Annotated in this window: 2 protein-coding genes (1 of these 2 only partly in view); both read right to left on the bottom strand. The window is 73.9% G+C overall.

Going from position 1 to position 57671, the window contains the following annotated elements; all coding sequences use genetic code 11:
- Positions 1-49085: the 5' portion of a lonely Cys domain-containing protein gene (locus tag ASC60_RS14750; protein WP_267892795.1), read on the bottom strand. 23344 nt of this gene lie to the left of the window's left edge; 49085 of the gene's 72429 nt are visible here — the first part of the coding sequence; the start codon lies at positions 49083-49085; the stop codon falls past the left edge of the window.
- Positions 49086-50542: 1457 nt separating this feature from the next.
- Positions 50543-57628, bottom strand: coding sequence for a lonely Cys domain-containing protein (locus ASC60_RS43715; protein WP_079038400.1), 7086 nt, complete (start codon positions 57626-57628; stop codon positions 50543-50545).
- Positions 57629-57671: the final 43 nt, after the last annotated feature.

The following is a 57671-nucleotide window of genomic DNA, read 5'->3' as shown; positions in this document are numbered from 1 at the left end:
AGCATCCGGACCAGCCGCAGCGTCCGCTCCAGGGTCTCCGGCGGCACCGGGCCCGGCCCCTGGTGCAGTCCGGCGTCCCGCGCCCGTGCCTCCAGCTCGGTCCCCTTCGGCTCCGGCACGTGCAGCACCGGGGGGTACACCACGCCCCGGGCATCGGTGTCGATGCCCCAGTGATCGACACCCTGCGCCCTGAACCACGAGTACGCCAGGCGCCGGACGGCGTACACCTCACGGTCCTCGTCGGTGGCCACCTGCTGCGCCTCGGAGACCACCGCCAGCGGGTCGGGGACGAACTCCGGCGCGCCGTACGCGCCTGTCCGACCGGTCCCCGGGACCGACGCATTGAAGCACACGATCCTCACGATGGGGTGGTCGAGCGGCAGCCGCTCCAGGCTCGGGCGCCGCTTCAGCGCACCGGATGTCCGCGGCCCGCTGGTCTTCACCTCGCTCCCGTCGTCCAGGGCCCAGATGCTCGTGCCCGGCACCCCGTGTTTGGCGTCGAAGTACGGAGTGGGCTTGCCTTCAGCCACCCACGGCAGCACCTGCGGCCGGCTGAAGGTGTTGGTCGCCCGGTCCCAGTAGACGAACTGGGTCTCCGTAGGCAGCCGCCGGTACGGGTGAGTCCTCCTCCACAGGCTTTCGGGAGTTGCGTCGAAGGAGAGGGACGCGTGCCCGGTCGACAGGTGGTCCGGGCCGATGATGGGCATGGAGCGCACGCGCCGCTCCCACTCCTCGCCCTCGTCGTCGTGGGACGGCATGCCCGGCGGAGTGAGCAGCCAGTCGCCCACGAGGCCCTGTTTCTCGGAGATGTCGAGGCCGAGCACCTCCTGGTCGGGGTCGTCCGGCAACTGGTCGATGACCACAACGCCGCTGGGCGCCCACACCTGACGGCCGAGCAGATCGGCGCCGTCCCGCAGCTCCCTGACGCTGAGGGCGGACGCGAAGGTGACCGCCATCAGCACGGGGACGTCCCCGGGCAGGCCGCTCAGCACCTCGTCAAGGTCCAGCAGCTCCATCACGACGTCCTTCGGGACGTCCTCCACGAAGTCGTTCCGGCCCCGCACCTCGATGGTCAGCCCGTCCCCGCCGGACACCACCGCGTACGCCCCGGTGCCCCACGGGGCGGGCTTCGGCTTCCCCACGGGGGCGTGGGTGTGGTCATCCTGCAAGGCGAACTCGTAGATGTGGGCCAGGTCGATGGTGTCGCTCACGGGGAGCCCGGACCAGTTCACGCCCCGCACACCGTCCGCCGTGACGAAGCGGAACTCGGAGGTGAGCGCGCCCTGCACCTTCAGATGGAAGGCGGAGAGCCGGGCCAGAGTACGGGCGTTCTCCATGGCCGGGTCAGTCGCCACCCGCCACAGGTCACCGCGCTCCTCCCGGGTCACGGGCGCGTCCTTGCCCAGCAGGAGCACATGCCGCGTGAGCGCGTCGATGTCCAGCGGCCCCCCGCGCAGCGCGGGAACCTTCGCCCGCAGCGCGTTCAGCCGCCGCAACGCCTCCCGCGCCCACGGGGGCACCGGCTGCTGCCCGAACAGATCCCGCAGGATCCCGTCGTAGTGCGCCTCCGTGGCGTCATACGGAACCGTAGCCGGTGCCGTGGGCGCCACCGACGTGTCGTCCTGCGGCGCGAAGGCGTCGGGCGCGCCGTCGGCGAAGGACGCCGGCTCGGAGCTGAGCCAGCCGCGCACCGGACGGCCGTCGGAGCCCCGGGCGGACAGCGCGACGCCCTGGGCGGGGCCGGCCGTCGCGCCGGTGGTGGCGGCCGGGGCCCCGGACGAGGCGGTGACCGGCTCCCCTGCGCGCACGGCCGCGTACCGCTGGGTCAGGTTCAGCCCGGACGGCTCCAGGATCTCCCCGAGCGATTCGGCCGCCGAGACCATGGCGAGCGGCAGCGGCTGTCCCGCCGGGGGCGGCGGCGCGGGCGTCACCTCTCCGTTCGGGGAGGTATGCGGGGCGAAGGCGGGGTTGGGGATGTAGGTCCCCACGGGCCGTCCGTTGCGCATCGGCTGCACGCCGCGGATGAAGCGCGTGTGCACCCCGCCCGGGAAGGCGATCTCCTTCTGGTCGGGGAAGGGCGAGGCGAGGCCCAGGGTGGCGTTGACGTCGATTCCGCCGGGGACCTCGATGTCGTAGCGCCAGACGTAACGGCGGGTCAGCTGGGCCTCGCTGAGCGGATCGGCGTCGACCGAGTCCGCCAGGTAGCGCGGATTGGTGGTGGTGCTCACATAGGCGGTGCCCGCGGGGCTGCTGTAGACGTGGTCGATCAGGTGCACCGCGTCGCTGCCCTTTGGCGTGATCCCCCTCCGGAAGATCTCCTCGGGAGAACGCCAGTCGAACTTGTGGAGCGGGCCGTTGCCCGCGCGCCACATCGCGTCCGGCAGCGTGCGGCGGCTGAACAACCCGGGAAGGGCCGCGGTGGTGTCCGGGTCGACCGGCGGGGTGGGGCTCACCGGTCCCGTCGCGGACCATCCGACCGGGACGGGGCTGCCGGCCGGCGACAGGGTCTGGCGCATCCGGGACGAGGCGACGATCCCGCGTCCGGGCAGGTACCAGTCCCAGGCGGGCCCCTCGTCGTGCAGCCGCCCCCGGTCGTCCGAGACCCGTCCGGCGCTCGGGCCGTCGGGGTTGTACATCCCCCGCAGGCCGAGCCCTGGTATCTCGGCCACGAAGAAGTGCAGCTCCGGGTCGGTCTGTCCCTGGCCCCACACCGTTGCGCGCGACCCCTGGGTGACGGCCGGGAACTCCTCCAGCACCTCGCGGAACGTCTGGTCGAAGTTCCCGTCCGGGTCGTAGGACGTGTACGCGTTCCGCAGGTGCCGCCTGCGGTCGAGCGGCCCGCGGCCACCGCCGCCCGTGCTTCCCGGCGCCGAGGTGACGCGCCTGCCGGGGCCCCGCTGGACGGTGAAGCGGGCAGCCTGCCAGGTGCCCTTGGCGGCGGGGTCGGCCGTGTGGCCGATCACGGCGGGGGCCGGGGTGCCGAGGCCGGACCAGTCGACCGCTTCGCCGGTGTACCAGACGGCCCTGCCGAGCCGGGCCTTGAGCTTCTCCGGCAGGCGGGGATTGTGCCGGCCCAGCTCGGAGATCGCCAGGACCAGGGGAACGTTCAGGTCGTGGCGGTACACCGTACGGTCGCGGGCCAGCAGCTCGACGAGTTCGTCCTCGGTCACCACCCGACGCGACGTCGCGGCGTTCGTCAGCGCGAGCCGGCCGTCTCCCGTGGGCTCGGCCGTGACGACCACGGGCACGGGGCCGCCCTCGGTGTGCCAGGGGGCCGTGCGGGTGACCGCCCCCGGCAGGCGGAGCCGGGAGGTGTCCAGTCCGCCGGGCAGGTCCAGGCCCGCCCAGTTGCGGAAGGAGGACCGCTCGTCCTGCCGGGGCAGGAAGCCTTCGCGTTCGAGCTGGAACGCGGCCACCGCGTCCACGTTGTGGACGTCCCGCCCCACGGCCGCCGCGGCGGCGAGCGTGAAGAACAGTTCCCCGCGCCGCCCCCGGTCCGGCTTCTCCAGGTGGAGCACCCGGGCGCCGAACGCGTCGAGGTCGGGCACTGCCGCGAACGCCTCCCGGGCCTTGACCATCGCCCAGAACAGCTTCGTGTACTCGGCCCGGCCCGGCGCAGCCGTATCGGGCAGGCCCAGGACCCGGCGCGCGGTGGCCCGCGGATCCTCCAGCGCGGCGAACTGCTCGGCGACCCTCGCCAGGTGCGCGGGCCTGCTGAACGTGCTGAGGGCACGTCCGGGCTTCCTGTCCCACGCGCTCGCCGCCTTGGCGAGCACATCGCGGTAGACGTCCGGCGCCATGTCGTCGCCCTCGGCCGTGTCCGACTTCTTGCGGACGACCCGGTCGAACAGGTCAACCGTGAACATCGGCGCGCCGGAGGACAGCTCGGTGTCGGCCCGCCACATCAGTTCCAGCGCGCCGATGCCCCGCAGCAGGGCCTCGTAGTCGCTCCTGCGCTTCACCTGCCCGCCGAAGACCCGCCGCAGCGCACGCTCCAGGCGCAGCGCGCGGTACCTCACCTCCTCGGAGGCGGGCCCGTCGCCGTCGTACAGGCGCGCGGCCTTGGCGATCGCGTCGAGCCGGGTGCCCTTCGGCTCGGGCCAGAAGTGCCTCCGCCGTCCCAGCCGGCCGCGGACGTCGGTGGCCAGTTCGTACCAGTACCGCGTCTCCCGGCCGTTGGTGCCCTCGGCCATGGAGGTGATGTGGTCGTCGGCGACCACGTGAAGGTCGGTGTCGTTGGCCGCGTGCTGGCCGGGAGCCACGTTCTCCAGCGGGTCCGCGACAAACGGCTCGGGAGCCGCCGGCTGGGCGTCCGCGCGGTCGGGCGACCGGTCGGAAGCCGCACCGCCGTAGCACGCCCCCAGGCCGATCGTCGCCCCCCGAGGAAGGTTCCGGACGCTCGGGCGCCGCGCGAGGCCACGCCCGAACTGCGGTCCGGTGACGAGCGCGTAGCTGCCGTCGTCCTGCGCCACGTCCAGGAAGCCGGGCCCGCCGTGCCCGGAGTAGGTGTAGTCCGGCGCCGGGCCGTCCACGGGCCGCGGCGTGCCCACCCACGACTGTGTGGTGGGGTTGTAGTGCCCGATGCTCGTCATCTCCGGCAGGTGACGGAGCATGTTCTCCCGGTCCCCCACCAGGTCCTTCGGCTGGAGCGACGACCGCCCGAGCTGCTGGTGGTCCCCGCCGACGATGGTGTGCGTCACCCAGTGGCGTTCCCACTCCGGCACATCCGACTCCGGGTCGTGCCAGTCCTCCGGCCTGCTCGCGGTCCAGTCGCCGAACGGCCGGCCGGGCAGCTTCACCATCCCGATGGTGTAGCGGTTGCCGCCGATGGGGCTCATCCGCACGAAGCCGCTGAACGACCAGACCACCCTGCCGGTCCTGTACGCCACGTAGCGCGCCAGTTCCAGCCCCATGCCGCCCGAGAACGGGAACGCCAGGACGATGGGCGCGCCCTCGGGGAGGCCGGGCTCGCGGGCGAGCAGTTCGGCGAGTTCCCCGAAGCTCGCCCGGCGCTCGGTCTGGTCCGGCCACCGCACCATCACATGGTCGTGGCCTCCCTTGACGGCACCCACGAGACAGGGCTCGGGGTCGCCCTCCGCATGCCACGGCGCGGGCTCCGGCGTGCCGAAGGGCACGGCGGCGGACACCGTACGGATCTCGCTGGTGTCCACCTCGGCAGACGGCTGGGGCGTCCAGTTCAGGCTCGGACGCCCCTCGCGGCCATTGAGGGTGAAACGGGCGAGGACGGCGCTGCCGCCCGCGGTCTTCAGGTGGTACGCGCCCAACCCGTCCAGGCCGGTCGCCCATCCCGCGGCGAGCGCGTCGCGTACCAGGGCGAACAGCTCGGCGCGCGCGGCCGCCGGGTCCGCGCTCCCGGCCTCCGGTGTCAGATGCAGGATCCGGCGGGCGAGAGCGTCCACGTCCAGCGGGCGGCCGGCCAGGTCGCGGTCCTTCAGCCGCAGCGCGTCCAGCGTCTCCAGGGCCGCCGCGTCATCGGCGTCCGGGACGAGGAACTCCACCGTCGCCTGCCGCGCCCCGGCCCCGGCGTCCCGGCCGGTCTCCCGCTCCCGGCTCGTCTCGTGCACCAGCACAGCACTCGCGGTCAGACGGCCCTCGGGCGGCAGGTCCGCCTGCAACTGGGCCAGCACCGGTTCCAGTTCGCTCCTGAACATCTCGGCGACCGTGTGCGCGCGCCGCTCGCCCAGCTCCCGAGAGCCGTCGCCGTACCCGGTGATCACGCCCGTCGGCGGACGCAGCCCGCCGCGATGGTTCCGCACGGCCACCGTGGCCATCCGGACCATCAGGCGCCGGGCGGCCACCCTCGCGCTCGCGGACAGCTCGCTCGCGCCCTGCTCGAAGGCGAGCGGCGTCCGCTGCGGCAGCACCGCGCTGGCCCCGACGACCGGCCCGGGAACGGGCGCGTTCCCGAAGGCGATCAGCGTCGCCGACGGCCACGCGGGACCGGTCCTGAACCCCGGCCGCCGCCCGGCCCCCGGCGCGGTGCCCACCGACGGGTTCGCCGAGCCGGGGACCGGCTCGTCCGGCACGTCGTCGGACAGCTCGCCCGGATCCGAGGCGGGGCTGCTGACCCGCCGTACCGACGGCCACTGCTCGGGGCGTACGGGGTCCTGGTCCCCGGTCGCGGGGTGCTGTGCCGCGGCGAACGGCGCCGCCTCGTCCGCCGCGTCCCCTTCGGTCGCGGGATCCGTGGGGGCGGCCCACACCGACCACGGCCCGCCGGCGGACGGCCCGTCGACGGAGAGCTCGGTGGCGGGACCATGGCCGGACGGTCCGGCGTCGGTGAGGGAGAGACCGGCCGGGGCCCCGAACGGCGCGGTGGACGCCGGAGCGCCGGGCGTGGGCGCCGGGGCGACGGGCGTGGGGGCGACGGGGGTGGGCGCCGGCGGGGTGGGCTGGGGAGCCCCGATCACTCCCCGGACATCGTTCGGGCGCACGTAGGCGAGGTCGGTGACCGGGCGCGGCCGGCCGGCGGCGTCCGGCTCCAGGGCCACCGTGGTCTTCCCCGTCGCCGGATCGGTGTAGAGGGTCGGCTTGCCGTACGCGGCCCAGGTCCACCGGCCCGACAGCATGGCGGTCTGACCCGGCAGGCTCGCCACCAGCGACTGACCGGGGGCGGGCCGGGCGCCTTCGACGAGCAGGATGACCGGGATCCACAGGGAGAGATGGGCCAGCTCCGGGTCGCGGTAGTGCAGCTCGCCGACCTCGTCGTGCCGCACCGGGGCACCGATGACGGCCTGGCCGCCCCGCTGGCCGGCCCGGAACAGCCACACCCGCTCCGGTGCCTGTGGGTGGTGCCAGGGCGCCGGGACCGTGGAATCCGGCCGGAGCGTCCCGTCGGGCTCACGGCGCAGCAAGGTGACCTTGGACGGGTCGAAGTCGACGGGCCCGGCCGGGTTGCCGCTGTGGTCACGGCCGAACGGCACACCGCCGGCCGTGGTGGTCATGAGGGTGTCGGGTGCCAGTGCGCCGCGGGACTCCAGGTGGAACGCGGCCACTTCCCCGATCCGGTAGGGGTTCCGGCCGTGGGCCACCGCCTGGCGGAGCAGCTGCGTCATTTCCGTACGCCGGGCGGGATCGGGTGCGGGCAGGTGGAGGAGGACGGCCGCGGCCCGGTCCAGCTCCTGCTCACCACCGTGCTGCCTGATCCCGTCCAGGTAGTCCTGGACCCTGACCATGGCCCACAGCATCTGCGACCGCTCCGCGTCACCGACCTGATGTGGGTTCAGCCCCAGGGTGTGGGCGGTGAGGGCGTCGAAGCCGGGTCCCCCCATCGCGGCCGCGGCGGCGGTGACGGCCGGCAGCGGAACGAAACTGGTGAGCGCGAGCCCCGGCTGCTGGGCCCGCCGCTCGCCCGCCCTCCTGAGCATGGCCTCCACCACGGCCCTCCTGGAGAGCTGTGCGAGGGCCGGGTGCTGCGCCAGGAACCCCGCCGACAGACTCACGGCCAACTCCACGGTGAACAGCGGAACACGGGCCAGCGCGGGATCGTTGCGCAACATCACGTCCAGCGCGCCGGCGCCCCGCCACAGCACCGGATACTCCGGGGCCCAGTCGATCCGCTGGCCGAACTCCCCACGCAGCAGCCGCACCAGGCGCAGCGTCCGCTCCAGGATCTCCGGCGGCACCGGACCCGGCCCCGAGTGCAGACCGGCGTCGCGGGCCCGGGCCTCCAGCTCGGCCCCCTTCGGCTCCGGCATCCGCACTTCCGGGGCGTAGGCGCCGCCCCGGGCATTGGCCTCCACCCCGAGGAACACTCCCATGGGCGTCTGCGTCCTGCTGAACACCCTGCCGATGAAGCCGTAGACCGGCCGGTCGTGGTCGGTGGCGATCCGCTGGGCCTCGGAGACGACCGCCAGCGGATCCGGGACGAACGGCGCTGGACCGTGGGCGCCGATGAACCCGGCGCCCTCGCGCATGGCGCCGTAGCACACGATCCGCACGATGGGGGACTTGTCGGACCGACGGTGCAAGCTCCGCCGCCGCTTCAGCGCACCGGACGTCCCCGGTCCGCTGGTCTCCACCCTTCCCCCGTTGTCCAGGGCCCAGGTGCTCAGGCCCGGCTCCCCGTGTTTGGCCTCGAAATACGGGGTGGGCTCCTTCGCCGCCACCCACGGAAGCGGTTCCGGCATGCTGATGTCCCCGGTCGCCGGATCGAAATGGACGAAGTGCGTCGCCTTCGGCAGGTCCAGCAGCAGCTGAGACCTTACCCGCGAGATGCCGCCGGGCCCGGAGAGGGCGACGGACATGTGCCCGGCCGACCGGTGGTCGGGACCGATGAAGGGCAGGGTGAACACCTGGCGCTCCCACGCCGCGCCCTGCTGGCCACCCCCCGGCGTCGGGTTCGGTTCGCTGAGCAGCCAGCCACCCGCGAAGCTCCGGTCCTCGGAGACGTCGTTGCCGATCGGGCCCGTCGCCACGGGGTAACCGATCGAGGACCACACGTTCCGGCCCAGCAGATCGGCGCTGTCCTGCGTCAGCGCGGAGTTGCCGACGGCCCCGAGGGGAATGCCCATCAGCACCGGCACGCCGCCCGGCTCCGCGCTCAGCACCTCGTCCAGACCGAGGAGTTCGGCCACGACCGCCTTCGGGGCATCGCGGACGAAGCCCTTCACGCCGCGCACCCGGACCTTCGCCGGCCCCCCGTCGGCGATCACCGCGTAGGGCGTGCCCCACGGCGCGGGAGTCGCGTTCCGCACGGGCTGGAGCCGACCGTCCGGCTGCCGGGTGTACTCGGTGACCTGGGTCACGTCGAGTTGGGGAGCGAGGGGGGCACCGGTCCAGTTCAGGCCCCGCCCACCGTTGGCCGAGGTGATACGGAATTCGTCGTCGAGCGCGCCGTTCAGCTTCAGATAGAAGGCGGAGAGCCGGGCCAGGCTGGGGGCGTCCTCCACGGCCGGATCCACGGCCACCCGCCACAGGTCACCGCGCTCGTTCCAGGTCACCGGCGTGTTCGCGTCCAGCATGAGCACATGCCGCGTGAGCACGTCGATGTCCAGCGGCCCCCCGCGCAGCTCGGGAACCTTCGCCCGCAGCGCGTTCAGCCGCCGCAGCGCCTCCCGCGCCCACGGGGGCACCGGCTGCTGCCCGAACAGATCCCGCAGGATCTCGTCGTAGCGCGCCTCCGTGGCGTCATACGGAACCGTGGCGGGTGCCGTAGCCGGTGCCGGGGAGGAGGAAGCGGCGGGGGCGAAGGACATCGGCTCGGAGCTGAGCCAGCCGCGCACCGGACGGCCGTCGGAGCCCCAAGCGGACAGGGCGACGCCCTGGGCGGGGCCCGCCGTCGCGCCGGTGGTGGCGGGCGGGGCGGGCTCCCAGGCGCGCACGGCCACGTATTGCTGGGTCAGGTTCAGCCCGGACAGTTCCAGGATCCTCCCGAGCGATCCGGCCGCCGAGACCATGGCGAACGGCAGCGCCTGGGACAGGGGTGCCTCGGCGCCGAGCACTGCGGAGTGCGCGCCGACCGTCCGACGCAGGGTCCCCCACGTCAGCGGGGAACGATCGCCGCGCGCGGCCCGCTCCTCGTCCAGCGCCCGGAAGCCGTGCAGCAGCGCCTCGAACGCCGCGGTGTCGTCCTCCAGCACCGGCCCGTAGACCAGCCGGATCGCCCGCACCCACCGCAGCACGTCCCCGGCACGCGCCCGGTCGCCCGTCACCGCCTCGGCCATCCGGCCCAGTTCGGCCGAACTCGGCTCGGGCCGGAAACCCACCCACCAGTCACCCTCGGCGAGCTGGAACCGCGCCCCCAGGTTCCCGTCAGCCGGGGCCAGGGCCGGTTCCAGCCCGCCGGCCGTCGTCCACACCCACCGGTCCAGACCGTTGGCGAGTACCTGACCAGCGAGCGGAGCCTCCAGGGGGTCGTGCGACGGCGGACCAGCCAGGTCCGCCCCCGTGACCAGCGCGGCCACCTTCGGCGGCAGGGCGAACAGATAACCGTCCACGGCGAAGAGGAAGTCGATGATCCGGGCGTAATCGAACATCGCGTCGGTGCCGTCGGACAACGCGAGTACGGCACCCCGGCCGTCGCCACGGAGGCCGACCAGGTACGCCTCGTCGAACGGCAGCGGCTGCGGCTGGCCTTCCCGCGGCACGGGCGCCCGCTGTACCAGCGTGAACTCCTTCACTTCGGGCAACAGGCCGTAGGTGTGCCGACGGGGGTCGTGCCAGTCCTGGGCCGGACGGGAGGACAGCCCCACCGGCTTGCCCCCGGACTCCCGGTGCGTGACCACCGACACCTGGTCCACCGGCACACGGGTCCCGTCCGCAGCGACGAGCTCCGCCTTCCATTCCACCGCGGGGGGCGTCTGCCCGGGGTCCGCGAGAATTTCGAGGGCGCGCCGTGCGGCCTCGACAACGTGCCGGACCCGTGGCTGGTGTTCCAAAGGCATGGTCGCGAGAGACCCGGACGCCTCGTCGACAGCGTCGCGAAGCCCCTGGTGCACGTCGACGGGCAGCGGGGTCCCCAGGGCGTAAGCGGCCAGTGCACGGGCGGCCTTCTGACCGTCCGCGAGGCGCATCAGGCTCTGCCCCCCGATGATCTGCGGCTGACCCGAGACCAGGACCGGCGCCACAAAGCCGGAGAAACCCCGTACCACCGGATTGTCGAGAATCCGCACGATGGAGTCGCGCAGTACGTCGTCGGGCAGCGGGGCCGAGAATTTCTGCGCCCGCTGGTACGCCTCCCGGCTGAGCGCCGATAGCTCGGCGACGGCACGCCGGATCTCCTCGGAGGACATGAGCTGACTGCCGTATGTGAAGTGCCGCAATTCCGAGAGGACCAGCGGGATCGTCAGCCGACCGTCATCGGTGTCCAGGGTCTCATAGTCGCGCATGCCCACCGAATCCGACTGGGAGACGACCTTGCCCTGAGAGGTGCGCCCCGTCAGTGCGGAGGTCACGTGCTCGCGAGGGCTCGGAACCTCTCCATTGGTGAGATCGAAGAGCCCTGGGACCAGCGGCTTGCCCGGCGCGAGGTTCCTCTGGTAGAGCCCCAGCAGCCCCAGCAGCGTGGTGGCGAGTTTTTCACTGATGTCGTCGTGGTGCGTGTTGAGGAAGGTCCGGGTGCGGGGCCGCGAAGCTCGCAGGACGCGGTCCAGGGGATGACGGGACGCCACCTCCAGGATGTTCTTGACCAGCACGGATTTCCCGGGCTCGGTGAGCATGAACCTGGCCGGCCTGGCGACGGTGTGGGCATACGCGAACCGCAGGTAGCCCCAGATGTCATCGACGTCCGGGATGAACGAGAGGAAGGGGACGGCGTATTCGTGCACATCACTCCGGCCGGTGAAGCCGCGCAGGAACTCCACGGTGGCCTTCATCCCGAAGCTTCTCCCCGTCCCCTCCACCGCCTCCACGTGCGCGCCCCCCGGCGGCCTGCGGTCCGCCGCCGCGTCCAGGAGCGCACTCAGGCCCAGGTTGGGGAAGCCCACAGTGGGCTGGACATAGACGCGATTCCCACGGATCGGGGTGGGGTGGACCATGGCCTTCTCGCCCAGCTCGGTGACCTCCCAGCCGTCACGAGCGGGGAGAAGAGCGGAAAGAGGCAGCGGCACGGCGGCGTTGGGCTCATCCACAGTACCCAGCCCCTGCAGTGCCCTGTCCAACCGCGCCAGCGTCTCCTCCAGGGACTGGCTCCGCTCTCCCGGGAGCACCGCCATGGGGTCGACGACGATCTCTCCGATGAGGTAGTTGGCCATGGCGGGACGTGGCTCTCCCGGTGCCACCCGGGGGGCCGTGAGATGCATCCGCCCATCCGCGGTTCGCCAGAGGGGGGCATGGTCGGTCACCATCTTGAAACCGGGGGCAAGGGCCAGATCCAGCTTGCCGGGAACGTCACCGATGCCGCTGATGAGGAACACCTGACGCGTCTCGACCTCCAGGCCGAGGGCCCCGTACTCGCGCTCGACGGGCCGGTCGATCAGCGCGTGGCCCAGGGAGGACGACTCGGTGAACCCTGGCAGCGCGTCCTTGAGGACCCGCCCCGCCCGGTCGATCACCACCACCTGAGCCTCGACGGCCGCCAGGTCCGGCGGCGTCGCCGACACCCGGTGGCCCTCCCGGGCCGACGGGTCCACCGCCACCACGCCGCCGCGCCCGCCCAGGTGGTACGCGGCCCATACGTGCCCCAGCTCGCCGCCCTGGCGCCGCGCCAGCACGATCGCCAGCGCGCCCCGCCCGGCGTTCGCCACCGCGCGCGTCACCTCGTCCCACGCCCGCACGTCACGCCAGCCCGGCCCGGCCACCAGCCCCGCCGCCGCGGCGTCCGGGCCCGCGAGGGTCACCGAGTCGTCCACCGTGCCCGCGATGCGCACCCCGCCCGGGTACACCGCGTCCCGCAGCGCCTCCACCAGCCGCAGACACCGCTGGACCGGCGTCTCCCCGGCCGGAAGGTCGCCCGCCAGACGGTTCGCCACCCCTTCCAGCTGGCGGCGGGTCAGCACCGGGCGGGGCACGACGGGGGTGGTCAGCCTGGCGGTGGCCGTACGGTCCGGCGCCGGCTCGCTCTGCGGGGGCGTCACCTCGACCGACGGCACCGGCTCGGTCACCTCGATCTGCGGCACCGGTATCTCGGAGGCCCAGCCGTGCAGCGGGCCGGGGGCGAAGGACAGGTGGACCGGGCCGCCGACGGTGCGCAGGACGAGTTCGACGTGCCGCTGCGCGGCGTCGGCGGCGCGGGCCGCCGCTTCCAGGGCGAGCCGGATGTCGGCGGGGAGGGCGGCCCCCCGGGTGTTCAGGGCCTCGTCGGGCGCGGTGCCGTCCAGCAGGGCCCGGCGCACGGCGTTCAGCGTCCGCCGGGTGCCGTCCGTGACCTGGCCCGCGTCCAGCCACACCTGCGGCCGCGTGTCCTGGCCGGCGAAGCCCTCGGCGAGCTGGTAGCCGAGCGTCTCCGGGCGCCGCGTCCGCCAGTCGTCGACGCCCCGCTCGGCGAGGACGGCCGGGGCGTCGTAGACCGACGGGACCGGGCGGGCCGGGGTCATGCCGAGGCCGAGGACGTCCTCCAGGGTGGGGCGCAGCACCACGTTGCCGGTGACCCAGCGGGTGCCCTCCGGGCCGCTGACCTCCAGGACGGTGTGGGCGGTGAGGGTGTAGCCGAGCACACCGCTGTCGTCGGGCTCGCCCTCGGCGTTCTCCGACACCGGCGTGCCGTACTTGAGGGTTTCGCGGCGGAGGCCGGTGCCTCCGGTGGCCTGGCCGAGGGTGGTGTTCTCGCCCGCGACCGGGATGGTCCCGGCGAGGGTGTCGGTGTTGTCGCCGGTCAGTCCGCCCTTGACCGGCGCGGTCACCGACGGGCTGAGCGTCCGGCCGGCGGTGGTCGCGTGGGTGGTGACGGTGGTGCGCTGGCCCTGGGACAGCACCTCCCGGCCGGAGGTCTCCATCTGCGGCCGGTACAGCGAGAGTTCGATGCGCGCGGAGCCGCCGGAGGGCTGCTTGCCGGTGTACCGGGACGCCTGGGCGGGCGTCAGGGTGATCTTGCCCTGCCGGATGAGGTCGCCGATGCGGCGCAGGGTGTTCTCGGCCGAGGTGGAGGTCTTGGGCAGGCCGTCGCCGCGCAGCGCCGGGTCGACCTCCCGCAGCGCGTCGGCGAGTTCGTCCATGGCGTCGAAGTCGTAGACGGTGATCGGCTGGTTCGGCGTCCACCGGTCGGTGCCGGACAGCCGGTCCCGTTCCGGATCGCCCACCGGGGCCGTGGCGGGCCGGGGGTCGGCCCGGTGGACGTCCGGCGTGATCAGGAGCGGCGGCGGGGCGGGCAGCTCCGGGGTGCCGTCCTCGCTCCGCGGCGGGGCCTCGCTGCCGGGGAAGCGCAGCGTCACGGTGGCGGGCGTGCCGGGGGCCGGGGCGGGCGCCGGAGGGGCCGTACGGGCGGCCCCGTCGCGGCCGAGGGCCCGGTCCATCCAGCGGGTCAGCCCGGCGGTGTCGGCCGCCGACACCGCGCCGTCCAGCAGCTGCTCCGCCAACTGGCCCACCGAGGCGATCCGGTTGGCCAGGAAGCCCAGCGCCGAGTCGTTCAGCCGGGTCGAGGTGACCTCCACCCGGTACTCGTACGGCACGTCGAACTGCGCGGTGGGCCGGAAGGTGCGCGGCCACTCCTGGTGGTTCCTGGTGACGGCGCGGGAGGAGCCGCGGGTGCCGGTGGAGGTGAAGGAGGCCGTGCCCCCGGCGCTTCCGGTCCGGCCGGTGCCGGGGGCGAGCGTGAAGACGCCCGTGCCGCCGAGGGTGAGGGTGAACCCGGTGCCGCGGGACGCGGTGTGGGTGATGGCGCTGGCCGCCGCGGAGTTGATGTTCTCCATGCCCGAGTAGGCGAGCAGCGCCCCGGCAAACGCCGCCAGGTCGGTGCCGGGGGCCGGGCGTGCGTTGAGCGCCACCTCCACCAGGTGCAGGCCGGTGCGCCCGCGGTAGGGGAAGTGGAAGCGCCGCCAGTGGCGGGCGCCCGAGGACGCCAGGGACCGCATACCGGTCACGGCGCCGGCCTCCGCGATGCGGGCGTCGAGCCCGCGGACGTGGCGGCCGAGTCCCGGGGTGAGGGAGTCGGGGGCCTCGCGCTCGACGGCGGCGCGGATCGCCTCGGTGAAGGCGTCCAGCGAGCCGTCCGGCAGCGCCTCGGGCACGGTGGCGAAGCCCAGCGAGCGGCCGCCGGAGCGGGCGAAGTACCGCGGCAGCAGCCGGTCCATGGGCAGCCGCTCCGGCTCCAGACCGGCCAGCTCGGCGAGCTGCGGATCCTGCCGGACCAGGGTTTCGGTGACCCAGAACACGACACCGCCGGGGACGGTCACCGCGTACGGCGCCGAGCTGTGCGGGCCGACGCCGACGGCGTTGACGACCGCGTTGCGCTGCCCCTTGCGCAGCAGGACGACGTACGTGGCGTCCACCCGGAAGCCGTGGAACCGGTCCTTGGGGTGCGCCTCGGAGGTCATCCGGTCGGTGAACGCGGTGTCGGTGTCCGTCACGCTCCGCGACACGGCGCTGTTCCGGCCGCCGCCGCCCGAGACGCCGCCGGCGCGCTCTCCGGTGTGCGAGCCGGTGACGCCGGTGGCGATCTGCTCGGAGTGGCCGGAGGTGGTGCCGCGCCAGGAGGAGTCGGTGCTGGTGAGGTCGTTCTCCGCGTAGGTGGCGGCATCGGGGTTGTCGCCGGGGTATCCCGTCCCCTCGTAGACCGCGTTGTGCAGGTAGCCCCGGGTCTCGCCCTGGATCTCGGTGCCCATCAGCGAGCCGGCGGTGTCGGCGTCGACGACGTAGACGCCGCGGAAGATCTGCGGCGAGCGGGAGAGCAGGCTGGTCGACGACAGGGCGGCCCGCAGCAGTTCCTGGACCGGGCTCTCGGCGTCCGTCATGGGCGTGCCGACGGTCATGTTCCCCAGCCAGCGGGCGGGTTCGGCGAAGGCGGTGATGGCCGAGGGCAGCCTGTCGACGAGGTCGGAGCCCTGCGCGGCGGCCCACCGCAGGATCCGGGTGAGCGCGCCGGGCTCGGCGGCCCCGGTGGCGTCGGGGTCGATGCCCTTGAGCAGCTGCCGGTACGTCGACACCAGCGCGCCGCTGCCCATCGCGAGGCTGATATGGGCCTGGCCGGGAAGCAGGACCACGTCCTGCGGGCGGTCGCCGTCCGCGTCCGGTGTCATCCGCGCCTTGCGGAAGTCCTCGGCGGTCGCCCGGCGGATGGTGACCGGGCCCAGCGGGGCGGCCGGGGCGTCGAGGGTCTCGGCCAGCGGGATGGCGACGGAGACGATGCCGTCCTCGGTGTCGAACGTCGCCAGCGGGGTGTCGCCGTTCTCCGAGAACACCTTCATGGTGAAGGTGCCGGGGATGTCGAAGACCCCGAGCCCGGGCCGGGCGATGGTGATCATGTCGAGGCCGTAGCCGGACGCCGAACCGGAGGTGTCGCCGGTGATCTGACGGGTGGCGGAGGCGCTGGACGGGATGCCGCCCGCCACCGTCCAGTCGTGCGGGGCCGGGCCGCTGATCTCGGCGGAGAAGTCGCCGAACAGCGACTGGCTGGAGCTGCTGGACTCGCTGCCCGCGACACTCGTGCCGTTGGCGCTCAGCATCGACCAGCCCGGCAGGTTCTTGCGGTGGTGCGGCCGGGTGCCGTCCGTCGGCTCCACGGACAGGTCGACGCCGACCCGCCAGACCCCGTGCTCCAGGGGCAGATAGAAGTAGAGCGGGTGACCGCCGTCCATGGTCGCGCCGAGCCCGCCGCGCCGACCGGCCTGGGAGCGGGCGACGGTGAGGCTGCTGGCGTTGGCGAGCCACGCCATCAGGATCGCTCTGTCGTTCAGCCAGTCCAGGCGCTGCGGGGTGGAGGGCGCCAGGAAGCCCATGGTGCGCAGCAGCGTCTCCAGCTTGTCGAAGAGCGGCTCGGTGCCGGTGACCTTCAGCGGGGTGACGTTGACCGGGAGGGCGCGCAGGGACGCCAGCTCGGGCTTGAGGTAACGCTCCTGACCGGGCTCCACGGGAATGCCGGCCGCGTCGGCCATCGTCGGCACCCGCATGATCTGCCCCTGGGGGCTCGGCAGTTCGAAGGGTTCGGTCCGGCCGCCCTTGGGGAGCACAAGCGTGGCGTAGTAGGTGATGTCCGCGTTCGTCAGCAGATGCGGGTTGTTGCTGACCAGGCTGAACCAGTCGAACGCGGTGCCGCCGGAGTTGAAGGTGCGGGACCGCTGGTGCTTGTAGCCGCCGCCGAAGACGAAGTTGCCGTCCGGGCTGGGAGCTCCCTGGAAGGTGGTGGCGAGGGTGAACTCGGCCTTCTCGGCATTGGTGACCGTCAGCGAGGTCTTGGCTCCGACCACGTGCATCAGGTCGTTCTCCAGGAACACCTTCGTGCTGCTCCTGGCCAGCGCGTCGGGGCTGAAGGAGTTGATCCGCGCGGAGACCTCAAGATAGCCCAGCGGCTCACCGCTGTGATCCAGGAGGATCGGCGAGGGATACGCCCCGGCCAGCATCAGGGTCAGGCCCGAGCGGCGGCTGTTCTCGTCCAGGAACGACCGCAGCGCGGCGGCCGACTCGTCCGACATCCGCCGCAGATGCGGGCGCAGCTGCGGGGCGGCGAGGAACGCGTCGAGCAGTTCGGACGGGTCGTGGATGGTGTCCATCCGGTGCAGCGGCAGCTCGTCGGTGACGGTCCGCGGGTCCGGGGGAAGGTCGTGCGGAGACGCCGGGCCGAACGGGCGCGGAGGCATGCCCTGGGTGAGGTAGTGCGGGAACCACGCGGTGAGCCGGGCGGGCGAGGTCTCGGCGTCGCTCCAGTCGTCCTCGGCGTGCGGGGTGGGCGCCGAGGCGCTCGGAGCGGTGATGGCCGCGAACTGCCAGCTCATCCCGTAGTCGTAGGCGTGCGAGGGCTCCGAGGTGAACGCCAGCGCGGACATCGAGATGTAGCTCTCGGGGACCGTCATGGTGACGCTCTGCTGGTTGTGGGTCAGCGTCAGCTTCGGGGTGAACGTCTGCGAGGCCACCGCCGGGTTCCCGGGGTCGTGGACCAGCCAGGTGCGGCCGTAGGAGAGCGGCAGGCTCCGGACGTTCCCGGTGCTGCTGGTGTGGCTGGTGTCGACCGCGGTCCGGTTGCGCTCCTCGATGTACATCCGGCGGCCCTCGGGCGTGTCCTCGGTCATCACGGGGGCGGGCCGGTGGCCGAAGAGTTCCAGCCTCGGCGACACCTGGTACGTCCGGCCCCGGTAGGTCACCGTGCGGGACATGCCCTTGGGACTGAGCAGGTACGGCAGGGCGTCCAGCAGTTCGTCGGCGCTGTACTGGGCGGCGATGTCCGCCTCCAGCGCGGCGATGCCCTCCGGGTCCTGTGCCTCCAGCTCACCCGGCTGCAGTTGGGCCGCGGCCTCGGCCCGGACGGTCCGGCTCAGGTGCGCGTGCAGCCAGTGGACGGTGTCCTCCGGGAACGGCAGGACGTGCACCGATCCCTGGAGGCCGCGGTGGCCGCTGCCGAAGCCCGTGACGAGGGCGGACAGCCCGGGGGTGCCGTCGTCCGTTGCCTCGGTCGGGTCGGAGTCCGGGTCCGGGTCCGGGTCGCCGGACTCCGAGACGGAATCCGAGGCGGAATCCGAGGCGGAATCCGAGGCGGAATCCGAGGCGGAATCCGAGCCCTCCGGCTCGGGTCCGGCGTCCGGCTCCGCGTCCGGGTCTCCGGGCTCCTGGTCCGGGTCCGGGTCCGGATCGGCGGCGGTGAGGACGGCCGGGGCGGCCGCGGGAATCCCCGCCGGGATGACGGTCACGGACGACGGGGTGCCCGGATCGGTGGAGTCGCCGGACTCCGCGCCGGCCGGGTCCCGCCCGGCCGGACCGTCGTCCACGGGGGGCGCCTCGCTGGGGGGCGGCGACTGCGGGCGCGTCCCGGGAACCGTCAGGGCGGACGCGGAGTTGGGCACGGGCCGGACCGGGGGCGGGGCGTCCGTGAGGGTCGTGGGGTCGAACGGGTTCTTGAAGCGCCAGTCGTCCGCCGTCGGCGTCGCCACCTGCGGCGAGGGGGACAGGGACAGCACCGGGTACCGCTCCTCGCTGGGATGGGCGATCCCCGTCGTGGCGTAGGTGGTCGTCACGGAGCGGCCCAGCCGCTTGCCCAACATGAACGGCAGGCGGGGGCCGTCCAGGCCGGGGACGTCCAGCACCAGGGCGTCGTCGAGATCCCGGTCCACCAGCCTGGGGTGATAGGCCATCAGCGCCACGAACTCCGTGAACGGCACCCGGAAGACCCGCGTCTGGCTGCCGAAGCGCAGGCGCAGGGCGTCCGGGTCCGACGGATCGTAGGACGCCCGCACCACGAAGGGCACCGGCCGTTTGTCAATATCGGTGATCTTGAGGTCGTCCTCATCGACCCACGGGGCGCGGACGAGGCCCTCGGACGTCAGGATCCTGGAGGTGTCCAGCCTGTTGATCTTCCGACCACCGGTGGACCAGTCGGTCCCGGTCCGCACCCCGCCCAGGAGCGGGTCGGTCATCCGGTCGTCCTCTGTGAAGGCTCCGGCCGTCTCCAGGTGGAACGCCGCCAGCACGTCGGGATCGGCGGCGTCATGGCCCCACACGAAGGCCCTGGTGACAAGCCGCCGCAGTTCCGCCCGGACGGCGCTGTCCACCGGGTCGGCCGTCTCCAGGTGGAGGGCCTTCCGGGCGAGGCCGTCGAGGTCCTTACCGGGCCGGTCCAGCAGTTCATGCTCCCTGACCCAGGCCCAGAACGTCCGCGAACGGTGGGTGGACCTGATGCCGGGGACGGTGGTCTCCATCGTCGACGCGACGACACGGTCCCACTGATCCCTCGTGAGGCTGTTCTTCCGGAGTCCCGCCGTGTTCACAGCGGACGACAGCGTCACGAAGTCTCTCAGGGGCGTGCCGGCGGCCGTGTCCGCCGCTTCCAGGAGCACCGCCCGGTAGTCCGCCCGGCGCGCCTCCGTCCGGCCCTGGGGGAGCTTCGCCTCGACGATCCGGTGGAAGAGGTCCATCGTGAACGGGCCCGCCGTGCCGAACCGCCCGTCGGCGTGCCACATCCGGTCCAGCGCGGCGGCCCCGCGCAGCAGCCTGGCGTACTCGGGGTTGTCCTCGACGCGTACGGCGTCGTCCACCTCGTTGCCCAGCGCCAGCTTCAGCGCCCGCACCAGTCGCAGCGTCCGGTGCCGCTGCGCCGCGGACACCCTTCCGTTCGGGCGGCTGAAACCGATCGCCCGCGCCCGGCGGTTCAGCTCGGCGGTCCTGGGCTCGGGGAAGAACTTCGCACGCCCGGACCGCCGCCCCTGGGGGTCGCCGTATATCAGGCGGTAGTAGACCCGGTCCGGCTTGCCGTCGTCGCTCGTCGCCGTCGACCGGATGGTGCAGCGCACCTTGCGCCGCAGGCCGTTCGCGTAGCGCTGTCCGACGGGCACGTCCTCCAGCGGGTCGGGGACGAACGGCCCGGGGAAACCCGCACCGCTGTGGATGTAGGAGGGCGCCCCCCGGTCCTGCGGCGATCCCGCCCAGCAGATCTCCAGGTCGGCCCAGTATTCCTTGGGGAAGACGGAAAGGCTCTTGCGCCGCGCGCGGGCATACCGCTGCGTCTCCTCACCGTCCAGTATGCGCACGCTGCCGTCGGGCAGCGGCAGCTCGACGCCGCCCGGATACCCGTGGAGGCCCTCGTAGACCGCCGGGGCCGCCTCGTCCGGGTCCGACGGGGTGAAGCGCGCGGATTCGGTGCCCGTGGCGGGGTTGTAGTGGGCGAACTCCGTCATCTGGTCGAGGTGGCGAAGCTGTCGCTCACGGCCGCTGATCAGGTCGCCGCGGCTGAAGGCGGCCCGTCCGATCTGCTTCTTCGTCAGCTTGCTGACGATGGCATAGGTCTCCACCTCGTGGTGCCAGTCGGGCACGTCGTCGGGGGAACCGGGGTCCAGGTCCGGGGGGTTGGGCACCCAGTCGCCCTCGGGGTGCCCCGCGTGGTGGACCACCCGGATCCTCGTCGGCTTCCCCGCCCGGACGGTGAGCTCCACATCGCCACTGTGCGCGTACACCGGATGGCCGGTGCGGAACGCGAGCCGGCGCGCCAGGTAGAGGAGGCCGTAGCCCGCGCGCGGGACGGCCAGCACGATCGGCACGTCCTTCGGCAGCCTCGACAGCGCCGCGTCGTGCGCCATCAGCTCGGCGAACTCCTCGATGCCCAGGTCCCGGGTGGTCTTGTCCGGCCACGGCACCACGACCTTGTGCCGGTCCCCCGACGCGGCCACGACATAGGCGGGCTCGTCCCCCTCCCACGGCTGGTCGTCCAGCCCCAGGCGTGTGATGGTGCCCTTCTTGTCCTTCTCGGCCAGGTCGACCGTCGTGGTGTCCAGCTCGCGGGCGCCCGAGCCCGTCCAGTTCACCCCCGTGCTCTCGCCGAGGCCCTGGTTGTCGGTGAACCGGTAGCGGTCGTCCAGGACGCCCTGCCGCTGGGCGTGGAACGCGGCCAGGGCGGCGAGGCTGGTCGCCCGCCCCTTCTGGTCCGCCTCCAGCACCATGCCGTACAGCTCGTCGCGGACGTCCTGGTCCACGGCCGTGCCCGCGGGCAGGTGGAGGATGCGCCGGGCCAGACCCTCCACATCCATCGGCCCGCGGAGCAGTCGCTTCTCCTGGCGGCGCAGCTGGTCCAGGATCTCCACCGCCTCCGCGTGGGGCTCCATGGAGATCTCGATCGAGGTCGGCTTCGGCCACTGCGAGACCAGCCTGTTGGCGGGGACCTCGGGGAGGCCGAGGCTCTCCACGGTGAAGTGCGCCGCCTCCAGGCGCGGCTGACCGGCCGGCTGGTTCCGCTGGAGCACGGCCAGCGCACGGCCCAGTTCCTGCAGCAACGCCACGTGCACGACCTGGGCCCGCCGCGCACCACGGTCCTGGGCCGCCGCCTGCCGGACCGACAGCTCGGCGTTGGACCGGAAGTCGTTGCCGTAGCCGGAGATGCGGACCGTCGGCAGGCCCACCTCGGCCCGCCGGTTCCGCAGCCCGGCCAGGGCCAGGCGGCGGGCCAGGTCGCGCACCTGCGCCGCGTCGGCCTCCGCCAGCGCGAGCGCCCCCTTCGCGAAGCGCACGTCGGTCTGTGGACTCAGCGCGGAACGGGCGGCTCGCTTCGAGACCGGTGCGTCGTCGTCGGAGCCGGAATCGGAGGACTCCTCGTCCGAGGAGTCGCTGTACTCGGATTCGGACGACGAGGAGTCGTCCGAGAACAGACGGCTCTCGGCATCGGAGGACTCGGACACATCCGATGGCTCCGACTCCGAGGCCCCCGACTCCGACTGGGACGCGTCAGGGGCGTCCGGCATGTCGTCGTCGGAGTCGGTGTCGGTGTCGGTGTCGGTGTCGGTGGCCGACGACGTCCCGGCGTCGGACATGTCGACGTCCGACCCGTTCCAGGCCGGCGGTGCCGAGGACGCCGAAGCCACCGGCCGGGGGCGGGGGGCGGGAGCGGTGGCCTCGGTCCAGCGGGTCCGCAGGCCCAGCTCCCGCCGCAGCGCGTCGGCCAGTTCCACGGCCGACCGGGCGTCCGGCCCGTGGTCGAGCAGATGCTCGGCGACCTCCCGTACGGCCTCGCGGAACGCGTCCCCGGCGTAGCGGGCGTCGGCCCGCGCCGCGTGCGCCGGGACGGGCAGCACCAGGAAGGCGGCGAGTTCCCAGGCCCCGGTGGCGTCCAGTGCCGCGCCGTCCGGGGTCCCGGTGCCGTCCGGGGTCCCGGTGCCGTCCTGCGGGGCCGCCTCCTCCCCCGGGGCCGTGCTCCCGCGCGTCGCGGTGCCCGCCTCGAACGCCTCGTACGCCGACCGCCACAGCCGCCGCGACACCTCGGCCGCGACCGTGTCGAGCCCGTCCGGCACCGGGCCGGACCGGTGCAGCAGCAGCCGCACCTGGTCCAGCGGCGACACGCCCCCCGCCTGGAGCCGGTCGGCGTTCACCTTGGCCTCGAACCGCTGGGTCGCGGTCAGTTCGCCACCGGCGGCGCGCAGTTCGGTCGCGGTGACGAACTCGGCCGGGTCCAGCCGCGGCGCGCCCCGGCGCAGATCGTCCTCCGTCACCTGGCCGGCGAGCCACCCCCGCACGTCCTCGCCCAGGGCCGGGGCCGGGATCGCGACGGTGTCCCCGGGCGTGGCGGCGGCCAGTTCGGCCGGTGGCACGCCGAGGTCGTACAGCAGGGTTACGGCGTCCTCCAGCCGCGCCAGGGCGTCCTCCAGCCGCTCCGCGGCGGCGGCGCGCTCCGGAGCGGCGGCGCGCTCCGGGGCGTCCGGGCCGGTGGCCCCGGCCGCCTCGGCGGCTTCCGTGGCCTCGGTGAGGAGTGCCAGCGCCTGGGTGTGCTCGTCCCGGGCGAGCGCGAGGATCCCGGCCTCCTGAACGCTGTCGTCACGGCTGTCGTCCGGGAGCGGCGTGACGGTGGCGTCGTCGCCCTCGACAGACGCGGCCGGGGCGCCGGCGGGCTCCACGGCGCCCGGCGTCCCGCTGCCGATGCCGTAGGTGGGCGGCAGGCCGCCCCCGGGCGGCGGCGCCAAGGTGGGCCGCGGGGTGGCCGGCGTGAGGTCCCGCGGCCTGATGAAGCCCCAGTCGAACGGCAGGGGCCGACGCCCCGACGCGTCCGGCGCCGCGTAGACGGTGAACGTCCGGGACCCCGGCCGGCGGTGGATCCCGGTCCGGCCGTACGTGGCCCAGACCCCGCGGCCCGAGTTCCGGGCGCCCTCCCCCGGGAGGCTTCCGAGGAGAGGCGCGCCGGCCGGGGGCCGGGCGCCGTCCGCCACCAGGAGGATGGCGGCGTTCCGGGGCGCGCGGTGCAGTACGCGGTCACGGAAGACCAGTTCGCCGAACTCCTGCCGTGGCACCGGCGCGCCCAGGAAGCCGCCGTCGAAGACGTACAGGAACGGGGGCGGAAGGTCCGGTCGGTACCAGGGGGCGGGGACCGTGCCGATCTCGATGAGCGACCCGTCGGGCGCGTAATCCACCAGGGTGACGACACTGGCGTCGAAGTCGCCGTCCAGCACGGCGGAGCCGTGGCTCAGGTCACGGCCGTTGGCCGCGCCCGCGGCGTTCCTCCCGAGCGTGAGGTCCGACAGAGCGCCCCGGCTCTCCAGGTCGTCGGCGGCTATCTCGGGAAGGGAGTGGCGGCCCGCGGCGATCGCCCTGCGCGCCAGCGCGACCGCGTCGTCGAACCGCGCGGGGTCGGGGCGGTCGAGGTGCAGGATGCCGGCGGCGAACCCCGCGCGGTCGTCGACGGTGTCCAGCAGTTCCAGCAGCTTGACCTCGGCCCACACCAGCCTGGACAGTTCCGCCTCGCCCACCGGCTGCCCGGCCCGGGTCCCCAGGACGTTCCGGGCCATGGCCTCGGCGGCGGGCGTACCCGCCGCGGGCAGCCGGTTCAGCGCGGTGATCAGGTGGGGCAGCGTGACGAAACTGCCGAGGGGGCGGCCCGGCATGGCCTGCCACGCGGCGTCGGCCAGGGCCAGCACCTCCTGGACGTGCTCGGGGCCACCGGGGCGCATATCGGGGCGGCCCGGCCGGAACTCGCGCACCACCCGGTACAGCAGGTCCAGGGTGAACTCGCGGTTTCCGGCGCGGTCGAGGACCCGGTCGCGCTCGCGCATGCGCTCCAGCGCGCCGATGCCCCTGAGCAGGTCCGGGTACTCCGTCCGCTCGTCCACGTCCGGGTCGTGGAAGGTCTCGCGCAGCGCACGCACCAGCCGCAGCGCCCGGTGGCGCGTCTTGGGGGACACGGGGCCGGTGCGGAGCCCGGCCATCCGGGCCCGTCCGTCGAGCGCGGCGCCTCGCGGCTCCGGACGGAACTTCACCAGCGCGGCGCCCTCGCCGCGGACGTTGGTCCACAGGGAGACGGCCCGGGTGCCGTCCGCCATCGTCGCGGTGGCGATGCGATAGCGGGACCCGTACACCGTCGCCCCGATATCGTTGGACGCGTCCTGTGCCGCGGCGACCACGGCGAGCGGATCGGGGACGAACGGCAGCGGACCGTCGAACTGTCCGTCCGCGACGACGCCGCCGATGCCCGGCCGCGCCGCGGAGAAGCAGACCATCAGCGCCCGGGGGCGGTGCGGCGACACCTGCGCCAGGGAGGACCAGCGGACCAGGGCGCGGGCGTACTCACGGCCGCTCAACGGCCGGGCCCCGTCCCTCGTGGCCCACAAGGCGCCGCCCGGGAAGCCGTGCTGGCCGGTGAAGACCGTCCCGTCGGGCGGCCAGGGCACGTTCCGCGGCGCGCTGAACTCATCGAGCTGGGCGTTGTAGGTGACGAGCGCGGTCACCGTCGGCAGCCGCGAGGCCGTCAGGAGCCGGAGCCAGCCGCCGTCGGGGTCGGCGCCGAGGTCGACCGAGACGAAGCCCGTCACCAAGCCCTCGGCGTCGGGAATGGGGAAGATGTCCGCGTCCCCCACCCAGTCGTCCGTCTCGGAACCCGGAGGCACCGGCCCGGGCCGGGAGATGAAGAAGTCGCCCCGGGGCCGCCCCTCCTCGTCCAGCAGGCCGAGCGCCCGGTGACCGGGCCGGCCCGGAAGGACCACCACCGCCGGGACGCCGCTGGTGGACACCACGGCGCGGTGGTTCCGGGCGGCGAACCTCCGGGGCCAGGCGGCGGTACGGCCGAAGCCGGGGACCACCAGGGTCACCGGGACATCCCCCGGGAGGGCGGTCAGGACCGGGTCGAGGGCCATCAGCTCGTTGAACACCTCGAACGGCACATGGCGCTGGAATCCCGCGCGGCCCCGGACCAGGAACTGGTGCTCGCCGGACGTGGCGAGGAGGTAGGGGCCGGGGCGGCCCGGCCCGGAGGCCCACGGCGCCGGCCGGATGTCGTCGACGGTGCTGCCCTGGTCCCGGCGGACCATCACGGCGGTGGTGCTCAGGTCGAGATCGGCCGGGATCCGGCTCCCGGTCCAGTCGATGCCCCGCGGGCGGCCCTGGGCATCGGTGATGCGGAAGCGGTCGTCGAAAGCGCCCCGGTCCATGAGGTACAGCGCGCTCAGGCCGTCCAGGCTCGTCACGCGCTGGGCATCGGCCGACGACGCCAGCCGGAACAGCTGGGCGCGCCGCTCGCCGGTCACCCGCTCCTCGGGGGTGAGCAGCAGGACGCGGCGGGCCAGCCGGTCCATGTCCAGCGGGCCGTGGCGCAGTTCGGGGTCGGCCGACCGCAGCCTGGCCAGCTCGGTCCGGGCGACCAGTTCTTCGGGCGTGAGCTGGGCCGTGGGCACGGGCGGTTGGGGCCGGCCGTGGCTCCGTGGCCTGCCGGACCGTCTCCAGGAACCCCACCATGACCTGAGTCCGTGGGTCCCGGGCCGGTTGCGATCCGTCCGGCCGCGTCCGGGCCTGTGGGTGCCGCCGGATGCGGGGGGACGCCCGCTGTAGGTGGCGCCGGGGCCCGTCTCCGGCCGGCCGGTGGAGGGGCCGGGCTCCGTGGACGGGCCGGCGGGGGTGCGGCCGGCGGGGGTCGTGGCGGGGGCGAACCGGGGGGTGGCGTCGCTGCCCTCGTAGTGCTCGGTGCCTCCCACGGGGCGTCCGGTCGCGCCGACCTCGTTGCTGTAGAACAGCTCGATCTCCCAGGCGGCGCTCGCGGGCCCGATCCCGCGCCGCATGCCGCGCAGGGTCGTCCGCCCGTCGGCCCGCCGGTTGAACCAGGCGATGTCGATCCGGGTGTCGAAGGCATGGGCCAGCAGGTGGGGGAAGGCGTCGCCGATGTCGGAGTTCCAGCGGTTGTCCCAGTCCAGGACCGCGTCGCGCAGCCCGGCCAGCTCCCGGTCATCCAGGGGGGTGTGGCGGACGACCAGGTCGCGCAGCTCGCCGCGCAGTTGCGCCGGGATGGGGAACCGGTGCTGGTCCGGCACGGGGACGCCCAGCTCGGTCAGCCGGGTCACCAGCTCGGTCTCGTCCATCCGGTCCACGGCCGCGGCCCATCCGCCGGTCACCGAGTGGCGGTACTGCAGGGCGATCTCGACGGGCAGCCGTTCCCGGTTCGCGGTCAGGTGGTCGGCGACGAACCGCCGCATGGCGGCGAGGACATGGCGGTCCGAGCTGCCGGGCACGCCGCCGCGCGCCAGGTCGGCGCGGACCAGCGCCGGGTCCGACAGCCAGGCGTGGGCGTCCCGGTCGGCGGTGGACCGGGCGTCGGCGGCCAGGCCGGGCAGGCTGTCGCGGACGAGCAGCGGGTCGCTCGCCAGGAAGGCGTGCAGCAGGCAGGAGCCGTCCCTGGCCACCGGCAGCCGCCGCCCGCGGGCCCAGCCCGTGGTTCCGTCCACCGGGGACATCATGATCGGCGTCCGGGGCGGTGGCGGAGGAGTCAGCCCCTCGGACGGTGCCCCGGGGGGTGTCCCGTCCGTCAGCAGCGCCGGAGCCGGAGCCGCGGGCAGCGTGGACGGTTCCCCCGTGTGCTGCCGCTTGGCGGGCGCCACCACGGCGAACGGCCGGGACTTCCGCTTGGCCCCGGCCCGCGGACGGGGCCGGGGGCCGCCGGCGCTCCGGCCGGCGAAGACGAAGTCGGCGGCGGTACGCGGCCGGCCGTCCGGGCCGGGGCCCAGGGCGATCGTGGTCCGGCCGTCGGCGTCGGTGAAGAAGTCCACCGTGCCGTACGCGGTGTACGCCTTCGTGCCCGTGCTCCGCGAAACCGCGTCCAGCAGCCGCTCCACGGCTGGTCCCGCCGTGGCGGGGGCGCTGCGCGGCAGCAGGATGACGACCTCGCCGCCCGCCGGGCGCTGGGGGTCGATGGAGAGCAGGTGGGCGAAGTCCTCCACGGGGACGCGGCCGGACAGCAGCCCCTCGCCCAGCGGGCCGTGGGCCCGGATCACCCAGGGCTCCGGGCCCTCCGGCCGGTCCCAGGGCGCCGCTTCGGTGGTGTCGAAGGTGGGCCTCCCGTCGGGCCCGAACGCGACGAGGGTGATCTCGCTCAGGTCGACGCCGAGGGCGCCGAGGCGCTGGTCCCCGTCGCGGCCCACCGTCGAGCCGTCGGGGCGCCGGATGACCCGCTCCGGGGCCAGCATGCCCCCGACCGCCAGGCGGAACGCGCCCAGCCGCACGCTCTGGTCCAGGTCGACACCGACGCGCCCCGCGCGCTCCAGCAGCCGCACCAGTTCCCGGCGCCGGGCCGGGTCGGGCGCGGCCAGGTGCAGGACGCGGGCGGCGAAGGCGTCCACGTCGTAACCGAAGTCCCGGACGGCGGTCGCCCCGCGCTCCGCCAGACCGAACCCGGCCAGCACCGCGAGGCTGGGCGCGGCGGCCGTCTCCGGGGCCAGGGCGATGCGCAGCAGGTCGTCCCGGTGCGCCCCGGTGACGGGCGTGTCGTCGTCCAGCAGCAGCACATGGCGGGCGAGCGCGTCCATGTCCAGCGGGCCGTCCGCGAGTTCGGGTACGCCCGCCCGCAGCGTGTCCAGCCGGTCCAGGGCGTCCCGCAGGTCACCGGGGCGGACCAGGGACCGCTGCCGGCCGTCGGTCCGGCCGCCGGTGCCGGCCGGCGGGGTGTCCAGGCCGAACGGCAGGCCGTCGTTGACGGGCAGCGGCCGTCCCCGGCCGGCGGGCGGGAGCTTCGGCGCGCCCTTGCCGCCGGGCGGCCCGGCCGGGGGCAGGACGGCCACCGGCGGGACCGGGGCGGGCCGGGTGGGCGGGGTCGGGGCAGGCCGGGTGGTGCGGAAGTTCCAGGGGCCACGCGGGTTGCGGGGGCCGCGGGGCGTCGCCGCGAGGAAGCTGCCGCCGCGCTCGTACAGGACGATGGCGTTGTCCTCGTCGGCGGACGCGGTGCCGAAGGTGTCGATCGTGCCGTTCTCGTGCACGTAGGTGACGTGCAGGTCCAGGTGCTCGGCCACCAGCCGGGCCGCGAGCAGGGCCGTCTCCCGGTTCCAGCGGCGGGAGGCCCGCAGATGCGCGCGGACCAGTCCCTGCCGCACCCAGCCGGGCAGCGGCGGGAGGGACTCGGGCAGCCGGCCGCCGCCGCGTTCGAACTCCCGGCGCAGCTCGGGGCCCAGCGGGCGGAACCCGGCCTCGTACAGCTCGTCCTCGGTGAACGTGGCCCGGGGGTCGAGCCGGACGTTCCGCGGCAGCGGCACGGTGTCCATGAGTTCGGTCAGTTCGTCGACCACCTCGTATCCGCGGCCGCCCCGGGGATCCGCGCCCAGCGCGACGGCGACCGCGTTGTAGAACTGGTTTCCGTCGCCGACCTGCGGCTGGACCAGGTCGTAGGCGTAGCCGTCGGGGTCGGTCAGCGTACGGACGTCGGTGGCCGCGTCGTACTTCGGCTGGTCCGCGTAGACCTCGTCCGCCAGGCCCTCCCAGGTCCACGGGCGGGTGGCGTGGGCGGTCAGCAGTGAGTCGTCCACCGGGGGCTCGGGCTTCGGCGGCGGGGGCGGGCCCTCGGCCACGGCGGCCGCCTCCACGGCGCGGAAGTGCCGGTCCGCCAGGTACAGCACGACGCGCTCGGCGTCGGCGCGCAGCGGGCGGTCGGGGTGGGGCGAGTAGTCCTGGTACGTGCCGTCGTCGCGGACGACGCGCACGCCCACCCCGTACATCCGGGCCGCGAGCACGGGGAGCACGTCGGCGACGCTGTGGTTCCAGCCGGTGTCGTGCGTGGCGTCGGCGGCGCGCCGGAGCTGGGCGGCGGCGAGCGCGCGGCGCTGCGCGGGGGTCAGCGGCCGGTAGCGGCGGTCGGGGGTGGGCCGGTCGCCCGCCGAGTGCGGGATCACGCCGAGGGCGTCGAACTCGCGGCGCTGCGGGGTGTCCGTGCCCAGGTCCAGGGCGGCGGCGTCCAGTTCGGCGGAGGTGAAGGTGTCCGTCTCGTCCGGGGAGAAGTACGCCAGCAGCGGCGAGTCCTCCTCCAGCCCCTCCACCGCGTCCGCGAAGGCGTCGCGCAGGCCGGCGGCGTCCAGCGCGGTGCCGTCGGACCCGACGCGGGCCGCGGGCAGCACGCGCTGGAACGCGCGGTAGAACGAGTTGTCCGCGGGGACGTCCAGCAGCCGGTGGGTGGTCCCCTCGGGGGACTTCAGCGCGAGCGCGCCGTCGCCGAGCGCGGTCACCTCGGTGTACCGGGGCGGTGTGCCGGACGTCGCGGGCTCCTCCCGGAACGTCTCCTCCCGGGTGTCCTCCCGCCGCTCCGTGTCCGTGCCGTCGGTGTCCGGCTCCGGGGTCTCGCCCCCGGACAGCTCCTCCGGCGTCTCCTCGGCGATGGACTCCAGCACCGGCGTCCGCGGCGCCCTTGGGCTGCGGCGGGTCCGCGGCCTCCCGGCCCGATCCGTCGTCGGCTCCTCGGCGATGGAATCCAGCTCGGGCGCCTTCGCCGCCTTCGGCCGGGCGGAGTGCCTGACCGGGTTCTCCGTCCGCCCGGTCTTCCCCGGCTCCCAGTCCGTCACCTGCGGCTCGGGCAGTCCGGCGCGGGTCGGGACCGCGCCCTCCTCGCCGCTGGGCGGGTCCTCGGGCAGCCGGTGCCAGCGGGTGAGCCGGTCGGTCTGGGCGCGCAGGTGGTGGAGAGCGTCCGCCGCGTCCTCGGCCTTGCGCTCCTGGCTCCGCGCCTCCGCGACGCGCGCCTCCACGGCGCGCGTCGCCGCCCGGAACGCCTGGGCCGCCGCGTGGGCCGCGTCCCGCGCGCCGGCCAGGCTCTCCTCCGCCGCGGCCGTACGGCGGTCGAAGTCCTGCCGCGCCGCCGCCGCCATCCGGTCGCGTTCCCGGCGGCGGATGCCGGCGACCAGGGCGTCCGCCTCGGCCAGCGCCTTCCCCGCGCTCGCGAGCCGGGCCTCGGCGGCGGCGCGCCGCGCGGGCGTGTCGGTGTCCGTCAAGGTGTGCAGCAGGGCGGTCTGGTACGTCAGCAGCTCCTGTGCGGCCAGTTCCGTGGCGGACCGCAGCGCGTCGGCCACCGGGGCCGGGAAGTCTCCGGGGGCCTGCTCCAGCGCCGCGTCGGCCGCCGCCATCGCCGCCGCGAAGTCCCGCCGCGCCGCCGCGAACTCCGCTCCCGCGGCGGCCTCGGCCTCCCGGCGCTGCCGCCGGGCCACCGAGCGGGCCACCATGGCGGCGGCGGCGGCCTCCCGCAGATCGGGGAGGTCCCGGCGCAGCTCCCAGTACTTCGCGTCCTCGTCGGCCCACGTCTTCGCCGCGTCCTTGACCTTGGTCCACGCCGTGGCGACCGACTCGGGGAAGTTGTCGTCGGTGATCAGCCCGAGCTGGCGGGCGACGTCCTCGCGCACCCAGGCCAGCACGTGGGTCTGCGACTCGACGGTCTGCGGGCCCGGCTTGACGCCGAGCGAGCCCATCAGGTGCTTGCGGACCCAGTCGCTCAACGGCGAGTCCTTCAGCTGCCGCTGGACCTCGGCCACGCTCAGCCAGGCGGTGGGGACGGCGAACGCGAACACCCGGCCCGTGCTGGGCTTGACGTTCACCTGGCGGGCCTGATCGCCCGCGATCACCCGCCCGTCGCTGTCGGAGGTGTCGGCGCCGGTGCCGGAGGCGCCCGGGTTCGCCGCGCCGACGGTGTCCGACTTCAGGGCGGGCGCGCCGCCGAAGACGGTGTTGTGGTCGCCGCCCTGGGAGGCGGTCGCGTTGTCGCTCTGGGTGGCCCGGACAGAGGACTCCATCCGGGCGCCGTCGGCCACCGCCAGCAGCTGCGCACCGGCGAAGTCCGGCCGGGAGAACACCCGCAGTGCTCCCTCGGAGCGGTCCGCGATGCCGTTCTCGACCAGGCCGGCGGTCTCGTAGCCGCTGTTGCCCGAGGCGTGTTCGAAGAACGCGGAGAGCGCGCCGGAGCCGTGGGAGTCCTCCAGCACCTGCGCGGAGCCGGTGCCCTCGGCGGTCAGCGGGGTGATCCGGGCGGTGCGCAGGGCCCGCTCCAGCGCCTCCCCGGTCAGCCGGCCCGAGAGGGCGGCGAGCCGGTTGTCGTACGCCTTGCCCAGCGCGATGGTGCTCGCCGCCAGGATGTTCTCGGCGCCGACGATGTTGCGGACGTGGAAGCCGTTCCTGGGCGGGATGAACGGGCCCTGCGTCCCGTCGGGCAGGGTGACGGCGCGCCAGGAGTCGAAGACCCCGGTGATGTCGCTGTCCGCCCTCACCGGGGAGTCGTCCCCGGTGAGGACGTTCACCGCGGCCGCCTCGTCGGCGATCTCCGCCGGCGCCAGCGGGTCGGGCCCGTCCGCCGGGGCGCCCGGCGCGGTGTCCGGCCGCATCAGGCTGAGCGGGACGATCTCGCGCTGGATGCCGACGTCCCCGCTGTGCTCGATCCGGCGGCTCTCCGGGCGCCGGGGCTCGTCCCCCCTCTTCCGGCCCATCTCCATGGTGATGCGCAGCCGGTAGCGGGTGGCGTACTCGGCGTGCGGCTCGCTGGTGTACGTGCTCCACAGCCGGCCCCGGACGCGGGCGTCGGTCGCGGAGACGTTCTGCCGGTTGGAGCCGGTCTCGGCCATCGACGGGCCCGCCACCGGCACATGGGCGTCGCCGGTGTGGACGCCCTCGTTGACCAGGGTTCCGGCGTCACTGCCCCGCCCGGAGGGGAAGGCGTCGCTGTGGCTCTCCACCGCCCAGCGGTGGTCCTCCAGTTCGGTGCGCGGCCACAGCTGGACGAACCGCTGCTCGCCCACGGGTTCGAGCTGGACACGGATGCGTACGTTCCGCCCGCCGATCCGGACCCGCTTCCAGCCGGGGCCGCCGATGCGGGCGGTCACCCCGGCGCCCCTGCCCGCCATCTCCCGGCGCAGCGCGCGGGTGACCCGGGCCGAGGTCAGACGGTGGATGGCCTCCCGGCTCTGGTCGTCGATGGCCAGGTCGTTCAGCCGCCGCTCGAACTCCTCCACGACCTTCGAGGTGTCCAGGGAGTTGACCGGGTACGTGGCGAACGGGGCCTTGCGGAACCACCGGGGCTGGAGCCAGCCTCGGCGGGTGTACGACGGGCCCCCGCCGAGGTCGTCGCCCCGGATCAGGCCGAGCCGGTGGGCGACCCGCTCGGGCAGGTGGCCCAGCCAGCCGCCCTTGATGACCTGCCGCTCCCCCGCCCAGTCGCGCAGTGTGCGCACCACCGTGCCCAGCGGCGAGAGCACACCGGAGGAGTGCGTCTCGGCGGCCACCTCGTGCTCGGCGTCGCCGGTGGTGAGCACCTGGTGGCCCTGGTCGACCCGGTTGATGTCCGAGGTGACCGTGCGGGTGATGGTCCCGCTGGAGCCCCGGCTGCGCCACCACGGCCGCCAGACCATGCCGTAGCTGCCGGTCACGCCCTGGCCGTGCTGGTGGGAGTGGCCGTAGACGGCGGTGAAACCGGCCGACTGGGTGAAGGACTTGCTCTGCACCCCCGACGCCTTGTTGCTGCCGCCGACCGTCAGCTCGGTCTCCATCGGCTGCGGCTCGGTCAGCGCGCGCAGGTTGGTGACCCGCATCCGGTGAACGACGGTGGCCAGCCAGTCGAGATAGGGACCCTTGCCGAACAGGCCCGTGGTGTGCGATCCGGTCGCGCTCGCGTTCTGGTCGACGTTGGCCGTCAGGAACTGCGGCTGCTGCGGTCGTACGGCGGCGTCGTGCGCGGGGGCGCCGACCCGGGTCAGCTGCCACTTGTTGTGGGACGCCTTGGCCAGGACCCGGTCCACGATGCCCGGGGACGTCGTGTCGGCCACCACCGACAGGGTCTGGTGGGGCAGCCCGTCCAGCGGCCCGGGGTCCCGGCCGTCCTCGGCCGAGGAGTCGATCAGCCGCCTGGCCTCGTCGCGGGTCATCGGGGTGCGGGTGACCGGGTTCGGGTCCAGGTACGGGTTGTCGGCGCCCGGCGCGTGCGGGTCGGTCTTCGGGGAGTGCTCGGACGGGACGCTCAGCAGCACCTTGCCCCGGACGGCCGGGACCTCGGCGTTGCCGCCGATGATGTCGCCCCGGCCCTTGGGGCCGCGGACGAAGACGGAGGTGCCGAGGATGCCGAAGCTGACCAGGCCGCGCAGCAGGCTCCGGGGCCGCCAGTAGCCGCCGGTGCTCACGCTGAGGGACAGGTCGTAGGAGTAGAGGTTGCCCGGCTTGGTGCTGACCGCCAACTGGTCGAACGTGGCGGTCCCGCCGTAGCCGGACTCGTCGCGGGCCTGCCAGCCCGCCTGATAGCCGAGCTGCCCGGTCAGGGCGTGGGTGGGGAACCCGATGTCGTCGACGGCGGTGTCCCGCAGCGACGCCATCGCCTCGAAGCCCAGCTCGGCCCCCTGGGCCCCGTACTGGCTCTCGTCCAGGGCCATGGCGCCGGGCGCGCTGTGGCGCAGGATGGTGTCCGTGGGGGACACATAGGTGCGGTTGGTCAGCTCCGCGTCGATCCAGATGTGGTAGTAACCGCGGGTGAACCGGCCGGGGTTGACCAGGCCGATGCGGATGCCGGTCCGGCTCATCGCCTCCAGGTTGCCGGCCATGCTGTGGTGCGAGATCGCGTTGATCACGGTCAGCGTGTTGTGCAGGACCATCTGGTAGTGCGCGTGGTCGCGCCACCTCGGGTCGTCCGGGGTCCCGAGGTCCTCCAGCCGGGCGACCATCGTGGGGTACTTGCGGGCGACGGCGGTCAGCACCTGCCGGCTGAACGAGTCGAGCCGGTTGCGCTCGGCGAAGGTGACCTGAGCGCTCTCCGAGACAGCGGTACCGGTGCCGCTGTCGGTGCCGCTGTCATTGCCGGTGCCTGTGCCTGTGTCAGTGCCGGTGCCGGTGCCGCTGTCTTCGGCGATGGGCCGGAGGGCGGTCTCGGCGGAGGTGTCCTCGCCCGCCGCGAACCTGCGGCTGTACCGGCCGTTGGCGTAGAGGAACTGCACCGGCCGGGCCATGCCGAGGGTCGGCGGCCGGTCCTCGGTGAGGTAGGCGGGGGCGTACGGCTCCGTGGCGCCGAAGGTGTTCTCGTCCTCCATCCCGGCCAGGCGGCGCGCCTCGGTGCGCGTCATCCGGTCCAGGCTCCAGGTGGTGAACGGCGTCGCGTGCGCGTCCCCGGTCTTGCGGATCCAGACGGTCTTCTCGACCCGGTACAGGTCGGAGGTGACGTTCTTGGCCCGGCCGACCGAGCGGACCGCCCCCGAGCCGCCGGTCATCGCCGAGCGGCCCCGGGTGTGCCCGAGGCGCAGGCTGGGGCCGATCTGGAAGCGGGGCTTGATCCGGTTCATCCAGTCGGAGATGACGTTCTGGAGGCCGAACGTCGGCAGGTTGAACGTGGGCCCGACGACCAGGGAGAAGTCCTTGGCGATCGCCTTGGTCTGCTTGCGGGTGTTCTGCACCGTCAGGAAGGCCGAGTCCCGCAGCTCCGCCTTGTCGGTCTCCGAGGCCAGCACGGCACGCCCCGGGACCACCCGCTCGATGACGAAGGCGCCCAGCGGGGTGCGCTTCTTGTCGTCGGCGAACAGCGGCTTGCCCGGCACCGAGGACCGGGACAGCCGCCCGGCGAGCTGGTGGAAGTTCCGGGAGGAGAGGAACCGGTCCAGCTCCCGGTAGGCCGAGGAGTCCGGTTCGGCGCCGATCCGCTCCACCGCCCAGTCGCGGATCCGCGCGACCGGGCCGAAGTCCTCGGTGATGACGAGCCGGTAGTCGGACTCGGGCCCCAGCCGCAGCGTCGTGGGGGTCCGGCGGAGCGTGGACTCCGTGGTCACGCCCTCGGGGAGCCGTGCCTTGAGCCCGTGGTGCACTCCGAAGGCGAACTCCACGTCCGGCGCCGCCTCAAAGGCCGGCCGGGACCGCCAGCGGGTGCCGAGGACGCCCCGCTTGGCCGGGCGCGGCTGCTCGGCGTCGGTGATGCGCACCTCGATGTACGCGTCGTCCAGGTACGGGTGCGAGGGGTCCCACTGGCGGGTCTCGCCCACGCTCAGGATCTGGTCCTGGGTGGAGTAGGTGACCTCGCGGATGCGGCCCAGCCGGATGCCGACCCGGCCGAACGCGGAGACGATGGTCGACTGCGGCCCGAGCGGCGCCGTCGGGGCCAGCTGGCGGGTCTGGCCGACCGTCTTGGAACCGCCGATGCTGGCCTGGGCGCGGTAGGCGTTGTCCACCTTGGTCGGTGCGGCGCCGTCGGTGAACTTGGTCCACTCACCGTAGTTGCGCACCCTGATGTGCAGCTTGCGCAGCCGCCCCGACTCGGTGCGGTACACGAACTCGCGGCCGTCCCCGGCGAAGGTCTGCGGGCGTTCCCGCATCGCGCGCTGCATCCGGCGGAAGACGGACTCGTCGATACCGCCGCCACGCACCCGGTGGCGCATCGACGGCTCCTCGCCCGAGGCCGTCTCCGGGCCGTGCCCGGCCATCTCGGTGTCGATGTGCTCCGTGATCCGCTCCCAGTCGCGGATGTAGACGTCGCTCTGCCCGAAGGCGATGGGCATGGCGGTGTCGTCGGACTCGTCGCCGGGGAACGCCAGGAAGCCGTCGACGTAGCCCGGCATTTGGCTGTCGTCGGTGAACCTGCTGGGCCGGTGCACCTGGGGCGGCGGCAGCATCTCGGTGTCGATGCGCGGCCGGCGGCGCTCCTCCAGCTCGTCGTCGATCTGCACCCCGGCCGGCTTCGGCCGGGGGTTCTGGCCGGGCGGCGGGGTGGGCCCGAGGGGGGAGGGCGGCGGGGGCGGAGGCGGCGTCGTGGGCGGAGGGACCTCGGCGACGACGGCGGTGAGGCCGGGCGCCGGGTCCTCAAGGCCCGGCACCGGCCCGCCGAGACCGGGCACCGGGGCGCCGAGACCGGGCACCGGGGCGCCGGGGTCCAGGGTCGCGGTGGTGCCGCGGCCGTTGCGGCGCGAGGAGCCGGGGGTGCTGGCCTCGACCGGCGGGAGCACCTCCGGCAAGTGCGTGCTGACGGAGTCCAGCGGGCGGGGGGTGGACAGGCGCAGGGAGGCCGCCGTGGGGACCTCCCCGGTCTCGGGCGAGGGGCGCAGGGAGAACACCGGGCCGGGCGCCCCGTCGACCGTGTGATTCCCGAGGAGGAACTCCGTGGAGTACACCCCCCGGCCGATGCGCTGGGACAGGTTCTGCGCCAGGTCGGGGGCGAGCCGGTCCAGTTCGGAGATGGCCAGGAAGACGGCGACGGGCGAGTCGTGACTCAGCAGCTCCGGGTCGTTCGCCACCAGTTCGATGAACTCCCCGGCCGGCACCCGCCGGGTCACCCCGGCGTACGACACGAACAGGTGGCTCGGGTCGTCGCGGTCCAGCTCGGCGCGGACCACGTACGGATGCGGCCGGTCCTCTCCTCTTGGGGTCTTCCCGACCCACGGCGCGTCCACCACGCCGCCGGGGGTGTGGACCTTCGACAGGTCGAAGGAGGTGCCCGTCTGCGGCGTGGCCAGCAGATGGCGCCCGGCCGCCGGCTCACCGGCCGTGACCGGGGGCATGGCCGTGGCGTCGGACAGGGCCTGCTCGGTCTCCAGGTCGTAGGCGGCCACCTGGTCAGGGTCGGCCCCGTCGCGTCCGACCGCGTACGCCTCGGCCGTCACGTCCAGCGCCTCGTCCCGCCGCGCGTCGTCCACCTCGGACGGGTCCAGGTGCAGCACCCGCGCGGTGTACGCGTCCAGACCCGCGGCGTCCAGCGCGCCCAGCGCCTCGTACGCCTTGACCCGCGCCCAGAACACCTGCGAGCGCTGGTCCTCACCCACCTCGTCCGGGCCGGACAGCTGGAGGACATCCGTGATCTCCTGCACCACGTCCGCGCCGCCCAGCCAGGCGACGGCCCGGTCCACGGCCGGCGGCAGCGTCACGAAGTCGCCCAGCGACGTGCCGGGGCCGCTGTCGAGCGCCTGGGCGAGCACCGCGCGGTAGTCCGCCCGGCTCGGCTCGGCCTGCCCCAGGGAGAGCTTCGCGGCGGCGACCCGCTGGAAGAAGTCCAGCGTGAACGGGCCCGCCTGCCGGAAACGCGGATCGTCCCGCCACATCCGCTCCAGCGCGGCGGCCCCGCGCAACAGCTCCGCGTACTCCTCGTCCTCCTCGATCCGTACGTCGTCGTCGACCTCGTTCCCGAGCGTCAGCTTCAGCGCCCGCACCAGGTCCAGCGTGCGCAGCCGCTCCTCCTCGGACACCGGGGCGTCCGGACCGCTGTGCAGCCCGACGGCACGCGCCCGACGGTCCAGCTCGTCGGTCTCCGGCTCCGGGAAGAACTCCCCGACCGACCCCCAGCGCCCCTGAGGGTCGGTCATCAGGACACGGATCCACTTGCCGTTGTGGGGATGCATGCTTTCGACGACCGTCGAGGCGCTCGTCTTGTGCCGCATCTCGTTCGCGTAGTGCTGGCCCTGGGCGACGTGCCGGAGCGGGTTGGACACGAAAACGCGGGCGTTGTCATAGTCGCTGCGGGACGGGACAGCGCTGTCCTTCGGGGAACCCGCCTGGCACATGCACAGGACGAGCCAGTCCTCCTTGTCCTTCAGGAGGCCGGTGAAGCTCTTGCGCCTCCTCAGCCACTTGGCGCCCTCGTTGCCCCACGCCTGGTGATTGGTTCCGTCCTTCAACGCGAGGTACGTGTAGCCCGCCCCGCCGTGTGCGCCGAAGAACGCCTTCACCTTCCCCCGGGCGGCCAGTTCCAGGGGGAACGTCTTGGAGATGGTGCCGGCGCCGAAGTTGGCGTGCGCGTACTCCGTCACCTGGTCGAGGTGGCGGAGAGGCTCCTCCCGTATGGACATCTCGTCGGCAGGGAAGGCGGAGCGGCCGATCTGCAGGCCCGTCAGCTCACTGCCTATGGGCGAGGACAGCACGTTCTCGTGCCAGTCCTCGTAGCCGTCCTTGTCATCGGAGTCGGCCAGCAGGCCGGGCGGGACGGGGAACCAGAAGCCCACCGGGCGCCCGGGAGCCTTGAAGACCGCGAGGGCCAGACGGCCGTCCGGCGTGGTCGTCAGCCGTACGTCGCCGCTGTGCGCCCATACGGTACGCCCCGTCCGCTCCGCCAGCAGCCGCGCCAGGTACTGGTCGCCGTCGCCCGCGTACGGCAGGACCAGCACGATCGGGGCGTCCGCGGGGAGCTTCGCCAGCTCCGGGTCCTTCAGGACCCGCTCCACGAACCGCTCGACGGTCACGTCCCGGGTCGTGCCGTCCCGCTCCGGGACCGTCACCCAGTCGTCGCTCATGGTGGCCGCCAGCAGGTACGGCTTGGGACCCTTGCGCCACCCCGGGACGGTCTGATCGAGGATGTTCGGGGCGCTGCCCGGCTGCTCCTCCAGAAGGCTGACGGTGTCGGCATACAGATCGCCGTCGGGCAGGCCCGTCCAGTTCACGCCCGGGACCCGGGCGCCGCCGGTGGTGAAGCGGTGGTCCTCGTAGAGACCCGCCTCCTTCTCGGCGTAGTACGCCGCCAGCTCCGCCAGAGTGCCGGCCCGGCCGTCCTCCATCGCCTGGCCGGTCACCGCGTACAGGTCCACGAGCAGGGCATTGGTCACCGGCGTGGCGTCGTCCAGGCCCATCACGCGCTTGGCCAGGGCGTCCGGGCGGAACGCACCATCCCTCAGATCGGGCTCGGCCTGCCGCAACTCGTCCAGCCCCTGCACAGCCGCCGAATACCGGTGAGTGGTGGTCCCGATCTTCACCGGGGCGGAGGCCGGGCTCGGCGACGTCATGCTGGTCGTTACGCTGACGGCGAAGTCGCCCTCGGACAGGCCCTCGTCGGCCGCGCCGAGCGCCGTCAGCTCCCGGTCGAGGTGGCGCCGGAACACCGCGGCCACCGCGTCGGCCCGCGCGCGGGCGAGCTGCCCGTCCGTTCCGCCGCCGTACCCGGTGACGCTGATCGGGGGCTCGGGCAGCTTCGCCCGCTTTTCCCGCCAGCCGGTCTCGGCCACCCGGGCCGCCAGCTCCGCGATCACCGCTTCCTGATCCGCGGACACCTCTGCGGACTGCCCGTCGAATGCCACCGGGGTCGACGGCGGCAGCACGGACGGCGCGGCCGAAAGCAGCACGTACGCCCCGGCCGAAAAGGGGGCGGACGGGGTCATGGCGAACGGGACGGCCGGAGCGGCGGGCGGATCGCCGACGGGCGCGGTGTGCACCTGGCCCGAGTCGATCCGGGCGGCCAGCTCCGCGATCTGATCCGCCGACAGGCGCGTGGCCGGCAGCGACGCGGGCCGGGCCGTCGGCGGCGGCGAGGACGCAGGCACCTCGGCGGCGACGGCGGTGAGGCCGGGTGCTGGATCGTTGAGACCCGGCACCGGCGCCGGCATGCTCACCGAGTCCAGTGCGCGGGGGCTGGACACCCGCAGGGCGGCGGCGGTGGGGGCCGCCCCGGTGACGGGCGAGGGGTGCAGGGAGAACACCGGGTGCGCGGCCCCGTCGGCCGTGTGCTCCCCGACGGGGAACTCCGTGGAGTACACCGTCCGGCCGATGCGCTGGGCCAGGTCCTGCGCCAGGTCGGGGGCGAGCCGGTCCAGTTCGGAGACGGCCAGGAAGACGGGGACGGCCTGGTCGAGGGTCAGCAGCTGCGGGTCGTTCGCCACCAGTTCGATGAACTCCCCGGCCGGCACCCGCCGGGTCACCCCGGCGTACGACACGAAGAAGTGGCTCGGGTCGTCGCGGTCCGGCTCGGCGCGGACCACGTACGGACGCGGCCGGTCCTCTCCTCTTGGGGTCTTCCCGACCCACGGCGCGTCCACCACGCCGCCGGGGGTGTGGACCTTCGACAGGTCGAGGGGGACGCCCGTCTGCGGCGTGGCCAGCAGATGGCGCCCGGCCGCCGGACCGCCGGCCGTGACCGGGGGCATGGCCGTGGCGTCGGACAGGGCCTGCTCGATCTCCAGGTGGTAGGCGCCCACCTGGGCCGGGTCGGCCCCGTCGCGGCCGACCCCGTACGCCTCGGCCGTCACGTCCAGCGCCCGCTGCCGCCGCGCGTCGTCCACCTCGGACGGGTCCAGGTGCAGCACGCTCGCGGTGTACGCGTCCAGTGCGGCGGCGTCCAGCGCGCCCAGCGCCTCGTGCGCCTTGACCCGCGCCCAGAACATCCGCGAGCGCTCGTCCTCACCCACCTCGTCCGGGCCGGACAGCTGGAGGACATCCGTGATCTCCTGCACCACGTCCGGGCCGCCCAGCCAGGCGACGGCCCGGTCCACGGCCGGCGGCAGCGTCACGAAGTCGCCCAGCGACGTGCTTGGGTCGCTGCCGAGCGCCTGGGCGAGCACCGCGCGGTAGTCCGCCCGGCTCGGCTCGGCCTGCCCCAGGGAGAGCTTCGCGGCGGCGACCCGCTGGAAGAAGTCCAGCGTGAACGGGCCCGCCTGCCGGAAACGCGGATCGTCCCGCCACATCCGCTCCAGCGCGGCGGCCCCGCGCAGCAGCTCCGCGTAGGCGTCGTCCTCCTCGACGCGGACGTCGTCGTCGATCTCGTTCCCGAGCGTCTCCTTCAGCGCCCGCACCAGCTCCAGCGTCCGCTGCCGCTCCTCCTCGGACACCGGGTCGTCCGGACCGCTGTGCAGCCCGATGGCACGCGCCCGGCGGTCCAGCTCGTCGGTCTCCGGCTCCGGGAAGAACTCCGCGTACGAGCCCCAGCGCCCCTGGGGGTCGGTCACCAGGCCATGGACGTACTCGCCGTTGTGGAAAAAGACGCCTGCGCTGACGGTCGTGGCGCTCGTCTTGTTCCGCATCTCGTTCGCGTAGTGCTGGCCCTGGGCGACGTTCCTGAGCGGGTTGGGCACGAACGCGCGGGCGTTGTGGTAGCCGCTACGGGATGGGACAGCGCTGTCCTTCGGGGAACCAGCCCGACACATGAGCAGGCCGAGCCAGTCCTCCTTCTTGTCCTTCAGGAGGCCGGTGAAACTCCTGCGCTTCTTGAGCCACTTGGCGCCCGAGTCGCCCCGCGCCGTGTGCTTTTCCCCGTCGTCCAGGGCGAAGGACGTGTAGCCCGCCCCGCCGTGAGCGGCGAAGAACGCCTTCAGCTTCCCCCGGACGGCCGGTTCCAGGGGGAACGTCTTGGACATGGTGCCGGTGGCGAAGTTGGCGTGCACGTACTTCGTCACCTGGTCGAGGTGGCGGAAGTCCTCCTCCCGTATAGCCAGATCGTCGGGCGAGTAGGAGGCGCGGCCGAACTGCAGTCCCGTCGCCGCGCTCGCCAGCGGGGAGGACAGCACGTCCTCGTGCCAGTCCGCGTCGTCCGCGTCGTCCGTGTCATCCGCGTCGGGCAGCATGCCGGGCGGGACGGGGAACCACTCGCCCACCGGGCGCCCGGAAGCGGTGAAGACCGCGACGGCCAGCCGGCCGTCCGGCGTGGTCATCAGCCGCGCGTCGCCGCTGTGCGCCCATACGGTGCGGCCCGTCCGCTCCGCCAGCAGCCGCGCTACGTACTGGTCTTTGTCACCGGCAAACGGCATGGCCAGCACGATCGGGGCGTCCGCGGGGAGCTTCGCCAGCTCCGGGTCCTTCAGTACCTCCGCCACGAACCGCTCGGCGCTCACGGTCCGCGTCGTGCGGTCCAGCGCCGGAATCTTCACCCGGTCGCCGTCCATGGTGGCCGCCAGCAGGTACGGCGTGGGGCCGCCCAGCCACCTGGGGACCTTCGAGTCGAGGATCCGGGGGGTGGCGCCCGGCCGCTCCTCCAGGAGGCCGATGGTGTCCGCGTACAGCTCGCCGTCGGGCAGGTCCGTCCAGTTCAGGCCCGGGGCCCGGGTACCGCCGAGGGTGAAGCGGTGGTCCGCGTAGCGTTCCGCCTCCTTCTCGGCGCGGTACGCCGCCACCTCCGCCAGGCTGCCCGCCCGGCCGTCCCGCATCGCCGCGTCGGTCACCGCGTACAGGTCCGCGCGAGATGCGCCGGTGACCGGGGTGGCGTCGGCCAGGCCCAGGACGCGCCTGGCCAGGGCGGCCGGCCGGAACGGGCCGTCCCGTAGACCGGGTTCGGCCTGCCGCAGCTCGTCCAGGCGCAGTGCCGTCGCCGAGTGCCGGTCGGCGGTGATGCCGATCGTCACCGAGGCGGAGCCCGGATCCGGTGACGTGGTGCCGTCGGTCGTCACGTGGAGGGTGAAGCCGCCTGCGGACAGGTCCGCTCCGGCCTTGCCGAGCGCGGTCAGCGCCCGTTCGAGGTGGCGCCGGAACACCGCGGCCACCGCGTCGGCCCGCGAGCGGGCGAGCTGCCCGTCCGCTCCGCCGCCGTGTCCAGTGACTCTGATCGGGTGCTCGGGCAGCTTCGCCCGCTTGTTCCGCAGGCCGGTCTCGGCCACCCGGGCCGCCAGCCGCGCAATCTCCGCCTCCTGGCCGGCCGACACCTCGGCGGACTGCCCGTCGAACGCCACCGGGGTCGACCGCGGCAGCACGGACGGCCCGGGGGAAGAGGCGGCGGGCGGGACGGCCGGAGCGGCGACCGGGACGGCCGGAGCGGCGGGCGGATCGCCGACGGGCGCGGTGTGCACCTGGCCCGAGTCGATCCGGGCGGCCAGCTCCGCGATCTGATCCGCCGACAGGCGCGTGGCCGGCAGCGACGCGGGCCGGGCCGTCGGCGGCGGCGAGGACGCAGGCACCTCGGCGGCGACGGCGGTGAGGCCGGGCGCCGGGGCGCCGGGGTCCAGGGTCGCGGTGGTACGGCGGCCGTCGCCGCGGGAGGAGGCGGGGGTGTCCGCGTCGACCGGCGGGGGCGGCACCAGCGCCGGCATGCTCACCGAGTCCAGTGCGCGGGGGCTGGACACCCGCAGGGCGGCGGCGGTGGGGGCCGCCCCGGTGACGGGCGAGGGGTGCAGGGAGAACACCGGGTGGGGCGCCCCGTCCGCCGTGTGCTCCCCGACGGGGAACTCCGTGGAGTACACCGTCCGGCCGATGCGCTGGGCCAGGTCCTCCGCCAGGCCGGGGGCGAGACGGTCCAGCTCGGAGACGGCCAGGAAGACGGGGACGGCCGGGTCGAGTTTCAGCAGGTCCGAGTCGTTCGCCACCAGTTCGGCGAACTCCGCGGCCGGCACCCGCCGGGTCTGCCCGCCGTAGGACACGAAGAGGTGGCTCGGGTCGTTGCGGTCCGGCTCGGCGCGGACCGCGTACGGAGCGGGCAGGTCCCGTCCGTCCGCGGTCTTCCCCGTCCACGGCGCGTCCACCGTGCCGCCGGGGAGGTGGACCTTCGACAGGTCGAGGGGGACGCCCGTCTGCGGCGTGACCAGCAGATGGCGCCCGGCCGCCGGACCGCCGGCCGTGACCGGGGGCATGGCCGTAGCGGCGGACAGGGCCTGCTCGATCTCCAGGTGGTAGGCGCCCACCTGGGCCGGGTCGGCCCCGTCGCGGCCGACCGCGTACGCCGCGGTCGTCACGTCCAGCGCCCGCTGCCGCCGCGCGTCGTCCACCTCGGACGGGTCCAGGTGCAGCACGCTCGCGGTGTACGCGTCCAGTGCGGCGGCGTCGAGGGTGTCCAGCGCCTCGTACGCCTTGACCCCGGCCCAGAACACCTGGGAGCGCTCGTCCTCGCCCACCTCGTCCGTACCGGACAGCGCGAGGACATCGGCGATCGCCCGCGGCACGTCCGGGCCGTCCAGCCGGGCGGCGACCCGGTCCACGGCCGGGGGCAGCGTCACGAAGTCCGGCAGCGGCGTACCAGGTCCGGCGGCGAGGGCCTGGGCGAGCACCGCGCGGTAGTCGTCCCGGCGCGGCTCGGCCTGCCCCGGGGGCAGCTTCGCGGCGACGACCCGCTGGAGGAAGTCCAGGGTGAACGGGCCCGCCTGCCGGAAACGCGGATCGTCCCGCCACATCGCCTCCAGCGCGGCGGCCCCGCGCAGCAGCTCCGCGTAGGCGGGGTCCTCCTCGACGCGGACGTCGTCGTCGATCTCGTTCCCGAGCGTCAGCTTCAGCGCCCGTACCAGCTCCAGCGTCCGCTGCCGTGCCTCCTCGGACACCGGGTCCGGTCCGCGGTGCAGCCCGACGGCGCGCGCCCGGCGGTCCAGTTCGGCGGTCTCCGGCTCCGGGAAGAACTCCGCGTACGAGCCCCAGCGCCCCTGGGGGTCGGTCACCAGGGCGCGGACGTACTCGCCGTTCAGGTGCAGCACGCCGGAGCGGACGGTGGCGGCGCTCACCTTGTTCCGCATCTCGTTCGCGTAGTGCTGGCCCTGCGGGACCTCCCGGAGCGGGTTGGGCACGAAGGCGCCGGGGTTGTTCCGCCCGAAGGCGGTACGGCGCGGGATGGCGCTGTCCTTCGGGGAAGCCGACCGGCACGACAGCAGGGCGAGCCAGTCCTCCTTCTTGTTCTCCAGGAGGGCGGTGAAACTCCTGCGCTTCTTCAGCCACTTGGCGCCGCCGGCGCCCCATACCTGGTGCTTGGTCCCGTCGTCCAGGGCGAAGGACGTGAAGCCCGCCCCGCCGTGGGCGCCGAAGAACGCCTTCAGCTTCCCCCGGGCGGCCGGTTCCAGGGAGAACGTCCTGGAGTAGGCGCCGGTGGCGAAGTTGAAGTGCACGTACTTCGTCACCTGGTCGAGGTGGCGGTACGTGTCCTCCCGCTGGGCCATCTCCTCGGGCTGGAACGAGGCGCGGCCGATCTGCCAGTCCGTCAGCTCGCTGCCCACCGGCCAGGACAGCACGTGGTCGTGCCAGTCCTCGTCGTGGCCGCCGTCCTCCTCGTCGGAGTCGGGCAGCAGGCCGGGCGGGACGGGGAACCACGCGCCCACCGGGCGCCCGGGAGCCTTGAAGACCGCGAGGGCCAGACGGCCGTCCGGCGTGGTCGTCAGCCGTACGTCGCCGCTGTGCGCCCATACGGTACGCCCCGTCCGCTCCGCCAGCAGCCGCGCCACGTACTGGTCTTTGTCACCGGCGAACGGCATGGCCAGCACGATCGGGGCGTCCGCGGGGAGCTTCGCCAGCTCCGGGTCCTTCAGGACCTCCGCCACGAACCGCTCGGCGCGCACGATCCAGGGGCCGCCGCCCAGTGCCGGGATCGTCACCCGGTCGTCCACCGAGGTGGCGGCCAGCAGGTAGGGCCTGGGGCCGCCCAGCCACCTCGGGGCCGTCGCGTCGAGAACCCGCGGGGTGGTGCCCGGCCGCTCCTCCAGGAGGCTGATGGTGCTCGCGTGCAGCTCCGCGTCGGGCAGGTCCGTCCAGTTCAGGCCCGGCACCCGGGTACCGCCGAGGGTGAAGCGGTGGTCCGCGTAGCGTTCCGCCTCCTTCTCGTCCCGGTACGCGGCCACCTCCGCCAGGCTGCCCGCCCGGCCGTCCCGCATCGCCGCGTCGGTCACCGCGTACAGATCCATGCGCAGAGCGCTGGTGACCGGTGTGCCGTCGGTCAGGCCCAGGACGCGCCTGGCCAGGACGTCCGGAGCGAACGGTCCGTCCCGCAGACCGGGCTCGGCCTGCCGCAGCTCGTCCAGCCGCAGCACGGTCGCCGAATGCTGGTGGGCGTTGATCCCGATCGTCACCGGGCCGGAGGCCGCGGCCGACGGACTCCTGCCCCCGGTCGTCACGAGGATGGTGAAGTCGCCCTCGGACAGGCCCTCACCGGCCGCGTCGGGCGCGGTCAGTGCCCGGCCGAGGTGGTGCCGGAACACCGCGGCCACCGCGTCGGCCCGCGCGCGGGCGAGCTGCTGGTCCGGTCCGCTGCCGGTGATGCGGATCGCGAGCCTGGGCAGCTTCGCCCGCTTGTTCCGCGCCCCGGCCCCGGCCACCCGGGCCGCCAGCCGTGCGATGGCCGCCTCCTGGTCCGCGGACACCTCGGCGGACCGTCCGTCGAACGCCACCGGGGTCGAGCGCGGCAGCACGGACGGCCCGGCCGGGGCGGCGGGAGCGGACGTGCCGGCCGGCGTCACGGGGGCCGGGGCGGCGGGCGGATCGCCGACGGGCGCGGTGTGCACCTGGTCCGAGTCGATCCGGGCGGCCAGCTCCGCGATCTGATCCGCCGACAGGCGCGGGGCCGGCAGCGACGCGGCCGGGGCCGCCGGCGGCCGCCCGGACTCGGCGGCCCGCGCCGTCGCCACCGCGGAGCGGGGCCCCGGGGGCAGCGCGGGCATCGGCGCCCAGGGCGACAGCACGGCCTGCCCGGCCTCGCGGCGCAGCGGATCCGAGGCCGGGCGCGGGGCGTCGACCGGCGTGTTCGGGGCGACGGGCCGCGTCACGCGGAAGTCCGCCACCGTCGGGGCCGGGGCGCCCGGGGCCTGGGTCAGGGCCGGTACGGGGCGCTGGGACCCGAACGGCGTGAACCGGTCCAGGGGCAGGGCCGTCGAATGGACCGGATGGCCGATCCGCTGGGCGAGTCGCTCGGCCAGGCCGGGAAGGTGCTGGTCGAGCTCCGAGATCTCCAGGACGACGGGGGTGTTCAGCGGCCTGACCAGCAGGTGGCGGTCGTTGGCCAGCAGCTCGACGAACACCGCCTCCGGCACGCTCAGGGACCGCCCGCCCAGGGACAGCGTGAGGCTGCCCGGGTTGTTCCGGTCCACCGAGGCCCGCACCGCGTAGGGAGCCGGCTTGTCGTTGCCCCGCGCGTCCTTCCCCGCCCACGGCGCGTCCACGGGGCCGCCGGGCGTCCAGATCTTCGACAGGTCCGGGCCCGGGGTCTTCGGCGCCTCCACGAAGTCGCGCCCGGAGACCGGTGTCGGCAGGTCCTTCGCGCCGTCGGGGAGGAACACGGCGGTGGAGTCCAGCAGAGCGCCCTGGCTCTCCAGGTAGCCCGCCTGCACCACGGCGGGGTCGGCCCCGTCACGCCCGCGCGCGTACAGCATGGTCATCAGCCACCGGGCGGTCCGGCGCAGGTTGTCGTCGGGCGCGGCGCCGAAGGTCTGCCTGATGAGCGCGTCGAGGTCCGCCCCGGGCGCGGCCAGGGCCTCGTGCGTCTTGACCCGGGCCCAGAACACGCGGGAGAGCTCGGCGGGTCCCACCGTCTGCTGGCCGGTCAGGGCCAGGGCCGCCGCGGTCTCCACCGCCGGGGCCACCGTGGTCCACCAGAGGACCGCCTCGTCCAGCGCCCCCGTCAGCTTCGGGGCGAAGGTCACCAGGGCGGTGCCGTCGGGCGCGGCCGCCGCGGCGGCGAGCACCGCGCGGTAGTCGTCGTGGCGTGCCTCGGTCCGCCCCTCGGGGAGCCTGGCGGCGACGACCCGCTGGAGGAGGTCCAGCGTGAACGGGCCCGCGCCGTCGAACCGCGGGTCCTCCCCCCACATCCGGTCCAGTGCGGCGGCCCCGCGCAGCAGCTCCGCGTAGGCGCCGTCCTGCTCGACCAGCACGCCGTCGTCCGCGTCGTTCCCCAGGGTCAGCCTCAGCGCCCGCACCAGGCGCAGGGTCTTCTGCCTGGCCTCCTCGGACACCTCCCCCGGGCCCGTGTGATACCCGGCCACGCGGGCCCGGCGGTCCAGCTCGGCGGTCTCGGGCTCGGGATAGAACGTCGCGATCGAACCGGGCCGCCCCTGCGGGTCGGTGTAGACCGCCATGACGAGTTCGCCGTCCACGAACCTGGCCCCGACCGGGCCGAAGGCGGCGCTGACCTTGTGCCGGGTTTCGTTCGCCACGTGCTGTGCGACGGAGACGTCGGCGAGCGGATCGGGGACGAAGGCCACCGACAGGGGGTGCGACACCCCGGGGAAGACGGTGTCCGCGTACGCGATGCCGGGAACGGCACGGTCCATGGGAGAGCCGTTCCAGCGCGTCTCCATGTGGATCCAGTCGTCCTCATGGAGGTTCTGCACGCTCTTGCGGCGCGCGAGGTACCGCGCCCCCTCGACGCCGTAGGCGTAGTGGGTCGTGCCGTCGTCGAGTTCGAACGCCATCCGGCCCGCACCGCCGTGCCCGTCCCAGGTGTACCTCCTGCCCCGGTGCGGCAGCGGGATCTTCCCCGACACGGTCTTCTCGGTGGTGGCGTTCACGTGGACGTAGTGCGTCATCGTGCCGAAGTGGCGCTGATGGATCTCCACGTCCCACCGCGCGACCTCGGCCTTCGGCAGGCCGGAGCGGCCGACCTGCCGCTTCAACCGCGCGTCCATGATCGTCCGGGTCAGCACCTTGCGGTACCAGTCCGGGACACCGGGCCCGCGGTCGGGCGCCAGACCGGGCGGGGTGGGGATCCAGTCGCCCACGTGGCGGCCGGCCTCGTGCAAGACACCGATGAAGTCCAGGAACGGACCCTCGTAGGTGGCCGCGTGGCCGGAGTGCGCCCACACCGTCCTCCCGGTCCGCTCGGCCAGCAGCCGCGGCAGATCGAGGCCCTGGTCGCCGGCGAACGGGACGGCCAGCACGATCGGGTGGTCCGGCGGCAGGCCCTCCCGCTCCAGATCACGCGCGACCAGCTCGATGAACTCGTCGATGGTCAGGTCCCGGGTCGTCCCGTCCGGCCACGGCACGACGACCTTCTCATGCGTGCCCGCGGCCGACACGACGTAGGGCAACGGCCCGCCGGCCCACTCGGAGTCCTTGATCCCGACCGTCCTGACGCTGCCGTCCGGAAGCCGCTCGACGGTCTCGTAGGTGTCGGTGTCCAGCCTGAGGACCTTGTGGGAACCCCAGTTGAGGCCCGGGACGCGCGTGCCGCCCATCAAGAAGAAGCGGTCCCGGTTCGGGGCGATCAGGCCCTGCTGGAAGACGTGGTACGCGCCCAGGGACGCCAGGCTGTCCGCCCAGCCGTCCGCCGCGGCTTCCGTGTACAGCCCGTACAGCCGCTCGCGGACGTCCGCGTCCACCGGGGCGTCCGGGGGGAGGTGGAGGATGCCGCGGGTGGTGGCGTCGTCGTCCAGCGGGTCGTTCACCAGGCCCGGGTCGGCTATGCGGAGTTTACGCACCGCCGTGGCCGGATCGCCGAGTTCTATCGTCACCTGACGGCGCAGCGCCGCCACGTCCGCGTCCGGCATGGCACCGGTCTGTCCCACGTCCGTGCCGCGGCCGCGCCAGACGACGTGGAAGTCGTCCGCGGTGATCCGGCTGTCCTCGGGGACGTGTTCCTGGAGGAGTTCCAGCGCGCTGTCCAGCTCATCCATGAACCGCTCGTACGCGGCGGCCGCGCGCCGCAGTGCCTCGGCGTCCGCCTCCTGCGCCGTGCCCTCGCCGTAGCCGAGGAGGGTCACGGTGGGCTTGGCGATGTTCCAGCCGTGGTGGTCCAGCCCGGTCCGGGCCACCTGGTCGGCCAGGTTGCTCAGCGTCGTCCCGGCCTCGTCGGACAGCGTGCCGGACCCGGGCGCGAAGCGCACCCGCACCGGCGACACCGACAGGGACGGGGCACTCGGGAGCGTGGCCGGGGGCGTGACCGGGGGCGTGACCGGGGCGATGTGCACCGGCTGCGGGGCCGCCGGTTGCAGTCCGGGCATCGGCCCGCCGGGCGCCGACCTGACCAGCGTCCCGGGCCGCGGCTTCGCAGCCGCCACGTCGTCGGAGCCGGCGACCGACTCGGTGTCGGACTCGGGGTCGGTGTCGGAGCCGGAGTCGCTGTCGGAAGCCGGGTCGAAGACGGAGTCGACGTCGGAGTCGACGTCGGAGTCGGAATCGGAATCGGAATCGGAATCGGAATCGGAATCGGAATCGGAATCGGAATCGGAATCGGAATCGAAGAGGCCCGGCGCGGTGTCCGGCTCGGGAGCCGTGAACGGCCCCATCGGCTCGGTCAGTTCGATCGTCGTCCGCCGCAGCACCTCCGGGTCCGCGTCACCGGACGCCACGCCCGCGCCACGGCTGCGGGCGGTGAACCGGAAGTGCGCCGCGGTGAGCTGGTCGGCCTCCGGCACCCCCCGCTGAAGCCCGGCCAGCACCTCGTCCAAGGAGTCCTCGAACCACGCGAGAACCGTCTCGGCCCGCTCCTGCCCCATCTCCCGCGCCCGCACCGCCGGACCCTCGCCGAAGCCGGTGACCACACCCGACGGCAACGGCCGCCCCGCCCGCCAGTCAGCCAGCGCCGAAGACGCCACCTCACGCGCCAGATCCTCGATGTCCGCCACATCGTCCTCGGACACCATGGTCGACCCCGCATCGAACCGCACCGTGAACACACGCCCCGCCGGAGCCGGCACCGCCGGCCCGGACGACCGCAAGGTCCGCGGCCGCGGACTCGCGGCCTCCGGCACGGGAGCCGCGGACACCTCCCCCGTGGTGTGATCGCTCACCGGTACCCGCGCCTTGTCGGCGCGGTGAGCCGGGGGGCGCACCGGGGAGGGGGCGGGTTCCGGGTTCTGCGGGTCGACGGGGTCCGTGGGGTCCGGCTCTCCGACCACCCACACCCGCCGGCCGAGGCGCTGGGCCACGACCTCGGCCAAGTGGGGGGCGTGGGCGGTCAGTCCCGGGATGTTCAGCAGGACCGGAACGTCCAGTCGCTCTTCGATCAGCTCTTCGTCGCGCGCCAGCAGCTCGGCGAACTCCCGGGAGGACAGACTCCTGGTGAGGCGGGCGCCGGTGAAGGAATCGAAGGTGATGAGCACCCGGCCCGGGGCGTTCGGGTCCACCTTGGCGTGCAGCGTGTACGGATCCGGCTCGGGGTTTTTTTCTTCCTCGCCCACGGGGCGTCCTCCGGCCCCGAGGGGGTCTGGACCTTCGACAGATCCGGGGCCGTGCCGTTCAGGGTCCCCAGGTAGTCCCGTCCGGACACCATGGCCGGCTCGTCGGGCATGGTCAGGATGGTGTCCTCCGACAGGGCACCGTCGCCGTCGAGGAGGAACGCGACCATCACATCCGCGTCGGCTCCGTCGAGCCCGCGGGCGAACGCCCTCGTGACGAGGTCCTGGGTGAACTCGCGCTGCCGGTCGGTCACCTGGGCGGACGGGGGGAGGTCGTACAGGTGGGCCGTGATCCTTTCGAGGTCGGAGCCGCCCCACGCCTCCTCCATCTTGACCCGCGCCCAGAACATCCGGGACCACTCGCGCCTGCCCATGTCGCCGGGGCCGCCCAGGCGCAGGGCCCGGATGGCCGCGTCGACGACGTTCGCAGTGTCGAGCCAGTGTGCCGCGTCGTCCAGCGACGAGGGCAGCGTCACGAACGTGGCCGCCGTCGTACCGGCGGGGGCGGCGGCCGCCCGCTTGAGCACGTTCCGGAAGTCGTCCTGGCGCGCCTGTGTGCCCGCGGGAAGCGTCGCCGCGACGACCCGCTCGAAGAAGTCCAGCGTGAACGGGCCCGCGTCTGCGAAGCGCGGGTCGAGGCGCCACATCCGGTCCAGCGCGGCGGCACCGCGCAGCAGCTCCGCGTACTCCGGGTCCTGGTCGATCCGCAGGTCGTCGTCGATCTCCTTGCCCAGGGTCAGCCGCAGCGCCCGCACCAGCCGCAGCGTCGCCGCCCCGGCCGCCGCGGGGACCGGTCCCGGGCCCGTGTGGTAACCGATCTCCCGCGCCCGGCGGTCCAGCTCCTCGGCGTCGGGCTCGGGGAAGTACTGCTGGTACGAACCCCGCCGCCCCTGGGCGTCGGAGTCCAGGGTCCGGATGTATTCACCCAGGTAGGCCTCCGTGCTATCGATGAGGATGCTGGCATTGACCTTCTTCCGGGTCTCGTTCGCGACGTGCTGCCCCATGGCGACGTCCGCGAGCGGGTCGGGCACGAAGGAGCCGGGGAAGCTTGCGCCGAGGTTGCGGCCGCCGTCCACGCCACGGTCCTGGGGCGAACCGGCGTAGCAGACCACCAGCTCGATCCAGTCGTCTTTGCCGAGCTCCTGCACGCTCCTGCGGCGCGCGATGTACCGCGCACCCTCTTCGTTCCAGGCGCGGACCACCCCGCCGTCCTCCAGGGGGAGGCTGATGTAGCCGGGCCCGCCGTGCGCGTCGAAGAAGTACCGCCTGGTACCCGGCTTGCCCGGGCGCGGCAGCGGGAGCAGACCGCTGACGAACCTCCGCACAGCGGTGTTGTAGTGGGCGTAGTGCTTCATCGCGGCGAGATGACGCTGTTCCTCCTCCATCTGCTTCTCGGCGACCTCCTCCGGACGGAGCGCGGTGCGCCCGAAGCTCAGGCCCGTGAGCCCCACGAGGGTCCTGTTGACCACCTTGCGCCACCAGCTCGGATCGTCCGCCCTCGCCTCGGGCGCCGTGCCGGGCCGGCTGGGGATCCAGTCGCCCTCGATGCGGCCGTCCCGGTGGATCACGCCGATGCCGTACGTCTGCGGCCCGGTCTCGTGGAGCGTGGGATGTCCGCTGTGCGCCCACACCGTCTTGCCCGTCCGGTCCGCCAGCTTCCGCGGCAGGTCCAGCCCCCGGTCCCCGCCCTGGGGGATGACCAGCACGATCGGGATGCCCGGAGGTGCTCCGTCCAGGTCGGCCGCGACCAGTTCGACGAACTCGTCGGGGGTCAGGTCGCGTGCCGTACCGTCCGGCCACCTCGCCGTCACGCGGTCGTGGCCGCCCTCGGCCACCACGGTGTACGGGAACCAGCCCGGTCCCCACGGGGCTGGGGCACTGCCGACCTTGTCGAACCCGCCACCGGGACGTTCCCGCAGGATGTCGACCCCGCTGACGTCCAGTCCGACGACCTCTGCCGCCGGGCTCCAGTTGATACCCGCGACGCGCTGGCCGTTCACCGTGAAGTGACGGGCCCGCTGCCTGGAGATCAATCCCTTCACGAAGGCGTGGTACGCGCCCAGCGCCCCCAGGCTGCCCGCCCAGCCGTTCTGGTACGCGTCGTGGACCAGCTCGCCGAACCGTTCGCGTACGCCCAGGTCCACGGTGGCGCCGTCGGGGCGGTGCAGGACGCGGCGGATCAGACCGTCCATGTCCTGCGGCGCGTTCCGCAGGTCGGGATCGGCCTTGCGCAGGTCGTTCAGCAGCGTCATGGGCGAGACGACCTCGACCGTCACCCGGCGGCGCAGCGCTTCCGCGTTCCCGCCCGCGGACTGCCCGACGTCCCCGTCGAAACCGCGCCAGTCGATGGTGAAGTCATTGGCCGTGAGCTGCTCATCGGCGGGAAGGCTTTTTTGCCGGCGGCTCAGCTCGACGTCCAGGCTCGCCAGGAACTCCACGTACGCGTTGGTGGCGCGGGCTTCTCCTTCGGCCTTCGCCTCCGCGTCCGTTCCCTCGCCGTACCCGGTCAGGATCACGAAGGGCAGCGGGAGGTCGTGCTTGCGGCTGCGCAGCCCGTCCCGGGCCACCCGGCCGGCCAGTTCCTCCAGTGAATCCTGGGCGGTCTCGGACAGGTCGGTGTCCGCCGGCTCGAAGGACACCTCCGTCAGCCGGGGGGCGTGGGACCAGAACTTGTTGGCCGGGCTCCCCACCGGCGCGGTGTGCACCGGCAGTGAGATCTGGCCGCCCAGTCCCGGCATCGGCTGCCCGGACGATGCCCGGGTCCTCCGCTCGTGCTCGGGCCGTGGCCGTACCCGGGGCCGCGCCTTGGCGTCCGGCACATCGGCGGGGGCGGCGGACGACTCGGTGTCGGAGTCGGGCTCGGTGTCGGAGACGGAGTCGGTGTCGGAGACGGAGGCCGAGTCGAAGACGGAGTCGACATCGGAGCCGGAGTCGGAGTCGGTGTCGGAGACGGGGGCCGAGTCGAAGACGGAGTCGACATCGGAGCCGGAGTCGGAGTCGGTGTCGGAGACGGTGTCGGTATCGGTGTCGCTCCCGGAGGGGAACAGATCCGGCTCGGCGAACGCCGCCGGCGCCGTCAGCTCCTCCACCGGCGTGGTGAGTTCGATCGTCGTCCGCCGCGACGCGTCCGGATCCGCGTCAGCGGCCGCCATGCCCTGGCCACGGCTGCGGGCGGTGAACCCGAAGTGCGCCGCGGTGAGCCGGCCGGCCTCCGGCACACCCCGCTGCAGCCCGGCCAGCGCCTCGTCGAGGGAGTCGGTGAACCATTCGAGGACCGTCTCGGCCCGCTCCTGCCCCATCTCCCGCGCCCGCATGGCCGGACCCTCGCCGAAGCCGGTGACCACACCCGACGGCAACGGCCGCCCCGCCCGCCAGTCCGCCAGCGCCGAAGACGCCACCTCACGCGCCAGATCCTCGATGTCCGCCACATCGTCCTCGGACACCATGGTCGACCCCGCGTCGAACCGCACCGTGAACACACGCCCCGCCGGAGCCGGCACCGCCTCCGAGGCCTCCAGGGGAGGCGGGGGCGGCACCGGCGGGCGAGTGTCCTCCGGGTTCTGCGGGTCGACCGGCTTGGTGGAGGTCCATTCCACGGCCGCCGAGGACGCACCGGCCTGAGCCGGCGGGTTCAGGGTCAGCACCGGGCGTTGCGCGCCCTGGGGCACCGTCTGGGTCGGGACGGCCGAGGTGGTCCAGATCTCACGGCCGAAGTGCTGGGCCATGTCCCGCGCCAGCCCGGGGAAGTGGCGGTCGAACTCGGCGATGTCCAGCAGGAGCGGAACCGCCAGGTCCCTGCCGAGCAGGGAGCGGTCGCGGTCCAGCAGCTCGGTGAACTGCCGGGGGGTCAGACTCCTGGTGACGGTTCCGAAGGACACGAGCAGGCGGCCCGGAGCCTTCGGGTCCACCGCGGCCCGCACCACATAGGGCTCCGGCCTGGCCGTGTTCGTTTTCCCGGCCTTCCCCGCCCACGGCGCGGGCCGCACCCCGGACGGCGTCCGGACCTCCGACAGATCCGGGAAGTCGTCCTTCGGTCCGGGCCGGTAGTCGCGTCCGGACACCTCGTTCGGGGTGCCGGGCGCGTGCAGGGCCGTCGGATCGGCCACAGCGCCGAGGGTGTCGAGGTGGTACGCGTACAGCACGGCGGGATCGGACCCGTCGAGCCCCATCGCGTACGCCGTGGTCATCAGCTCCCGGGTGAAGTCGCGCCCCGCGTCGTCCACCTGGCCGGCGGAGGGCAGGTCGTACAGCTGGGCGGTCAGCTCGTCGAGGTTCACGGACGTGTCCAGCGCCTCGTACATCTTGACCCGCGCCCAGAACATCCGGGACCACTCGGCCTCGTAGGGCTTGGTGGAGCCGTCCATGCGCAGGGCCTTGGTGGCCACCTGGGACAGGTCCACCGTGGCTTTCCACCGGGCCGCCCGGACCACCGACGACGGCAGTGTCACGAAGTCGCTCAGCTTCGTGCCGTCGGGGGCGGCGGCCGCCGCCTTCAGCACGTCCCGGTAGTCGGCCTGACGCGCCTGCGCCTGCCCCGCGGGAAGCCGCGCCTCGACGATCCGCCGGAAGAGGTCCAGCGTGACCGGACCCGTACCGCGGAGCTGCGGTTCCTTCATCCGCATCCGGTCCAGCGCGGCGGCACCGCGCAGCAGCTCCGCGTACTCCGGGTCCTGCCCCACCCGCACGCCGTCGTCGACGTCGTTCCCCAGCATCAGCTTCAGCGCCCGCACGAGGCGCAGCGTGTGCTCCCGCGCCCAGGGCGGGGGCTGGGGGCCGCTGTAGTACCCGGCCTCGCGCACCCGGCGGTCCAGCTCGGCGGCGTCGGGCTCGGGGTAGAACTGCTGGAACCATTGCCGCCGCCCCTGACGATCGGTGGCCAGGATCCGGAAGGGCAGGTTCTGGTGCAGCCCCACCCCGTCCAGGCGGATGAGGGCGTTCGTCTTGTGCCGGGTCTCGTTCGCGACGTGCTGCCCCATGGGGACGTCCGCGAGCGGGTCGGGGACGAAGGAGCCGGGGAAGGAGCGGCCCAAGGCCCCGAAGCCGGACGGCACGGCGCGGTCCGCGGGCGAACCGGCCCAGCAGATAATCAGCTCGTTCCAGTCGTCCTCGCCGAGCGCCTGGCTGCTCTTGCGGTGCGCGAGGTACCGGGCCCCCTCGGCGCCGTAAGCACGGTACGTGAGGCCGTCCTCCAGCGGGAACATCAGGAAACCCGGGCCACCGTGCATCACCCAGTGATGCCGCTTCGCGTCGGGCTTGCCCGGCCGTACCAGGCGAAGCAGCTTCGAGTAGCGGCCGGCGGCCGGATTCCAGTGGGCGACCGCCTTGATCGAGTCGAGGGCGTCGTGGAGCCTTTCCCGACGATCACGGACGACCTCGTCGGGGCGCAGCGCCTCACGGCCCGTCCGCTGCCCCGTGATGCGGCTCATGAGGGTCCGGGTGATCACCTTGCGCCACCAGGCCGGGGCGTTCCGGTCCCGGTCCGGTGCCATTCCGGGTGGGCTGGGGATCCAGTCGCCCTGGATCGCGTCGGCCTTGTGGATGACCCCGATGTGGGGGGCGTCCGCCGTGGCGAGACCGCTGTGCGACCACACCATCCGGCCCGTCCGGTCGGCCAGCAGCCGTGGCAGGTCGAGTCCCCGGTCACCGGCGTGCGGAACGGCCAGCACGATCGGCGCGTCGAGGGGCAGCCCGGACAGCTCCGGATCGTTCGCGATCAGTTCCACGAACTCGTCGACGGTCAGGTCCTGGGTGGTGTCGTCCGGCAACGTCACCCGCACCATGTCGTGCCGGCCGGAGGCCACCACGACGAACGGCGTCGGGCCGCCCTTCCATGGGGCGTCCTTCGTGCCGATCACCTGGAGGGCGCCGTTGCCGTCACTCCGGAGGATCTCGATCGTGTCCGTGTCGTCCAGGTCGAGGACCTTGTCCTTGCCCCAGTTGACGCCCGGCACCCGTGTGCCACCCACCTTGAGGTAGCGGTCCCGGTTCCCGTCGAGCACACCCTGCTGGTCCAGGTGGTACGCGCCCAGGGCCCCCAGGCCGGGCCCCCAGCCGTCCCGGCTCGCGTCGATGACCAGGTCGTACAGCTCCTGGCGGGCATCGTCCACCGCGGCGCTCGCGGGCAGGTGCAGGAGGCGACGGGCCATGACATCGACGTCCAGCGGGGCGTGCCGGAGGTCGACGTCAGTCCTCCGCGCGGCGTCCAGCACCGTCAGCGGGTCGACGAATTCCAGCGTCACCTGCCGACGCGCGTCCGGGGCGGGGGGCGTGACGGACGGTTCGAGGTCCTGACCGCGGGAGCGCCCGACGATGTCGAAGTCGTCCGCCTGAAGACGACGGGTGCCCTGGGGGACGCCGGTCTGGAGGCGGGCGAGCGCGGTGTCCAGAGCGGCCAGGAACTCGTCGCGCACGGCGCCCGTGCGCTGCTCGCCCTCCTCCAGCGCCTCATCAGCCGCGTCCGGGCCCGTCCCCTCGCCGTACCCGCTGATGGTCACCGCGGGGATCGGCCGGCCCCGGCGCCAGTTGTGCCACGCGAACCTGGCCAGGGCGTCGGCCGCGGACGCGATGGCGGACCCGGCCTGCACGGACAGCTCCGTGGAGCCCGCCGCGAACGGCAGCCGCACGGTCTTCGGCGGCGCGAAGGAGGCGGCGGCGCCCGGACCGGCCACCGGCGCGGTGTGCACGGCCGGCGAGAACCCTCCGGGCAGCCCCGGCATCGGCGCCCCGGAGGACGACAAGGTCTTCGGCGGCGCCGACTCGGCCTCGGTGTCGGGCTCGGTGTCGGAACCCGAGTCGGAAACCGAGTCGAAGACGGAGTCGGTGTCGGTGTCGGTGTCGGTGTCGGAACCCGAGTCGAAGACGGAGTCGGGCTCGCCGCGGGTCCCACGGTAGCCACGCGGGATCGGGGGGGGCACCGGGAGGGGGGCGGGTTCCGGGTTCTGCGGGTCGACGGGGTTC

Source organism: Streptomyces sp. NBRC 110028, assembly GCF_001417735.1.
Classification (GTDB): domain Bacteria; phylum Actinomycetota; class Actinomycetes; order Streptomycetales; family Streptomycetaceae; genus Streptomyces.
Note: the sequence above shows the minus strand (reverse complement) of the source record. Positions and strands in the feature narration are given on the sequence as shown.